Origin of the sequence: Sporofaciens sp. JLR.KK001, from assembly GCF_036941055.1 — a bacterium.
Taxonomy (GTDB): domain Bacteria; phylum Bacillota; class Clostridia; order Lachnospirales; family Lachnospiraceae; genus Sporofaciens.
In genome coordinates this window covers 1,038,090-1,094,352 of record NZ_JAYMNO010000001.1, presented here as the reverse complement: position 1 = coordinate 1,094,352, position 56,263 = coordinate 1,038,090, and the positions used below count along the sequence as shown (strand labels likewise).

The 56,263-nt window shown below is 54.5% G+C and carries 63 protein-coding genes and 3 tRNA genes (2 of these 66 only partly in view); 55 read left to right on the top strand and 11 right to left on the bottom strand.

The features are described from left to right. The 41 genes from VSQ62_RS05940 to VSQ62_RS05740 form a co-directional block, all read left to right on the top strand. Positions 1 to 353, top strand: partial view of a hypothetical protein gene (locus tag VSQ62_RS05940; RefSeq protein ID WP_334633744.1) — the 3' portion only. 16 nt of this gene lie to the left of the window's left edge; the window shows 353 of its 369 coding nt (coding positions 17–369); the start codon falls outside the window, past its left edge; it ends in the stop codon at positions 351 to 353. 253 nt (positions 354 to 606) lie between these two features. Further along, positions 607 to 813, top strand: a complete 207-nt coding sequence (locus VSQ62_RS05935) for a hypothetical protein (RefSeq protein ID WP_334633743.1) — start codon at positions 607 to 609, stop codon at positions 811 to 813. Then, entirely contained in the window at positions 810 to 959 is a 150-nt protein-coding gene (locus VSQ62_RS05930; RefSeq protein ID WP_334633742.1) for a hypothetical protein, read from the top strand. The genes VSQ62_RS05935 and VSQ62_RS05930 overlap by 4 nt, the downstream gene beginning before the upstream one ends. 13 nt (positions 960 to 972) lie before the next feature. Further along, complete coding sequence (locus tag VSQ62_RS05925) at positions 973 to 1,629, top strand: hypothetical protein (protein ID WP_334633741.1); 657 nt, start codon at positions 973 to 975, stop codon at positions 1,627 to 1,629. A 116-nt stretch (positions 1,630 to 1,745) separates the two neighbouring features. Further along, positions 1,746 to 2,294 (top strand): hypothetical protein, encoded by a 549-nt coding sequence (locus VSQ62_RS05920; RefSeq protein WP_334633740.1) that lies wholly within the window; start codon positions 1,746 to 1,748, stop codon positions 2,292 to 2,294. Next, positions 2,281 to 3,621 carry a site-specific DNA-methyltransferase gene (locus VSQ62_RS05915; protein ID WP_334633739.1) on the top strand — a complete coding sequence of 447 codons (1,341 nt, stop codon included), beginning with the start codon at positions 2,281 to 2,283 and terminating at the stop codon, positions 3,619 to 3,621. Before VSQ62_RS05920 ends, VSQ62_RS05915 begins: the two co-directional genes overlap by 14 nt. 23 nt (positions 3,622 to 3,644) lie before the next feature. Continuing rightward, positions 3,645 to 4,142: a DUF1492 domain-containing protein gene (locus VSQ62_RS05910; protein ID WP_159751768.1), complete on the top strand. Its 498-nt coding sequence runs from the start codon at positions 3,645 to 3,647 to the stop codon at positions 4,140 to 4,142. 280 nt (positions 4,143 to 4,422) lie between these two features. Next, a complete protein-coding gene (locus VSQ62_RS05905) occupies positions 4,423 to 5,079 on the top strand; it encodes a hypothetical protein (RefSeq protein ID WP_334633738.1) in 657 nt (218 codons plus the stop codon). A 105-nt stretch (positions 5,080 to 5,184) separates the two neighbouring features. Further along, a complete protein-coding gene (locus tag VSQ62_RS05900; RefSeq protein WP_159751770.1) occupies positions 5,185 to 5,895 on the top strand; it encodes a hypothetical protein in 711 nt (236 codons plus the stop codon). 274 nt (positions 5,896 to 6,169) lie between these two features. Next, a complete protein-coding gene (locus VSQ62_RS05895; RefSeq protein WP_334633737.1) occupies positions 6,170 to 6,745 on the top strand; it encodes a protoporphyrinogen oxidase in 576 nt (191 codons plus the stop codon). Next, positions 6,729 to 8,666, top strand: a complete 1,938-nt coding sequence (locus VSQ62_RS05890; RefSeq protein WP_334633736.1) for a phage terminase large subunit family protein — start codon at positions 6,729 to 6,731, stop codon at positions 8,664 to 8,666. The genes VSQ62_RS05895 and VSQ62_RS05890 overlap by 17 nt, the downstream gene beginning before the upstream one ends. A 12-nt stretch (positions 8,667 to 8,678) precedes the next feature. Beyond that, positions 8,679 to 8,957 carry a DUF6148 family protein gene (locus tag VSQ62_RS05885; protein ID WP_159751773.1) on the top strand — a complete coding sequence of 93 codons (279 nt, stop codon included), beginning with the start codon at positions 8,679 to 8,681 and terminating at the stop codon, positions 8,955 to 8,957. Between the two features lie 102 nt (positions 8,958 to 9,059). Further along, positions 9,060 to 10,796 (top strand): phage portal protein, encoded by a 1,737-nt coding sequence (locus VSQ62_RS05880; RefSeq protein ID WP_334633734.1) that lies wholly within the window; start codon positions 9,060 to 9,062, stop codon positions 10,794 to 10,796. After that, complete coding sequence (locus VSQ62_RS05875; protein ID WP_334633733.1) at positions 10,780 to 12,033, top strand: head maturation protease, ClpP-related; 1,254 nt, start codon at positions 10,780 to 10,782, stop codon at positions 12,031 to 12,033. The genes VSQ62_RS05880 and VSQ62_RS05875 overlap by 17 nt, the downstream gene beginning before the upstream one ends. Beyond that, complete coding sequence (locus tag VSQ62_RS05870; RefSeq protein WP_334633732.1) at positions 12,033 to 12,413, top strand: head decoration protein; 381 nt, start codon at positions 12,033 to 12,035, stop codon at positions 12,411 to 12,413. Before VSQ62_RS05875 ends, VSQ62_RS05870 begins: the two co-directional genes overlap by 1 nt. A gap of 16 nt (positions 12,414 to 12,429) precedes the next feature. Further along, positions 12,430 to 13,503, top strand: coding sequence for a major capsid protein (locus VSQ62_RS05865; protein WP_334633731.1), 1,074 nt, complete (start codon positions 12,430 to 12,432; stop codon positions 13,501 to 13,503). A gap of 24 nt (positions 13,504 to 13,527) precedes the next feature. Beyond that, on the top strand, positions 13,528 to 13,977 hold the full coding sequence (locus VSQ62_RS05860) for a hypothetical protein (RefSeq protein WP_334633729.1): 450 nt from the start codon (positions 13,528 to 13,530) through the stop codon (positions 13,975 to 13,977). After that, positions 13,898 to 14,302: a response regulator receiver protein gene (locus VSQ62_RS05855; protein ID WP_334633728.1), complete on the top strand. Its 405-nt coding sequence runs from the start codon at positions 13,898 to 13,900 to the stop codon at positions 14,300 to 14,302. Before VSQ62_RS05860 ends, VSQ62_RS05855 begins: the two co-directional genes overlap by 80 nt. A 4-nt stretch (positions 14,303 to 14,306) precedes the next feature. Then, positions 14,307 to 14,624, top strand: coding sequence for a hypothetical protein (locus VSQ62_RS05850; protein WP_120478093.1), 318 nt, complete (start codon positions 14,307 to 14,309; stop codon positions 14,622 to 14,624). A gap of 12 nt (positions 14,625 to 14,636) precedes the next feature. Further along, positions 14,637 to 15,266 carry a hypothetical protein gene (locus tag VSQ62_RS05845; RefSeq protein WP_120478092.1) on the top strand — a complete coding sequence of 210 codons (630 nt, stop codon included), beginning with the start codon at positions 14,637 to 14,639 and terminating at the stop codon, positions 15,264 to 15,266. A gap of 17 nt (positions 15,267 to 15,283) precedes the next feature. Beyond that, positions 15,284 to 16,771 carry a phage tail sheath family protein gene (locus tag VSQ62_RS05840; protein WP_334633727.1) on the top strand — a complete coding sequence of 496 codons (1,488 nt, stop codon included), beginning with the start codon at positions 15,284 to 15,286 and terminating at the stop codon, positions 16,769 to 16,771. Positions 16,772 to 16,785: 14 nt separating this feature from the next. Next, entirely contained in the window at positions 16,786 to 17,295 is a 510-nt protein-coding gene (locus tag VSQ62_RS05835) for a phage major tail tube protein (protein WP_334633726.1), read from the top strand. Between the two features lie 69 nt (positions 17,296 to 17,364). Next, positions 17,365 to 17,796 (top strand): hypothetical protein, encoded by a 432-nt coding sequence (locus VSQ62_RS05830; protein ID WP_334633724.1) that lies wholly within the window; start codon positions 17,365 to 17,367, stop codon positions 17,794 to 17,796. Positions 17,797 to 17,913: 117 nt separating this feature from the next. Further along, positions 17,914 to 21,537 (top strand): phage tail tape measure protein, encoded by a 3,624-nt coding sequence (locus VSQ62_RS05825; protein ID WP_334633723.1) that lies wholly within the window; start codon positions 17,914 to 17,916, stop codon positions 21,535 to 21,537. Then, complete coding sequence (locus VSQ62_RS05820) at positions 21,530 to 21,778, top strand: tail protein X (protein WP_334633722.1); 249 nt, start codon at positions 21,530 to 21,532, stop codon at positions 21,776 to 21,778. The genes VSQ62_RS05825 and VSQ62_RS05820 overlap by 8 nt, the downstream gene beginning before the upstream one ends. Continuing rightward, the gene (locus VSQ62_RS05815) at positions 21,775 to 22,749 is read left to right on the top strand and encodes a phage late control D family protein (protein ID WP_334633720.1); all 975 of its coding nucleotides are present in this window, start codon (positions 21,775 to 21,777) and stop codon (positions 22,747 to 22,749) included. Before VSQ62_RS05820 ends, VSQ62_RS05815 begins: the two co-directional genes overlap by 4 nt. Then, the gene (locus tag VSQ62_RS05810) at positions 22,749 to 23,096 is read left to right on the top strand and encodes a hypothetical protein (protein ID WP_334633719.1); all 348 of its coding nucleotides are present in this window, start codon (positions 22,749 to 22,751) and stop codon (positions 23,094 to 23,096) included. Before VSQ62_RS05815 ends, VSQ62_RS05810 begins: the two co-directional genes overlap by 1 nt. A gap of 11 nt (positions 23,097 to 23,107) precedes the next feature. Further along, entirely contained in the window at positions 23,108 to 23,794 is a 687-nt protein-coding gene (locus VSQ62_RS05805) for a hypothetical protein (protein WP_334633716.1), read from the top strand. Between the two features lie 11 nt (positions 23,795 to 23,805). Continuing rightward, positions 23,806 to 24,084: an early E1A protein gene (locus VSQ62_RS05800; RefSeq protein WP_120478084.1), complete on the top strand. Its 279-nt coding sequence runs from the start codon at positions 23,806 to 23,808 to the stop codon at positions 24,082 to 24,084. After that, positions 24,081 to 25,427: a baseplate J/gp47 family protein gene (locus VSQ62_RS05795; RefSeq protein ID WP_334633715.1), complete on the top strand. Its 1,347-nt coding sequence runs from the start codon at positions 24,081 to 24,083 to the stop codon at positions 25,425 to 25,427. Before VSQ62_RS05800 ends, VSQ62_RS05795 begins: the two co-directional genes overlap by 4 nt. Positions 25,428 to 25,440: 13 nt before the next feature. Continuing rightward, the gene (locus VSQ62_RS05790; protein WP_334633714.1) at positions 25,441 to 26,673 is read left to right on the top strand and encodes a phage tail protein I; all 1,233 of its coding nucleotides are present in this window, start codon (positions 25,441 to 25,443) and stop codon (positions 26,671 to 26,673) included. A 20-nt stretch (positions 26,674 to 26,693) separates the two neighbouring features. Beyond that, complete coding sequence (locus VSQ62_RS05785; protein ID WP_120478081.1) at positions 26,694 to 27,005, top strand: hypothetical protein; 312 nt, start codon at positions 26,694 to 26,696, stop codon at positions 27,003 to 27,005. A gap of 18 nt (positions 27,006 to 27,023) precedes the next feature. Continuing rightward, on the top strand, positions 27,024 to 27,449 hold the full coding sequence (locus VSQ62_RS05780; protein ID WP_334633713.1) for a hypothetical protein: 426 nt from the start codon (positions 27,024 to 27,026) through the stop codon (positions 27,447 to 27,449). A 2-nt stretch (positions 27,450 to 27,451) separates the two neighbouring features. After that, the gene (locus tag VSQ62_RS05775; protein WP_334633712.1) at positions 27,452 to 27,853 is read left to right on the top strand and encodes a hypothetical protein; all 402 of its coding nucleotides are present in this window, start codon (positions 27,452 to 27,454) and stop codon (positions 27,851 to 27,853) included. A gap of 18 nt (positions 27,854 to 27,871) precedes the next feature. Next, a complete protein-coding gene (locus VSQ62_RS05770) occupies positions 27,872 to 28,993 on the top strand; it encodes an SUMF1/EgtB/PvdO family nonheme iron enzyme (protein ID WP_334633711.1) in 1,122 nt (373 codons plus the stop codon). A gap of 73 nt (positions 28,994 to 29,066) precedes the next feature. Next, positions 29,067 to 29,411, top strand: coding sequence for a diversity-generating retroelement protein Avd (avd, locus tag VSQ62_RS05765; RefSeq protein ID WP_120478077.1), 345 nt, complete (start codon positions 29,067 to 29,069; stop codon positions 29,409 to 29,411). A 419-nt stretch (positions 29,412 to 29,830) separates the two neighbouring features. After that, positions 29,831 to 30,958, top strand: coding sequence for a reverse transcriptase/maturase family protein (locus tag VSQ62_RS05760; protein WP_334633710.1), 1,128 nt, complete (start codon positions 29,831 to 29,833; stop codon positions 30,956 to 30,958). Beyond that, on the top strand, positions 30,949 to 31,326 hold the full coding sequence (locus VSQ62_RS05755; protein ID WP_334633708.1) for a serine/threonine protein kinase: 378 nt from the start codon (positions 30,949 to 30,951) through the stop codon (positions 31,324 to 31,326). Before VSQ62_RS05760 ends, VSQ62_RS05755 begins: the two co-directional genes overlap by 10 nt. Positions 31,327 to 31,341: 15 nt before the next feature. Then, positions 31,342 to 31,734 (top strand): hypothetical protein, encoded by a 393-nt coding sequence (locus tag VSQ62_RS05750; RefSeq protein WP_334633707.1) that lies wholly within the window; start codon positions 31,342 to 31,344, stop codon positions 31,732 to 31,734. 12 nt (positions 31,735 to 31,746) lie between these two features. Further along, positions 31,747 to 33,261: a phage tail tip lysozyme gene (locus VSQ62_RS05745; protein WP_334633706.1), complete on the top strand. Its 1,515-nt coding sequence runs from the start codon at positions 31,747 to 31,749 to the stop codon at positions 33,259 to 33,261. 169 nt (positions 33,262 to 33,430) lie between these two features. Next, entirely contained in the window at positions 33,431 to 33,991 is a 561-nt protein-coding gene (locus VSQ62_RS05740) for a hypothetical protein (RefSeq protein ID WP_334633705.1), read from the top strand. Positions 33,992 to 34,072: 81 nt separating this feature from the next. Here VSQ62_RS05740 and VSQ62_RS05735 read toward each other — a convergent pair whose 3' ends face one another. Further along, on the bottom strand, positions 34,073 to 34,714 hold the full coding sequence (locus VSQ62_RS05735) for a hypothetical protein (protein WP_334633704.1): 642 nt from the start codon (positions 34,712 to 34,714) through the stop codon (positions 34,073 to 34,075). 132 nt (positions 34,715 to 34,846) lie between these two features. Between VSQ62_RS05735 and VSQ62_RS05730 the strand changes: the two genes are divergently transcribed. The 5 genes from VSQ62_RS05730 (at position 34,847) to VSQ62_RS05710 (ending at position 37,877) form a co-directional block, all read left to right on the top strand. Then, positions 34,847 to 35,095, top strand: a complete 249-nt coding sequence (locus VSQ62_RS05730) for a helix-turn-helix domain-containing protein (RefSeq protein ID WP_334633703.1) — start codon at positions 34,847 to 34,849, stop codon at positions 35,093 to 35,095. A 156-nt stretch (positions 35,096 to 35,251) separates the two neighbouring features. Next, positions 35,252 to 35,377 (top strand): hypothetical protein, encoded by a 126-nt coding sequence (locus VSQ62_RS05725; RefSeq protein ID WP_334633702.1) that lies wholly within the window; start codon positions 35,252 to 35,254, stop codon positions 35,375 to 35,377. 78 nt (positions 35,378 to 35,455) lie between these two features. After that, complete coding sequence (locus VSQ62_RS05720) at positions 35,456 to 35,716, top strand: helix-turn-helix domain-containing protein (RefSeq protein ID WP_334633701.1); 261 nt, start codon at positions 35,456 to 35,458, stop codon at positions 35,714 to 35,716. A gap of 67 nt (positions 35,717 to 35,783) precedes the next feature. Beyond that, on the top strand, positions 35,784 to 36,833 hold the full coding sequence (locus VSQ62_RS05715) for an IS30 family transposase (protein ID WP_334633699.1): 1,050 nt from the start codon (positions 35,784 to 35,786) through the stop codon (positions 36,831 to 36,833). A 168-nt stretch (positions 36,834 to 37,001) separates the two neighbouring features. Continuing rightward, the gene (locus tag VSQ62_RS05710; RefSeq protein ID WP_334633698.1) at positions 37,002 to 37,877 is read left to right on the top strand and encodes a pyridoxamine kinase; all 876 of its coding nucleotides are present in this window, start codon (positions 37,002 to 37,004) and stop codon (positions 37,875 to 37,877) included. A gap of 78 nt (positions 37,878 to 37,955) precedes the next feature. Here VSQ62_RS05710 and lacZ read toward each other — a convergent pair whose 3' ends face one another. Further along, the gene (gene lacZ, locus VSQ62_RS05705; RefSeq protein WP_334633697.1) at positions 37,956 to 41,048 is read right to left on the bottom strand and encodes a beta-galactosidase, LacZ type; all 3,093 of its coding nucleotides are present in this window, start codon (positions 41,046 to 41,048) and stop codon (positions 37,956 to 37,958) included. Between the two features lie 108 nt (positions 41,049 to 41,156). Between lacZ and VSQ62_RS05700 the strand changes: the two genes are divergently transcribed. From VSQ62_RS05700 to VSQ62_RS05680, 5 genes are all read left to right on the top strand, one after another. After that, positions 41,157 to 41,963, top strand: coding sequence for a helix-turn-helix domain-containing protein (locus VSQ62_RS05700; protein WP_334633695.1), 807 nt, complete (start codon positions 41,157 to 41,159; stop codon positions 41,961 to 41,963). A gap of 35 nt (positions 41,964 to 41,998) precedes the next feature. Then, entirely contained in the window at positions 41,999 to 42,511 is a 513-nt protein-coding gene (locus tag VSQ62_RS05695; protein ID WP_334633693.1) for a DUF6106 family protein, read from the top strand. A gap of 170 nt (positions 42,512 to 42,681) precedes the next feature. Beyond that, positions 42,682 to 44,010 (top strand): extracellular solute-binding protein, encoded by a 1,329-nt coding sequence (locus VSQ62_RS05690; protein WP_334633691.1) that lies wholly within the window; start codon positions 42,682 to 42,684, stop codon positions 44,008 to 44,010. 122 nt (positions 44,011 to 44,132) lie between these two features. Next, positions 44,133 to 45,026, top strand: a complete 894-nt coding sequence (locus tag VSQ62_RS05685; RefSeq protein ID WP_334633690.1) for a carbohydrate ABC transporter permease — start codon at positions 44,133 to 44,135, stop codon at positions 45,024 to 45,026. A gap of 16 nt (positions 45,027 to 45,042) precedes the next feature. Further along, positions 45,043 to 45,849, top strand: coding sequence for a carbohydrate ABC transporter permease (locus tag VSQ62_RS05680; RefSeq protein WP_334637580.1), 807 nt, complete (start codon positions 45,043 to 45,045; stop codon positions 45,847 to 45,849). Between the two features lie 79 nt (positions 45,850 to 45,928). Here the strand turns inward: VSQ62_RS05680 and VSQ62_RS05675 are convergent, their stop codons facing one another. Together VSQ62_RS05675 and VSQ62_RS05670 are read right to left on the bottom strand one after the other, a co-directional pair. After that, entirely contained in the window at positions 45,929 to 47,371 is a 1,443-nt protein-coding gene (locus VSQ62_RS05675) for a beta-N-acetylhexosaminidase (RefSeq protein ID WP_334633689.1), read from the bottom strand. A 27-nt stretch (positions 47,372 to 47,398) separates the two neighbouring features. Next, on the bottom strand, positions 47,399 to 48,337 hold the full coding sequence (locus tag VSQ62_RS05670; protein WP_334633687.1) for an AraC family transcriptional regulator: 939 nt from the start codon (positions 48,335 to 48,337) through the stop codon (positions 47,399 to 47,401). A gap of 338 nt (positions 48,338 to 48,675) precedes the next feature. On the opposite strand from VSQ62_RS05670, the gene VSQ62_RS05665 reads away from it, so the two are divergent. Beyond that, positions 48,676 to 48,761: transfer RNA gene (locus VSQ62_RS05665), tRNA-Ser, on the top strand. 50 nt (positions 48,762 to 48,811) lie between these two features. On the opposite strand, the gene larE is transcribed toward VSQ62_RS05665, so the two are convergent. The 3 genes from larE to VSQ62_RS05650 all read right to left on the bottom strand — a co-directional run bounded on the left by larE (position 48,812) and on the right by VSQ62_RS05650 (position 51,774). Further along, positions 48,812 to 49,639, bottom strand: coding sequence for an ATP-dependent sacrificial sulfur transferase LarE (gene larE / locus VSQ62_RS05660; RefSeq protein ID WP_334633686.1), 828 nt, complete (start codon positions 49,637 to 49,639; stop codon positions 48,812 to 48,814). Then, the gene (gene larC, locus VSQ62_RS05655; RefSeq protein WP_334633684.1) at positions 49,632 to 50,912 is read right to left on the bottom strand and encodes a nickel pincer cofactor biosynthesis protein LarC; all 1,281 of its coding nucleotides are present in this window, start codon (positions 50,910 to 50,912) and stop codon (positions 49,632 to 49,634) included. Before larC ends, larE begins: the two co-directional genes overlap by 8 nt. Positions 50,913 to 50,976: 64 nt before the next feature. Beyond that, complete coding sequence (locus VSQ62_RS05650; RefSeq protein ID WP_334633682.1) at positions 50,977 to 51,774, bottom strand: C39 family peptidase; 798 nt, start codon at positions 51,772 to 51,774, stop codon at positions 50,977 to 50,979. A 359-nt stretch (positions 51,775 to 52,133) separates the two neighbouring features. Between VSQ62_RS05650 and VSQ62_RS05645 the strand changes: the two genes are divergently transcribed. From VSQ62_RS05645 to VSQ62_RS05635, 3 genes are all read left to right on the top strand, one after another. Next, positions 52,134 to 52,208: transfer RNA gene (locus tag VSQ62_RS05645), tRNA-Pro, on the top strand. 7 nt (positions 52,209 to 52,215) lie between these two features. Continuing rightward, positions 52,216 to 52,286, top strand: a tRNA-Gly gene (locus tag VSQ62_RS05640). A 54-nt stretch (positions 52,287 to 52,340) separates the two neighbouring features. Further along, complete coding sequence (locus VSQ62_RS05635; RefSeq protein ID WP_334633680.1) at positions 52,341 to 53,279, top strand: D-2-hydroxyacid dehydrogenase; 939 nt, start codon at positions 52,341 to 52,343, stop codon at positions 53,277 to 53,279. Here the strand turns inward: VSQ62_RS05635 and VSQ62_RS05630 are convergent. From VSQ62_RS05630 to clpX, 4 genes are all read right to left on the bottom strand, one after another. After that, entirely contained in the window at positions 53,254 to 53,808 is a 555-nt protein-coding gene (locus VSQ62_RS05630; protein ID WP_334633678.1) for a signal peptidase II, read from the bottom strand. The two genes, VSQ62_RS05635 and VSQ62_RS05630, sit on opposite strands and share 26 nt — an antisense overlap. Position 53,809: 1 nt before the next feature. Further along, positions 53,810 to 54,100, bottom strand: a complete 291-nt coding sequence (locus tag VSQ62_RS05625) for a hypothetical protein (RefSeq protein WP_334633676.1) — start codon at positions 54,098 to 54,100, stop codon at positions 53,810 to 53,812. Between the two features lie 85 nt (positions 54,101 to 54,185). Next, entirely contained in the window at positions 54,186 to 55,889 is a 1,704-nt protein-coding gene (locus tag VSQ62_RS05620) for a S8 family peptidase (RefSeq protein ID WP_334633675.1), read from the bottom strand. A 66-nt stretch (positions 55,890 to 55,955) separates the two neighbouring features. Then, positions 55,956 to 56,263 carry the final stretch of an ATP-dependent Clp protease ATP-binding subunit ClpX gene (gene clpX, locus VSQ62_RS05615; protein WP_334633674.1) on the bottom strand. It continues 1,117 nt past the right edge of the window, so the window shows 308 of its 1,425 coding nt (coding positions 1,118–1,425); its start codon lies beyond the right edge, outside the window; the stop codon is at positions 55,956 to 55,958.

Below are 56,263 nucleotides of genomic sequence, written 5' to 3'. Positions count from 1 at the left end.
ACTCAATAGTGAAAGTGCTCAACGAGGAACGCCTAAACCGCGTTGTATGGGTGAAAATGATCCGCGACTTCTACGACGGTAAAAAAGAAGTCTCCGCTGGCTTTTTCCCGGCCGAGTGGGAAGCATATAAAAGCCGCGGACAATATCCAGAGACGAGAGCTCTTGACGAACGCGCGGTCGCCTATTATGAAAATATGCCGGACGCCGAATGGTACAAGTCACGGCACGCCGCGAAGCTCTCAGACTTTACCGACGCAGAAATCGTCGCAGAGTTTAACAGAAGGCTGGACAGCCCACTATTTCATAAGATCGGGATCGAAAGCCGGGCCATTATCAAAGGAGAGAACGCATGAATATAAGAACATGTAAAAGCTGCGGAAAGCCGATCCTCTGGATCCGCACTCGCTCCGGCCGCTCAATGCCATGCGACACTCGGCCGGTAAACTATCGAATAAAGCCCGGAGGCAGCACAAAGCTGGTAACACCTGCCGGGGACGTGATAAGCTGCGAAACAGTGGACGATCCGGCAGAAGCTCAGGGCTGGGGCTATACGCCACACTGGAGCACCTGCAACGCGCCGGACACATTCAGAAGGAGAGAAAAACAGTGAACGGAGAAAAGGCGAGGCTCTGCCCCTTCAAAAAGCAGATCAAGAGGACATTCAAATGCGGGAAGCATGGAGAGCCAGACATAATCGCAAGCGACCGCCTCGGCTACTGCGCAGGGGATCGGTGCATGGCGTACAAAGACGGGCATTGTCTCCGGCTTGAAAGGCTGGAGGACATACCACTGAAAAGGAGGACAAGGAAATGATCGCACTCAACATTCTGCTGGGCGTCGTGGCCGCGGTGCTGCTGCTCGGCGTACTGGGCGAAAAGGACAACCAGCGCCACAAGTCGATCGTGCTCGCCTTCGTGGCCGTGATCGCGCTCATTATCTGCATGAATACAATTTTTTAAGGAGGACGCAAAAATGGGATATAAACCGAAGATCATCACCGGAAAAGTGACCGGGACGGGCTGGCCGATTGACGGCCATGTGCTCTACTTCTCCCAGTGGGACTATGACAACTACGACAGCTGGCACCTCTACGGCTGGGACGACGCAGACGACGAGGCCGTCATGGAGACAATGTTCATCACCGAGACGGAGGCCGGGCTCTGCTGCTACGACACGCTGGAAACCTTCGCGGAGGTATGGCGGGCGAAGAAATGGGAGCCGGAGGGCGTGTTCTGTCTGGAGCTCGATCAGGTGGAAGTCATAGAGGTGAAGCAGGAAGAACAAAAGGACGACACCCGCGAGAAGCTCCGCAAGTTTGGCATTGACCTGACGCCAAGGAAAGACGGAGAAAAGGGCGGGATCCTCTGCCTGCCTCTCGACGAGAACCTGAACGGAGACACCAAAGCAAAGCACCCGGACTGGGAGCTGATCGACTGCCCCAACTGCGGGCGCAAGTGCTGGAAATCGTCTGAAGCTGACAAGCTCAAAAAAGAGCAGGGCGTCCAGTGGCTCTGTACACGCTGCGCTCTGGAGGCGGGCCTCGTCTCCCCCTTCCGGCAAAACAACACACCGCACCCGGAGGGAAACCGGGCGCAGAGAAGGAGGGCAAAGCATGGGAAAAGAAAATAAATGGACAACTGGCTGCCGAGTAAATGGCTGGTGCGCCGCAAGTTTCTGGGCTTCAAGAATACCACAAAACCAGCCACACCCAGAAGGGAACCGGGCGCAGAGAAGGAGGGTAAAACGTGAAAAGAGAAAACAATAAGCTCTACGCTCTCACCATTCTGATCTCAGCACCGGCATGGATCGCACTTCTGGCAGCAAAAGGCTGCGGATCCGTCGGCATAAACTGGCCCACCGCTATTCTGGGGGCCGTCTGGATCCCGGCGCTGACGCTGGCGGCCCTTCTGGCGCTCACCGGCGTGCTCGTCCTGCTCCATGAGGCCACGAAGCGGATCCACGAATGGAAACGCCGCCGGAAAGTCGCCCGGACGCTCTGGGAGTCCGTGGAGGGGCTCACCCTGAACAATATCGGCCCGATCTATGGGATAAGGCGACAGCCGGGCGAGAAAAACCGGAGCTACAAGCGCAGGATCCTGAAAGCAGCCCGGACGCTGGACACTGTAAACGTACAGAACGCGCCCACACCGGCAACCGGCCAGAAGCTCGACGCGATCGCGAAAAAGCACGGGCTCAGGCGCTACCCTCACGAGACAGACGAGCAGCTCCAGAACCGACTCCGGGAGGCCGTTCTCAAAAATCTGGAGGGAGGGCGAAAAAATGGCAGAGTATAAACCAGAAGCCGAGCCGAAAGCGTGGGCCGACGGCGTGCCAGTATTCTGCGCACACGACGCGATCGTGGACGTCGCCATGCTGGTGCCGAACCCGAAGAACCCGAACCAGCACCCGGACAGCCAGATCCAGCTACTCGGCCGGATAATCAGGCAGGCGGGCTGGCGGCAGCCGATCACCGTCTCGAAGCGCTCCGGCTTCATAGTGAAGGGGCACGGACGCCTCGCCGCTGCCCTTCTGGAAGGAATGAAAGAGGCACCGGTGGACTATCAGAACTACACCTCGGAGGCCGAGGAATACGCCGATCTGGTGGCTGACAACCGGATCGCGGAGCTGGCAGAGACAGACAACAAGCTGCTGGCTGACATTTTCGCAGAAATCGACACCGGCGAGATCCCCATGGAGCTGACCGGGTACACGGAGGACGAGGTGGAACACCTCGTCACCGCGCTGTCAGAAGCCCTTCACAATGATCTGGAAGAACCGGACGACATACCGGAGCCGCCAGAGCCCGATCAGGTAATCACCCAGAAGGGCGACCTCTGGATCCTCGGCCGTCACCGCGTCGTCTGCGGGGACGCTACCAACGAAAAAGACCGGGCAATGCTGCTGGACGGCGCACACCCGGAGATCCTGCTCACAGATCCACCCTACTGCTCCGGCGGCTTCCAAGAATCAGGGAGATCAGAGGGAAGTATAGGAACCAAACGATACGACGCCAACGGGAAGGAAATCAAAGTCACGATCGCCAACGATTCCCTCAGCACGCGCGGGTATCAGTCGCTTATGAAACAGATCCTTCAAAACTTCGACGGCCGCGTGGCTTATATTTTCACAGACTGGCGCATGTGGGTGTATTTATTTGACGTCGTGGAAGGATCCGGCCTCGGCGTCAAAAATATGCTGGTATGGAATAAGAAAAGCCCTGGCATGGGTATGGGCTGGAGGACGCAGCACGAGCTCGTCATGTTCGCCCACCGCACAAAACCAAAGTGGGACAATCACAAAGGCTACGGCAACGTACTGGAGGCCACGCGCTCCGGGAATGAGCTGCACCCAACACAAAAACCAGTGGAAATACTGGAAAAACTGCTCGACAATACGGACTGGGCCGAGGGCGTTCTTGACACCTTCGGAGGATCAGGCACTACCCTGATCGCAGCCGAAAGTGTCGGGCAAGCGTCGTTTCTCATGGAAATGGAACCCCGGTTTGTGGACGTCATTGTACGCAGGTACATAAAAACCACCGGAAAAGACACCGGGATCCAGCTAATCAGAAAGGGCGCGCTGCAGCCGCGGGAAGTCTACGAGAGCATATTCAACGAATAGAAACAAAAAAGGAGACGGGGCCAATGGGCCAGAAGAAAAAGACCGGTGAAAAACAGCCGAAAGAAACCGACAAAATAAAAAAGAAGCTGGAGCGCGTCGCTACGCTGAAACGCCGGATCGACAATCTGATCGAGCGGCTGGAGTATCTGGAGTCCACCATGGGCTCCGCTTCCACTCCAAATCTCACCGGGCTGCCGGGCGGTGGAGACGGCACCAGCAAAACAGAGCGAGAAGTCGCGAAAAAGCTGGAACTTGAAACGCAGCTCCGTGACCTGATCGACGACGAAGGCGAAACCCGCAGAGAGCTGGAGCGCATGATCGGACTTATGAAAAAGCCGGACGAACAGACCATCATAGAAATGCGTTATTTTGACGAGGCAAGCTGGTGGACGATCTGCGCCGTTCTGTACGGGAAGGAGGACGACTACGAAACAAATAGCCAGCGATACCTAAAACGGGCCTTTAAAATCCATGGTTCGGCCCTGCAAACCCTCGCAAAAATCGAAAAAGAAAATTATTAAATTTTTATAAACAAAATAAAAAACGCCTCCAAAATGCCCGCAAAGCCTTATTTTAAAGGGCATTTCAGCGTATGGGGATAAAAGGGGATAAAAAGGGACAAAAGGGGATAAAAGGGGATAATGCCGTGTGCTATACTGTAAAATAGCGAAAGCCGTCTGGAGAGCATAAACGCCGCCGGGCGGTTTTCTGTTTTTCAAAACAGGATTGCTACACCACTTCCCTGCGTGCTATAATATCCCAAAGATGACTAAAACAAAAAACCACGGGAGGTTATCAAACATGGGAAGCAATAAAAAACTCAGCTTATGGGGAGACATTCTCAACCAGAAGCCCCAAAAACAAACACAACCGCAGGGGAATGTGTGGGAAGTGACGGTAAGAAATGCAAACGGAGCCCCGGCAATCCTCTGTAAAAATGGCAAGGAATGGTTTCATGCAGACAAAACATGGCCCTCTCCGTCTGGCTCTTATTACATTCATACCGGCATGGACGGAAACGCCAACGAAGGGATCGCAACCACGACAAAGAATGAAGGGATCCGCATACGGAAAACGGAGGACTTCGTGGAAGCCGCTCTTATTACAGACGAGGGCGTGGGCTATGCAATAACAGACGAGGGCGTCCTTTATGTTCTGACGGCAGATACAGCCAGCCAACGCCGATTATGTGAGGACTACGAGCCAAACACCTACATGCTAACCCCTCAGCTATGCGCTGTCATTTATGACGCAGACAGCGACGACGATCTGGAGGCTGCCTATCTCAAAGTGATTGACCTTAAAAGTTTCAAGAGCTGGAAAAAGAAAATCAGATACAACGCAGAGCGTGGAAAGAACCTGATTTTTAAGATTGAACAAAGCGGCAGCATAATAAAAGCAATAATGCCAGACCAGAGCGTCCACGAGTTCACGACCGACGGGAAAATAAATAAATAGAAATCTGAAACCGCTAAGGAAATACCGAGGCGGTTTTTCTTATGCCCTGCCCTCCAGAAAAAGACTGGGGGGAGGGTAAATTTTTAGTAGAAAGGAGGCGCACACATGAGCAGCCTATTCTATACCGGGCAATCAAGACGCACAAATGGAGCCTTCTCTGTAACCATGAAAGACGGGGCAAAACTGGCAAAAAAACTGGAGAAACTAAAGGACGGAGGCGAGACAGCAATCAAGAGAACCGTGTCGGACTTCACCTCCAGAGCTCCGGCATGGGTAAGCAAAGGGATCCGGCAACATTATGGTGTAGATACCGCAGCAATCAAAGAGGCGGGCCCAAAAACAAAACGGGGGGCCACCTCCACAAATGTATCGGGGATCAGCGTTGACGGGGCGTCCCTCGAATACAAGGGCGAAACCTTAACTCCAATACATTTCAAAATGTCGCCAAAAGCTCCACGAGGTTTACAAGATAAGCGCCAGCGAATACCGGGGCAAATGGTTGACTTTAAGGGCGCAGCTGGCCCGGTAGGGATTGTTAGAACCCCAAAGCCGTATACCGTAAAGGCTACCATTATCAAAGGGCAAAGGGCAAGCATGAAGGCCGGGACATATCTTGCCTCGTCCAGTAAGAAAAATGCAGACGCCCCCACTCTCCCCTTCCAAAGAACGGGGGAAGGAAGAACACCCGTCGAAGCTGTCCGCACTCTGTCCGTGCCGCAAATGATAAGCGGCAAAGCAAAGGAAACGATTGAGGAAACAATCGGCAGCAATCTGGAGAAGCGCTTCGAGCACCATATACAGCAAGCCATGAAGTGAAGCAAAGAAGCAGGCAAAGCAACGAAGCAAACACAAAGCAAATGAACACAACAAACCAATCACAAGCAAAAGAAAACAAAATAAAGCAATTAAAAGCAAAATAAAAGTGATTGAACCGTTCAAGGCAAACCGTGAAAATTTTTCGACAAGCCGCAAGGTACTGTGACAGCTTCCCAGAGCCCTGCGGTGCTGGCGAGCCCAAAACTCGCGCAGACTCCAAAAAATTTTTTTAGGCCGTTTCGTTTCGTTTGGACACCGGAAAGGAGGTGGAGCCATGGCAGACGCACCGAAGCAGAACCTACAAACAACGGCAACAATAGCAAAACTTTTCGAGCTTGACGAGCGCCGGGTGCAGCAGCTCGCAAAAGCTGGCGTCCTTCCTGCGGCGTCCACCCGTCCGTATAAGTTCGACCTGCTCCCGACGATCAAGGCATACATAAAGCACCTGCGGGAAAAAGCCAACGGCAAGGAGGCCAAGACTGCGGACACCGCAAAAGCTGAGGCCGACAAGCTGAGGGCCGAGGCCGACCTCAAACAGAGCAAGGCCAAGATCGCAGAAATGCAGCTCAAAGAGCTGGAAGGGAAAATGCACCGGAGCGAGGACGTGGAGGCCATGACGAACGACCTCGTGTACACCGTCCGCAGCATGATAATGGCGCTGCCCGGCCGTCTGGCTATGGACGTATCTCAGGCAGCCAGCGCAGCCGAAGCCTCGGCGCTGATCCGCTCCGAGTGTCACAAAATCCTGAACGAGCTCGCGGGCTATAAATACGATCCCGAAGCATACAAGCGGCGGGTAAGGGATCGCGAAGGCTGGAGCGAGGCGCTCGCTGATGAAGCCGACGACTAAAAGAGCCGCTCAAAAGCTAAACGCGGCCATAGGCCCGGCCGTCCGAAACTTTAAGCCGCCGGAGGATCTGACGGTGGCAGAATGGGCCGATAGACACCGCCGCCTATCGCCGGAAACCTCCGCAGAGGCAGGCCCGTGGCGCACAACGCGCACGCCCTACCTCCGGGAGCCTATGGAAGCGTTCACCGATCCGAAGGTGAAAAAAATTGTCATGGTGGCGGCCTCTCAGGTGGGAAAGTCTGAGCTTGAGCTGAACATAATCGGCTATATCATAGACCAAGATCCGGGCTCTATCCTCTATGTGCAGCCCTCGCTCGACGACGCCCGCAAGTTCTCCCGGCTGCGTATCGCTCCAATGATCCGAGACAGCAAGGTGCTGAAAGCCAAAGTCTCGGACGTAAAAACGAGAGACTCCGGGAACACGATCCTCCAGAAGTCCTTCCCCGGCGGTATGCTGACAATCACCGGATCCAACAGCGCCTCAGCTCTGGCCTCCACTCCGGCCCGCTACATCATAGGCGACGAGCGCGACCGCTGGGCCATAAGCGCCGGAACCGAGGGCGATCCGTGGGCTCTGGCCGAGGCCAGACAAGCCACATTCTACAACGCGAAGGCCGTCGAAGTATCGACGCCGACCATTAAAGGCTCGTCCAATATCGCGGACAGCTTCGAGAAAGGCACGCAAGAGCGCTGGTGTCACCAGTGCCCTGAGTGCGGCGAGTACGGCGAGATCATATTCGACCGGATCCACTTCGAGCACACCCACAAGAGGATCCGCGGGAAAAAAGTCTACAAGATAACCGGCCCGATCACATGGGCCTGCCCGAACTGCGGCTGCATTATCCCGGAGGAAATCATGCGGCGGCAGCCTGCGAAGTGGATCGCAGAAAACCCGGAGGCATACGACACCGGCGTGCGCTCCTTCTGGCTGAACGCCTTCTCGTCTCCATGGACTCCGTGGGAGAAAATCGTGCTCAAATTCCTGCAAGCGCTGGACGATCCTCAGAAGCTAAAAGTCGTTTACAACACGCTGCTGGGGCAGCTCTGGGAGGATCGCGGGGACATACCGGACGAGGAAGGCATGATGGCGCGTCGGGAGGACTACGGCACCAATGCCGACGGCTCCCCGGTGGAAGTGCCGGAGGGCGTTCTCGTCCTCACCTGCGGAGTGGACACGCAGGACAACCGGCTGGAGTATGAAGTCGTAGGCCACGGCCATTACGGTGAAACGTGGGGCATAAAAAAAGGCTACATCATGGGAAAGCCGGACACCGACGAAGTATGGGAGCGACTCGACGACGTGATCGAGCATGTCTACCACTTCAAGGACAGCCAGCGGGGCCTCCGTATCTCGATCACCTGCGTGGACTCCGGCGGCCACTACACGCAAGAGGTGTACCTGCGCTGCCGGGCCCGGAAAAACAAGCGCGTTTTCGCTATCAAGGGCGGCAACGGCGAGGGGATCCCCTTCGTGACGCCTCCCTCTCAGGTTAAGATCGTACTGAACGGGCAGACAATCGGCAAATGCTGGCTCTATACTCTGGGCGTTGACGCCGGGAAAGAGCTCATAATGTCAAGCGTTCTGGTGCAGGAAGCCGGGCCGAAATATTGCCATTTCCCCCTCGGCGAGTCCTACGGGTACGACTCTTATTATTTCAGCGGCCTGCTGTCTGAGAAGCTGGAGCTCACGCAGACGAAGCGGGGCAACCGCTGGACATGGGTAAAACTGCCCGGACATGAAAGAAACGAGGCCCTCGACTGCCGCAACTATGCGCTGGGGGGCTTTAAGATCATAAACCCGGACATGCAGGCGGTGGAGAAACGGCTCAAAAGCCTGCCAGCAAAAAAGGCACCGAAGAAACCTGCAGCACAGAGGCCGCGGCAGAACCGCCCGGCCAATATTTACAACGACGACTGGTAAGGAGGCACACACATGGCAGCAAGACGACGATCGAAGGAAACCGTGCGCACGGAGCTGGAAAGGACGCGCACCCGGCTGGATCTCTATCTGGCCCGCGAGCAGGAAATGCTCAGCAAGGACGGCGTGCAGCTCTACACGATCGGATCCAGAAACCTGCAAAGATACCAGACACCGCTCACCGCTATTCAGGACGAGATCGAAAGGCTCAGGAAGCGGATCAGCGAGCTGGAGGCAGAACTGGCGGGACAATCTGCCCGCCGTGCGGTGGGAGTAGTCCCCCGCGACTGGTAACGGGTAAACGCCGGGATCCCCGGCTTTACTACGGCAACACCGGAGGGAAGGTTTCGCTCCTTTACTCCCCCGGCGCTGCCGTTTTTTATTACAGACAAGGAGGTGAGGAAAACGAGGTACGACAAAAAGACGGGCCTTTATCTGCCGGAAACCGTGCGCCCGAAAAACAAAGGCTACGGCGAAGCGGGGGCCAGCTGGAGCAAGCGGGCCGTGAAGGGCTTCAACGCACCCAGCGGCTCCGCACATGAGGACATAGACTTCCACAACTTCACCATGAGGCAGCGGGCCCGCATGTTATACATGGCCGCACCCATGGCGACCTCAGCGATCAAGACCAACCGCACAAACGTGGTAGGCGTCGGGCTCCGCCTAAAGAGCCGGATCGACAGGGAGGCGCTGGGGCTCACGCCGGATCAGGCTGAGAGGTGGCAGAAAGACACCGAGCGGGAGTTCTCCCTCTGGGCGTCCAATAAAAGGGCCTGCGACGCCACCGGCATGAACAACTTTTACGGGCTCCAGCAGCTCGCGCTCGTGTCGTGGCTGCTCTCCGGCGACTGTATCGGCATTGTGAAGCAGTACAAAACCACGCGGCTGCTCCCCTACTCCCTGCGGGTACACCTGATCGAAGCTGACCGGGTAGCGACACCGACCGGGGCGGGGCTCGGCACGTCTCTGTTATATACCACCGGGAAGAACCCGGACAACGGGAACACCATATACGACGGCGTGGAAGTAGACAAGGACGGCATGGTGGTGGCCTACCATATCCGCAGCACATACCCCTTCGAGCTCGGCGCACCCGCCCTGACAGAGTGGGCCCGTGTCCTGGCATATCAGGAACACACCGGACTCCCCAACGTGCTGCACGTCATTGACACGGAGCGCCCGGATCAGTACCGTGGCGTGAGCTATCTCGCGCAGGTGATCGAGCCGCTGCTCCAGCTCCGGCGCTACACAGAGTCCGAGCTCATGGCCGCGGTGATCGAGTCCTTTTTTACTGCCTTCGTAAAGACGGAGGCGTCAAAGGAGGAAATGCCATTCAACGAGGTGAACGAGGACGCAGAAACAGAACCAAGGAACCCGAACGACTACAACATGGGGCCGGGACAAGTCAATATTATGAACCCCGGCGAGGACGTCGTTTTCGCTGAGCCCAAACACCCGAACGGGAGCTTCGACAAATTCGTGGAGGCGATCAGCTCGCAGGTGGGCGCTGCTCTGGAAATACCGTCCGATCTGCTGCTGAAAAAGTTCAACGCCTCGTACAGTGCAAGCCGCGCGGCCCTGCTGGAAGCGTGGAAGGCGTTCAAAATGCGCCGGGAGTGGCTGGGGGACAACTTCTGCCGCCCGCTCTATGAAATCTGGATGAGCGAAGCGGTGGCCCGCGGCCGTATCTATGCGCCGGGCTTTTTCGACAATCCGGCGATCCATGCCGCATACCTCGGCAGCGAGTGGCTGGGCCCGTCTCAGGGACAGCTTGATCCGGTGAAGGAAATCACCGCGGAGATCCTCGCGTGCAGCGAGGGCTTCTCTACCCACGAGCAGAGCACGATCCGGCTCAACGGCGGCCAATGGGACAGCAACGTGGAGCAGCTGCAACGCGAAAACGAGAAGCTCGACGGGCAGACACCGGATCCGCACCAGAGCGGAGGCGCTGGAAGCACTCAGGAAGGCGCTCAGGAGCCACAGGAAGGCGAAGAACCGGCAGAGGGGGACAATAACCCACACAACCCGGAAAACGCCCGCAGACGAGGCGCTGAGGCGCTCCGCAGCCTCGTTTTAGCGGAGCAGATCAAACAATCCGTAAAAGGAGGGCAAGCAGATGAAACAACTCAGTGAGCTGCGCATGGGGCCGACACCGGCACCGGTAGCAGCACCAACCGCCACGGCGACAAAGTTCTGGAACGTGGCGACCGTCGGCGACGACGAGGCCGAGATCACACTATACGGCGACGTTATGAGCAAACAGCCGACAGACTGGTGGACGGGCGAACCTGAGCCCGGACTCTACATCACCCCGGAGGGCTTCATGGAGGATCTGGCAGCGGTCAAGGACAAAGGCCACATCACCGTCAAGCTGAACAGCTGCGGCGGCGACCTTTACACCGGGATCGCAATCCACAACGCCCTGAAAACCCTCAGCGGAGAGGTGAACGTCGTCGTGGAAGGGATCGCGGCAAGCGCCGCCAGCGTGATTATGTGCGCAGGCGACACCGTGACCGTGTACCCCGGATCCCTCGTTATGATCCACGGCGTAAGCGTGTATCTCTGGGACAGCCTGAACATTCAGGACATGAAACAGCTTATGAAGGGAATGGACGCCAGCGAGCGGGCCGTGGCTGAAATCTACAACGCCAAGACCGGGATCGCGGTGGACACCCTGCGCGGCATGATGACAAAGGAGACGTGGCTCACCGGCCGGGAGGCTCTGGAGAAGGGCTTCGCCGACAATCTTCTGGAGGACGAGGACGATCCCGACATGAGCATGAGCCACGACCGGAAAGTCCTCTACGTCAACGGCATAGGCCACAACGTCGAAGGGCTCCGTCACATACCGGGCACAATCCCGATCCAGAAAAGTGCTAAACCGGCCGCAAGACCGGTAGCAAATAAAAGGCCGACCAATCAGGCGGCAAAACCAAAAGGAGGTAAAAACCACATGACACTCGAAGAACTGAAAGCTCAGGAGCCTGATCTGGTGAGCCAGATCGAGCAGGCCGCAACGAACGCGGCAAAGGCTCAGGCAAGCGCCGACGCGGTGACAGCTGAACGGCAACGCCTCGCGGACATTGACTCGATCGCGGCCTCTATCCCCGATCAGCAGCTCGTCCATGACGCGAAGTACGGAGAAAACCCCTGCACCGCTCAGGAGCTCTGTTTCCGCGTTATGCAGCAGAGCGCAGCGTCCGGCCAGAACTTCCTCGCGAACTATGAGGCAGACGGAGCGGCCTCTGGCGTCGGCGACGTGGGCGCAACTCCCAACGGCGGCGCGGGCGTCAATCAGGAAGAACAGGACGCGGCAGACATTCAGGCGGTAGTGGCCGCCTACAACCAGACCAAAGGAGGTATGAAGTAATGAGCAGACTCGACGAAAACCTCGGCGGCGTGGGCTTCGACAACCTGATCGCCGACAGCTACCCGCCCGCGGACGTATTCAGCGTGCAGCTGGCAGCCGGGCAGGGGATCCTCGAACGCGGCACCCTGCTGGCGTTAAAAGACGACGGCACCATGGAAATGATCGGCACCGAGACAACCGGAAAGGCAAACGCCGTACTCACGGATCCGGTGGACACCGGAGACGCCGCAGAGGGCGAAGCGGTGCCCGGTATCGCATACCGCACCGGGCATTTCAACACCAACCGGCTGATCGTAGCTGAGGGCTACACAATCACGGCAGCAGACAGAGAGGCGCTCCGCGTCGCGGGGATCCTGACCTCTGAGGCCGTGGAAATCTAAGAAGGAGGACAGAAAAATGGCTTTTAATTACTATGATACACACCACCTGCTTGCCTCCGTGCAGCAACTCCCGCCTCTCCACACCTTCCTGCTGGATCGTTACTTCCCCACGAACGCAGCGACCGACATTTTCGCCACCGACGACGTGCTGGTGGAATACAAGAAGGGCTCCAAGAAGGCGGCACCGTTCGTCGCTCCCCGCAAGGGCGGGATCACGATCCTGCGCGACGGCTACACCATGAAGCGCTTCACGCCTTCCTATATCGCACCGAAGCGCCCGCTCACCATTGACGACCTGAAAAAGCGCGGCTTCGGCGAGGCTCTCTACACCAAGCTGACACCGCAGCAGCGACAGGGCGTAATCATGCTGGGCGACCTCGACGAGCTCCGCGCCATGAACATGCGCCGCAAGGAAGCCATGGCGTCCGAGGTGATTTTCACAAACGGCTGCGTCATGGACGAGTATGTGGACGACCTGCACAACTTCGAGGAAAAAGAGGTGCGGTACTACGACGGCGAGAAAAACCCGGCAGTATATACTCCGGCTGCTACTCTGGACACCACAGAGACAAGCGGGAAACGTTTTCTCGCAGACGTGGCGGCCATGGGCTACATGCTGACGTCCCGCGGCCTTGCCTTCACCGAGGTGCTGGTGGCTCCCGACGTCGCCGACGTGATCCTCGCAAACGAGTGGATCCTGCGCCTGCTGGATAACCGCAACTATCAGATCGGCGGCGTAGATCCTGCCACCCTTCCCTCCGGCGCGACCAAGATCGCCCGCCTCAATGTCAAGGGCCGCATGATCGACCTCCTGAGCTATGAGGACACCTACACCGAAGTGGACGGATCCGTCAAGCCCTTTATTCCTGCAGGCATGATCGCAGCGGGCGCACCGAGCGCCGGGCGCACCGTGTACGGAGCGATCACTCAGGTGGAGCAGTCCGACGGCGAGTTCCACACCTACACCGGCGTGGACGTGCCGAAGTACCTCAGCGACGCGAAACACAACGTCCGCGAGCTGATCCTGAGCTCCGCGCCTCTCTGTATGCCGAACAACGAAAACCCGTTTATCGCCGCGAAAATGCTTTAATGCTGGCGGGGAAAGGAGCAAAGCATGGTAAAAATCAGAGTAACATGTGGCGGCTGCGGGATTGAATACACGGACGAGCACGGCAACGCACGGCACACACTGAAAACAGCCGAGAGCGGCCCCTTCATGTGTGACGCCGGGCAGGCCGAGCGCCTCGTCCGTCTGGGCGTGGCTGCCTATGTAACCACAAAGGAACCGGACAAGACCGAGGGCAGCAGCGATCAGGATCCGGGGGAAACACCGGACACCCAGACCGGATACCTCTCTGCTGAGGATCTGGAAAAATGGGACTTCAACGATCTGCGCAAGCTCGCGGCCGACATGGGACTGAAACCCGAAGGCAAGAAAAAAGCCGATTATATCGCCGCGATCGCAGCCGCAAAGGTTACGGCCGGTGACGACAACACAGAGGACGGCAGCAAGGACGAGGGAGACGACGAGCTCCCGGATCTGGGAGCTGCCGATCCTGAGTAAAGGAGGCAAGGACATGATCCAAATGGTAAAAGGAACCTACGGACGCATGGCGAACGGGCGCGTGGAGCCTATGACGAAGCACTCCGGCCCCTTCTCCCTCTCAGAAGCCCGCGAGGCCGAGCTGGTGAAGGCAGGCGTGGCCGTAAAGGTGGAAGCGTCCGATCAGGCCAATGACTACAACCGCATGAAAATGGCAGAGCTGCGCAAGGCTGCTGCAGCTGCGGGAGTGGACGCAGAAAAGGCAAAAGCGGCCAAGAGCAAGAAGGAACTGATCGGCCTGCTGGAAGCTGCGGCGAAACCTGCGCCGGGCTCCGGCAAGGAGTAAGCCGGTGGGCTTCAAAGAGCAGCTCCAGAAGGATCTCGACTCTGTTTTCTTCAACCTCGACGAGTTCGCAGAGATCCACCGCGTCGAAGGGAAAAAGATCCCCGTCGTGGTGGACAGCGACCAGCTGAACAAGCTCAAAAAGGGGCAGATCCTCGGACTCATAGAGGCCGACATGCTGCTCATGGGAAAAGAGGCAGATTTTCCGGCCAATCTGGAGCCGGGCCGCCTGCTGAACGTAGACGGCCGCGAAATGCTCGTGGCAAACTCAGGCAGGGATCTGGGACTCGTCGAGGTGGCCCTGCGGCAAAACAGAACGGGCTAAGGAGGTGACGACATGACACTGACACAAAGCATTGACAAGGTGGTGGGCTGGCTCGCTGAGAACGTATGCAGCCAGATCACCCTCAAACTCCCGGACGACGACCGGAACGGCGCGGAGTACCCCGTGGAGTATGTACACCCGGCAGCCTTCCCTCTTTATGTGCCGGGAAAAGACCGGCTCCCCCCTTCGGTGCCCGCTCCGATCCCTTCGGTATGCGTGCAGCTCATGGAGGGGAGCGACGATCTGCTGAAATTCAGGCGGCAGCTCCAGCTCCGGCTCTGCCTCTCGTGCTGGAACCCCGGATTACATGGAGCCGAAGTGCTTCATGCGAAGCCGGACGCCTCAAAGATCGGCGGCTTTTCCTACTACCGCGTGACCGGGGAAGCTGCCGAAACATACACCCGCAACATGGAAGGCTGGCGGGACTCTCTCAACTTCGCGGACATTGTGCTGCGCGAAGTCGAAAACGCGGAATTTATAGCAGGGCACCGGCTCGTGAAGGAGTCCGGGATCAAGTACGGGCCGTTCGTTGAGGACGGCAATATATGGGACTACTACCCGTACTGGCACAACTGGATCAGCTTCACGCTGGAGGCCGGAGTCTCTGCGACGACACCGAAACAATACGAGGATCTTTTGTAAGAAAAGGAGGTTTTATTATGCCATATTTACACGGCGCATACGGCGAGATCGGCGACTCCAAAGTAACCGAAGTCCGGCAGGGAAGCGTGATCTGCGCCTATATCGGCACCGCACCCGTGAACCTCGTCCGAGGCTATGCTGAGGCCGGGATCATCAACATGCCGGTCAAGCTCACCGGCATGGGGGACGTACAGAACAAGGCCGGGTACTCCAAGACCGGCTGGGAGGACTTCACGCTCTGCGAGGTTTTCGCTGAGCACTTCGACAACACCGAGGGGGACATAGGCCCGATCTATATCGTGAATGTGCTCAACCCGGACATTCACCGGGACACCGAGCCGATCACCGAGGAACTGACCGTAAAGAACAACCGCGTGGAAATCAAGAGCGCGGAGATCATTCTCGACACCCTCGCGATCAATGACATGGCCGAGGGTGTGGACTACACCCTGAGCTACAACTTCTCCAAGGGGGCAGCCGTGGTGCAGTTTACCAAGACGCCCACGACCGAGACTGTCACCTGCTCCTATAACACAGTGGACGCCTCCATGGTGGACGCTGCCGACATTCTGGGAAAGGAAACCGAGGAAGGGGAATACACCGGCCTGCACGCCATGAGCCTGCTCTACCAGTATTGCAACGCGGTACTTGACATTCTGGCAGCGCCGAGCTGGAGCCATAACCCGGAAATCTACCGGGCCATGGTGAACACCGTCACAAAGCTGAATGGGCACTGGGACGGCTTCGTCAATGCGGACATACCACTGGAGGACGAAGCCGGGAAACCGATCGACACCATGGAGAAGGCGAAAAAGTGGGCCGAGGATCACGCATACAACAGCGAGCGCAGCAAGGTGTACTGGCCCAAAGTCAAGGACGGCACCGGCCGCGTGTTCCACCTCTCCACCGTAGGATCTGCCACCATGCTGCGCGTTGACCTGAGCCACAACGGCGTCCCGTTCGAGTCGCCCTCCAACAAGGCGATCATGGCAACGGGGCAATACTTCGGTGAAAGCTCCAATAACCGCGGCTTCGACCAGCAGAAAGCCAATACCCTGAACGAGTCCGGGATCACGACGGCGTGCTTCTGGGGCGGCCAGTGGGTACTCTGGGGGCCTCATACGGCCGCGTACAAGTACGAGGACAGCATAACCGGGAACATGGACGCCCGCGCGATCTTCGACGTGAACCTGCGTATGCTCATGTACATCACCAACCAATTCCAGATCGACCACGGGACAGAGATCGACTCCCCGCTCACTCCGACGGCTAAGGACACGATCCTGAACGACGAGAAGCGCAGGCTCGACAACCTCTGCGGGATCGGTGCCCTGATCGGCTCCCCTACCGTGGCATTTCTGGAGAGTGCGAACCCGGTCAACCAGATGATGAACGGCGACTTCGTGTGGGACTTCACCGTCACCAACACACCGCCGCTGAAATCTGCAACCGCCCGCGTATGCTACACAGACGAGGGCTTCAATGCGTTTTTTGAAAGTGAATAAGGAGGTGCAAAAGCATGGGAAAATGGGTAGACATTAAAGGCCCCGTAGTGGCCGACACCGTTTACTCGGACAATGTGCTGGTGGCGAAGGACACGTCCTTCACGCTGCCGGGCATTGAGTTTTTAACCGCAGACGTGCAGGCCATGGGGACAATGACCGTGCCGCTGATCGGGCTTCTGGAAAATATGGAGCTCAGCGTCACGAAGATCGGCGTGGACAACGGCCTCAGCCGCCTGAACCGCCTCGAAAAGCAGAACCTCGAATTTAGATGGGTGCAGAGCGTTATCAGCTCGGACGGCTCCCAGTCTACTGAGGGCTGCAAGGCGTTCGTGCGGACGCTGCCGAGCAATATCCCGGAGATCGGCGTGGAGGTAGGAAACGCGACGGAGATCGAAACGACCTACAACGTCACGCGCCTGCAAATCTACGCGAACGGAGTCGAGGTTTTGTGCGTCGATAGGCTGAACCAGATCCTCCGCGTCAATGGCAAGGACTACTACCAGAGCATTGACAATCTTCTGTAATCAACCAACAAAAAGGCCGCCGGTCAATCACATGATCGGCGGCTTTTATTTTCAGAAAGGAGCAAAACCATGGAAAAGAAAGACAAGAAAAAGGACGGCACCCTGACACTGAAAAACCCGATCCAGATCAACGGCGAAACCGTCACCGAAATGCGGTACGACATCAACGAGATCGACGGCGTTCTCTTTGCTACCGCCGAGGCTAAAAAGAAGGCAGCGGCAGGCATGAAAAACGTGTCAATCTCCGCGGCGGCTGAGTTCGACTTCGGCCTCCACCTCTACCTCGGCTATGCTGCCATTATCGCAGTAAATCCGAGCTATGACTTCTCGGACATGGAGCGGATCAAAGGGCACGACGTTGTGGAGGTTATGCAGATCGGCCGAAATTTTATGCTCGCGTCGGACAAGGCTTCACCGGAAAGCGACTCCGACGAGCATACAGAGATTACGCCAGAGTCTACCACACAAGCACCGCAGACCTCGAAAAAAAGCCAATCATAAATTTTATTCTTGAATACGCCGAGGCGGCCGAGGATCTGGCCGAGGAACGGAAACGCGCCAAGGAAAAGGCCAGGCCGCCGATCGGTATAAAACCAAAGCACAGAAGGAGGTGAGCACATGGCGAGAACGCTCGAAACCTCGGTCGAGATCTCCGGCGTCCTGAGTCCGTCGCTGCAAGCGGCAATCAGGAACGCGGTCAACCAGCTGGAGGAAATGAGCGAGGAAACACTGGAAGCCGCCGGAGCTGCCGAGCGTCTGGCTGCTGAAATCAGCACGCAAGAGTCTGTCCTGAGAAGCCTCGAACGAGGTTATGCCGACTTTATCGTGAGCGGCGAGGAAGGCACAGAGGAAGCCCGCGCACTCGCGGAGCAGATCCAAGAGCTCAGCAGCGAACTGGACGAAAACCGGGGAACGCTGGAAGCTGCGCAGCAGGCAGCCGAGCAGCTCGCCTCCGGTATGGACGAAACGGCCAGCGAGGCCGACCAGTTGAGGAACACGATCAGCGAGCAGGAAAGCACCCTCGAAAAACTCAAAGAGCGGTACGTCTCCCTTGCATTATCTGAGGACGACACGACCGACGAGTCGAGGGAGCTCGCCGAGCAGATCCAAGAGCTGAGCAGCGACCTGAACGAGAACCGGCAGCGACTCCAAGACGCGGAGAACGCGGCCGATCAACTGGACAACTCGCTGGAACAAGTAGACGACTCGGCCCGGCTTGCGGACGAAGGCTTCACAGTCTTTAAGGCTACGCTTGCGAACCTCGCAGCAGACGCAATCCGGGCGGCAATCGACGGGATCAAGGATCTGGTGAGCAACGTCATGGAGCTGGGCCAGAACTTCACCAGCACCATGTCGGAGGTGCAGGCTATATCCGGCGCGACCGGCGACGAGCTGGAAACGCTGGAAGCCTGCGCCCGTGAGTTCGGCGCGACGACGACCTTCTCGGCGTCCGAAGCTGCCGAGGCCCTAAAGTATATGGCACTGGCCGGGTGGGACGTAGAGCAATCCACGAGCGCCCTCGGCGGCGTTCTCAATCTGGCCGCGGCCTCCGGCATGGAGCTGGGTGCTGCCTCCGACATGGTGACAGACTACCTGAGCGCCTTCGGCATGGAAGCAGATCAGGCGGCATACTTCGCCGACCTTCTGACCTCTGCTCAGGCAAGCAGCAACACCACCGCCGAAGCTCTCGGCGAAGCATACAAAAACTGCGCCGCCAACCTGAACGCAGCCGGGCAGGACGTGGAAACCGTCACCTCCCTGCTGGAAGGCATGGCGAACCAAGGCTATAAAGGCAGCGAGGCTGGCACCGCTCTGGCTGCAATCATGCGTGACATAACAAACGCCATGGACGAAGGCCAGATCAAGATCGGCGACACCTCCGTGGCCGTCATGGACGCAGAGGGCAACTTCCGCGACCTGACCGACATTCTCACCGAGGTGGAAGCCGCAACAAATGGCATGGGGGACGCTGAGCGGGCCGTGGCCCTATCCTCCACTTTTACGGCAGACTCCACCAAGGGCCTGAACCTGATCCTCAACGAAGGCATGGACAGTATCGCCGGGTATGAGGAAAGCCTGCGGGGAGCCAGCGGCACCGCCGAGGAAATGGCGGCAATAATGAACGACAACCTCTCCGGCGATCTGGCGCAGATGAACAGCGCATGGGAGGAACTCGGCCTCAAAATATACGAGCGCTTCGAGGGATCCCTCCGCTCTGCCGTCCAGTTTGTCACCGGCTCAGTGATACCGGGGATCGAGTGGCTGCTCGGCCACCTTCCTGAGCTGGGCGTGGCGTTTAGCGCTCTGGGCGTCGTAATCGCTGCAATCAAGTGGGAGTCAATCACCCAGAAGCTCACCATGGCAAAGGGAGCCGTCCAGGGCGTAATCGGAGCCATAGGCGGCATATCTGCCCCGGCGCTGGCCGTGGGCGCTGCCATAGCTGCGCTGATCCTCGCCTTCGCGAACCTCTGGAAGAACAACGAAGAATTTAGAGCCAAGATCACGGCGATCTGGGACGGGATAAAGGCCAAGTTTGACGAGTTCGGGCAGGCAATCACCGACCGGCTCAACGAGCTGGGCTTCGAGTTTGAGGACATAACCGAGGTACTGAGCGCCGTCTGGAACGGCTTCTGCGAGCTGCTGGCCCCCGTATTCGAGGGAGTATTCCAGCAGATCAGCAATATTCTGGGCGTAGTGCTGGACGTGCTCGTCGGGCTTTTCGACGTGTTCGCCGGTATATTTACCGGTGACTGGGATCGAGTCTGGCAGGGCGTCGGGGAAATCTTCGGCGGCGTCTGGGACTTCGTGGTGGCTACCTTCACGAACTGGATCGACACCTTCAAGGGGCTGGCCGACACCGTTCTGGGCTGGTTTGGCTCCAGCTGGGACGAAGCATGGAGCGCGGTCAAGGACTTTTTCGAGGGGATCTGGAACGGGATCGCCTCATTTTTTACCGGTATATGGGAGGGGATCGTCTCCTTCATCACCGGGACACTGGACACAATCGCGACCACATTCTCAAATATCTGGAACGGGATCACCTCGTTTCTGTCTGGGACATGGGAAACGATCAAAAACGTGGTGCAGGTGGGCGTCATGGCGCTGGGCGAAATCCTGAACGCCGCCTTCCAAATCATCACTCTGCCCTTCCAGTTTATCTGGCAGAACTGCAAAGATTTTATTATCCCGATCTGGGAGAGTATCAAGTCCACCGTGTCCGGGGCACTGGACGCGATCGGCGGCTGGATAAGCAGCAAAATGGAGGCAGCAAAAGCCACATTCACGGCCGTGACGACCGCGATCAGCAACGTGGCAAGCACTATCTGGAGCGCGATCAGCACGACCGCCTCGACAATCTGGGAAAGCATAAAGGGAGCGATCAGCAGCAAGATCGAAGCAGCCCGCGCCGTGGTAAGCTCGGTGACGAGTGCGATCCAGAACGTCGCAAGCGCAGCATGGAACGCGATCAGCTCCGTGACTTCAAGTATCTGGAACACAATCACCAGCACGATCACCAACAAGGTGAACGCTGCACGCAGCGCCGTGTCGAGCGTGTTCAACAGCATAAAATCGACGATCAGCTCGGCCCTGAACTCGGCCCTCAGCACCGTGTCGTCGATTTTTAACAGCATACACTCCGCGATCTCTGACAAGATAAACGCGGCCAAAAATGCGGTAAGCTCCGCAATCAGCGCAATAAAAAGCGCGTTCAACTTCTCGTGGAGCCTGCCACACCTAAAGCTCCCGCATATCAGCATAAGCGGCAGCTTTTCACTATCACCGCCAAGCGTGCCACACTTCGGTATTGAGTGGTACAAGGAGGGCGGCATTTTAACACAGCCGACAATCTTCGGAGCGTCCGGCAACAACCTTCTGGCAGGCGGCGAAGCTGGAGCCGAGGCCGTGGTGCCTCTGGCTACTCTCTGGGAGAAGCTGGACACCATGATCCACGAGGTATTCAACAGCGCCAGCTCGACCGGTGGAACCTCTGACGCAGGGCTCACCAGCAAGGCCGGGGAGCTGCTGACTCTGGACAACTTCTCGCTGGGAAGTCTGGCAGACAACGGCGGCGTGGTTATATATTACGACTTTTCCGGCTTCACATGGAGCCCACAGATCCAGACGGGCAATACCGGAGACGGGGACGACGACCTCATGGCGCAGCTCAAAGCGCACGAGGCTGAGTTCTTCGACTGGCTGGAAGAATTTATTCAAATGCGGGAGGTGGCCCAGTATGCGTAGAGTAACAGCCTACAAGGAATACACCACGCGGGAGGGCGACACCTTCGACGCGCTGGCCCTCGAAATGTACGGCGACGAGACACTCGCCCACTATATCATAGACTTTAACCCCGACCATGCGGACGTGCTGATCTTCGACGCAAACGTGGCCCTCCGGCTGCCGATCGTCGAGGACGTGGAGACGCCGGACACGCTGCCGCCGTGGCGTCGGGACACTGAGGGCGAAGGGGGCAGCCCGTGAAACTTTTCTACAATGGGACGGACATATACAACGACGTGTCGCTGAACTACTGCGTGCATGAGATGTACGCAGAAAAGCAGGCCGACACGCTCGTGCTCCGTTTCAATGACACCAAGGGGATCTGGAGCAAATGGAACCCGGCAGACGGTGACGTCCTCCGCTTTACTGAGGGAGCAAGCGACACAGGAAAAATGTTTCTGCACTCCATGAAACCCGAAAACGGACTCTTTACGATCCGGGCCATGGCTATGCCAAAAAGCGGAGCCACCAGAAAGTCCAAAAGCTGGGCGGGCGTCCGCTTCCTGCAACTGGGAAACGAGATCGCGGCGAACCATGGCCTCGCTTTTCAGAACTACGGCTGCACGGATCAGGTGTACCCGTATCTGAGGCAAGAGAGCGAGACAGACTTCGCTCTGTTTTCCCGCCTCTGCACGCTGGAGGGCTTCCAAATGCTCATATACGACGGCAAGCTGCTGGCGTACAGTGAACAATACATTGAGCAGCAGGCCGTCGCTGGCACGCTGGAGGTGGACGAAAACGGAAACTTTACCTACCAAGACAACCGGAGCGCGTGCTTCGGATCCTGCGAAGTAACCGCGGGCAGCTTCTCCGGCACATTCTCAGCGCCGGACGCAAAGAACACGGCCGTGCTCCGGGCGAAATGTATCGCCGAGGCGCAGCTCCGGGCTCCGGGGCTCCCTGCCTCCGGTGATCACGTCGCGCTTATGAGTAACAGCAACGCGGAGGCGGCCCGCTTCGCCAAGGGGCTGCTGAGGAACGCCAACAAATACGGGCACACGGGCCAATTCTCCAAGGCCCTGCTGACCGGCTACGCTGCCGCAAGCCTGCTGCAGCTAAAGACCGAAAAAGCAAGCGCGTGGAACGGCCCCGTGTTCGTCTACAAAGTGCGCCATGACTTCGTAGGAAATAAATCAACCTTGTATTTCAGGGATCTGCTGGAGGGCTACTAATGGGACAAATAAACAAAGGCAGGATCGCCAGCATAAAAGGCAACACGGCCCGCGTGGTGCCCTCTGACGCAGGCGCAAAGCCTACCGCAAATATCACGATCCCGTGGCACCTGAGAGGCGACACGGGAAAATTAAAGAAGGGCACGGCCGTGGTGTATGTCGAATTTGACGACGCCACCGGGCTGCTGCTGGGACGCGCCGACGGAGAGTGGGGCGCATATCTCCCCCACCTGACAGCCGGAACCATAACGGGGGCCGTGCCTGACGGAGACGTCACGGCGGCAGGCGTGAGCCTGAAAGGCCACACACACACCGGAGCGCATGGCGAAACCAGCGGCCCGCACTAAGGAGGGATAGCATGGCAACAATGGCAAAATGGGGCCCGAAAACATGGGCCGTGAGCTCTCAGAAAGTCGTCGCCCTTCAAGACCTCAGCTTCTCCTATTCGCAGGTGGCGGACAATAACACCTCCACCGAGGAAAAGAAAACCACCAACGAGAGAGGCACCGAGCTTTTCCCGCTCAGCTTCACCACGACGCTGCACTCCGGGGCGGGCGTAGACGTCCGGGCAGAGATCGAGAGCTGGAAAGCGCTTGTTACAAAAGTAAATTATTTCTATCTGGGAGGCAGGCAGCTGGGCCCGAAGCTCCAGCTCAGGAAAGTGTCCGTCGGCAGCGTAAAGACTGACGACTCCGGCCGCATACGGCTGGCGACGCTCTCCTTCGAGTTCAAAGAGTACGATCCAGACACCACCAGCGTGAAGGTGAACACCTCGGCGCTGAAAGTATCTGCCACCAAAACGACCAAGGCCCAGAAGAAAAAGACAAACACCGCCGTCAAGAAGGCGGCAAAAAAGACAATCAAGGTGGGCGACTATGTGAAGCCTACCGGCAAGAAATACGCAACCGGCCAGACGATCCCCGCATGGGTAAAGCAGCGCAGCCATAAGGTGAGCCAGATCAAGGAAAGCCAAAACAGGGTACTGCTGGGGCACCCGAACGGGATCAACAGCTGGGTGTATCTGAGCGAAGTCACGCTCGTGTAAGGAGGGAGGACATGCAAGCACATGGAAACGGGAACCCGGAAACGTGCGCCTCCAATCTGCTGCGGACGATCCGCGGCGAGGTGCCATACGACCGCGTGAGGGGGCGGGACGGTGCCCTGATCGACCAGCCGAACGCCACGGACGAAGCCGTCGCGGACGCTGAGTGGGTGCTGGAGACATTCGAGCCCCGCGTCAATATAAAGGACATACAGATCAACCCGGAGGCCGGGAACCCCGGAAACTTTAACACCTATGTGGACATTGAAAGGAAGGAGGACGAGGACGCATGAGCGAGCTCAAATTTATTGACACCGAAGCGGGGCCGATCCGGGACGGAATACTCGAAGATCTGGAGAACGGCGTCGGCGATCCCCTATATCCGGGCGACGAGCGCCGGATCTTCGGCGAGGCTCTGGCTCAGGTAGTCGTGGCCGTGTACAACAGCGTGAACGACGCCTGCCGCCAGAAAATGCTCCGGTATGCCCGCGGGGACGTGCTGGACGCTCTGGGAGAAAACCGGGACACCGCCCGGCTCGATCCTACCTTCGCCACCACCACGCTGCGCTTCGGCGTAAATGAGGCCGTGTCTCATAATATCATCATACCGGCCCGGCTGCGGGTGACTGGCGACTTTATCCACTATTTTCTGACAGACCAAACCGTCGTTCTTTATGCCGGGCAGCTATTCGTCGAGGTGGGAGCGACGGCCGAGAAAGGCGGCGCAGACTATAACGACGCAGCGATCGGGGAGCTCTCCCAGATCGTTGACCTCTCAGACGTCGCCATGATTGACTATGTAACCAACACGGAGCCGACGGGCGGGGGAGGCGATCAGGAAACCGACGAAGCATACCGGGAAAGGATCCGGGAAGCGGAGAACCGGCTCAGCACCGCGGGCCCTGAAAAGGCGTACCGCTACTGGGCGCTATCTTCGAGCCCGATCGTCACGGACGCGGTGGTGGAGTCTGAAACCGAGCGGATCAGCAGGACGCTGAAAACCTATGCCGGGCACGCCTTCCAAGGTGGCGCAAACCTGATCCCGGAGTCTCTGGCGGTGTATCTGCCGGGCGGCTCCGAGGCTGTGGCAGGTACCGACTATACGGCCAGCTACGACGACGAGCTTCTGACGCTGGCCCTCTCCGGCTCTCTGGCAGCGGCCGACGAGGTAAAGATCGAGATCACCCGGAACATGTACGGGCGCGTCAAAATCGTGCCGATCTGCGCCGGTGGAGAACTGCCGGACGAGGACGTGCTGGAGGCCGTGCGCCGCGTCTGCTCTGCGGACGACGTGAGGCCCCTCACCGACATTGTGCAGGTGGAGGCCCCGCAGGTGGAGCTCTACGACATAGAGCTGACCTACTACACGACCAAGGCCAACGAGTCCGAAGTCGTCAAAAACGTGGAAGGCCCGGACGGGGCGATCAACCGGTACATATACTGGCAGGGCTCCACTCTGGATCAGGACATCAACCCGGACGAGCTCAGGAAGCTGATCCTCTGCCCTCACTGGATAGAGAACCCGATCGGGGCCACCCGCGTTATCATCACCAAACCGGAATACAAAGAGCTGCCGAGCACCACCGTGGCGAAGTTTTCCGGGAACATCAACGTGCAGCACGTTGTAAAGGATTGAAAGGAGGTGGAACATGGGCGGCATGAAAGTGTCTGAGCTGGAGTTTGTGCGCCTTCTCCCTGCCTTCATGCGGGACGACGAGGCGGCGATCGCTCTCAGCAAGGCCATGAACCGGCTCATAGGAGAACCCAGCAAGCGCTTGAAAACGCTCAGAGTGTGGGACAACATAGACAACCTCAACGAAGCGGAATGCGACGAGCTGGCGTGGGAGCTTGACGTGGACTGGTACGACTCCACCGGCATGAGTCTGGAGGAAAAGCGGGCCACGCTAAAGATCGCCCAGCAGATCAAGCGAAAGCGCGGCACAAAATGGGCCGTGGAGCGCCTGATCTCCGCATATTTCGGCGAGGGCTACATCATGGAGTGGTACGAAATGTACGGCACCCCGTACACCTTCGTGGCGCTCACCACAAACGCGCACATAACGGCCCAGAACTATGAGAAATTCGTCGAGGCCGTGAAGGCTGCCAAGAATGTGCGCTCTCATTTAGCTGGCATTTTTTACTTTTGGCAGCAGGGGCCGGATCCGGGCGTCGAGTACGCTCTGGACTCCAGCCTTCACCGGTACAACTTCGTGAAATGCGGCACCCGTCCGAGGATCGCGACGGTGGGCTTTATTGTAAAGCAAAGTATTGAAACGGAACCGGAGGAAAAGCTGCACCTTTACGGCTTCCCCCACTCCGGGACAATTATATGCGGCACACACCCACGGCCCGGAACTCTGGGCGCAGCTGCAAAAAACGAGATCGCCGCCGAAGGATCGGCCGACCATATCCGGTACAACTTCAACCGGAGAGCTGGAACCTACCCGCGGCCCGGTATTCTGGGCGCAGTCGTAAAGCCGGGCATTGAGGCGACGCCGGAAACGGATCCGCAGCTCTACGGCTTCACCAGCTCCGGGACGATCACCTGCGGCACCTACCCGCGGCCCGGCACACTGGGGCATACGCTCCAGAAGCCGATCGGCTCCAATCTGGAGACAGAGCTCACCGGCTACGGGTATAAAGGAGCCGGATCCCTTGCCTGCGGCACCTATCCGCGCACAATGGCCGTAGGCGCAACCATAGCAGAAAAAGCGGCCGCAGCCGCGAGGCTTTTCTGCGGGGCGTATGGCTTTATAAAGTGCGGAACACAGGGAACCGGTACAAAAGGCGCGGTCATAACCAACAAGGCAGCTACAGTGGCGGGCCTCACCTGCGCGGCGTATAGCTTCGTGAGGTGCGGGACACGGCGCTGCGGTGAATAAACAGAAAGGAGGGCACGCACATGGCGTATTTTTCGGACAATTTCATGGGGCACCGGAGGAAACAGTGGCTCCGCTCGATCCACGCCGTAGAGGCTCAGGTGGGCGCGACATGGCACCGCGGAACCATCAACAAGAAAACGATCGAGGACGACACTCTGGTGATTATGGCGACGTTTCCGACGCTGGACTCCGTAGAGTGTACGATCTCGGCCTCCCGCCTCATTGACGTGCGCGGAGAGGTAGCAGCCTACCAGCAGCGCGTCATAGAGAAGGTACAACGGCAGGGCGTCCTCGTGAAGCTCACGATCCCGATCTATGAAGTGACAACCTAAAGGAAGGAGGAAAAAGGCATGTACAGAAACACCCAGTGGATTGACGAAGTAAAAGATCAGGACACCGAGGAAGTCATTCAGGAAGGCACCCCGCAGAGCGCCGGGAACTTCAACAACATGGAGCACGGCATTTCAGACGCACACCTCGCGGCAGCCCTGCTGATTATTCAGAGCGGGCTCACGGCCGATCAGGTGGCGACGGAGGAAAAGGCGGTCACGCTCAGCAATAGCCAGAGCTACCCCTTCAATAACTCCACCCAGACGATCGCCCTCAACACCGTGAGGAACTTCACGGACTACACCGTGGAGGCCGAGATCACCGACCACGACGGCAACGTCGGCGACGTGAGGATCTTCGACCGTATGCTGAACGGCTTCAAGGTGGCCTACGACGGCAGCGCCAAAAGCGCCACCATTAAACTGAGAATTAAAGGAGGAATGTAACCATGGCCAAAACCAACAAAGTGACCGTGATCGAAAAGAACGCGGGCCAGAAAATCGACTTCGAGCAGAGCGGCACCCGCCTGATCTTCGGCGACGACGAGATCATGCTGAACGCTGCCAAGTACCAGAAGGACTGGGACGTGGAGGTGGACGTCTGCCGGGATAAGTCCGGCAACCTGACGATCGGCACCGGCTCCGGGCTGCGCTATGTGGCGCAGGTTATGATCCCGGCCGCGACCTACACCGAGACAGAGATCCCGGCAGCAGAGGAAACAGACGAAGCTCTGGCAGCTGAGGACGCAGCCGAGGACGGCGACGGCATGAACCAGAAAACCACCGTACAGAGAGACAAGAACCCGCTCGACATGGGCGACGTGACCGTTATTCTCTGGAGCATTGACTAAGACAAGGAGGACATGACAATGGCAAATTTTGATCTTTCCATGCTGGCACTCAAAAGCGTGTGCCCTAACAACACGATCGAGGTGGACGACACCGATCTCCCCTCCGTGCTGGTGTATATCCCGGCATTTAAGAACAGCGACGTGCTGACCGGCGGCAACGACTCGATCCACCCAGCCTTTATCGTGAATGGCGTCCAGATCCCCGGCTTCTACTACTCCAAGTACCAGAACGTCGTACACGCTGCGATCAACACCGAAGGCTACAACGTGACGGCGGCGTACAGTCTGCCTGGCGAGGATCCGGCCGTCAATATCGACTTCGACACCTCCCGCGCCCGCTGCGAAGCCAAGGGCCACGGCTGGCACCTCTCCACTAATGCAGAGTGGGCCGCGATCGCCCTCTGGTGCAAAAAGAACGGCTTCATGCCCTACGGAAACAACAACTACGGCAAGGACACCCGCGAAAGCAATTACAAGGCGATCCCGAAGTCTACGGACAGCGGACGCACTGGACGCGTGGCGACCGGCACCGGCCCGCTCACATGGAGCCACGACAAGACTCTGGGCGGGATCTGGGATCTGAACGGCAACGTGTGGGAATGGCAGGGTGGGATCCGCTTCGTATGGGGCGAGCTCCAGATCCTTGCCAACAACGACGCCGCGGATCCTGACAACCCGCAGAACGAAACGAGCGTATGCTGGAAGGCGATCAACGCCGCCGACGGCTCTCTGGTGGAGCCTGAGTGTACCGTTTCCGGCTCTGCGAAGCTCTCCGGCAATACCGTGAAGCTGGACTATGTGAGCAGCAAGTGGACATACAGCACCACCATTTCCAGCCTCGCAGACCAGAACCGGAGCTGTCTCTTTGCAAATGTCACCTGCACCGCTGCGATCGGCGCGGCCACCAAGGTGCTGCTGCGTTCTCTGGCGCTGCTGCCTGACGAGGGAACCACCGAGGCCAGCTACGAGGGTGACTACTACTGGCTGAATAACGGCGTAGCCGAGCGCTGCGTGATCCGCGGGGGCGACTGGAACGACGGTGCGGACGCTGGTGTGTTCGCCTTCTCCGGCTACAACTCCCGCGCGGATGTCAACTGGAACGTGGGCTTCCGCTCCGCTTATATCCCGAATATCGGGTAATCTGGCAATCTGAAAATCTGGCAAGGGGCGGCCCCCACCAAAGGGCCGCCTCTCACCTTTTAAGGAGTAAAGCATGGATAATTTAGAGCTGCGCCAGCGTATCGCCCGGAGCATGATCCGGGTGGCCGAGCGCACCCAAAATATGAGACGGCCGGAGAAATTCGAGTACCGTAAGCACATGACGAACGCCTACGCGGAAATGCTGGAGCTCTGCATTGAGGCCAACCGTTCACGGGGCAACCGACGGCTGGAGCTCCAGAACAAAATGGACACGAAGCTGGACGTGCTGCGCACTCTGGTGGACACGGCAGTCTCGCCGGAGGATCGGCTGATCTCTCCGGGGCTCCACGAAGTCTGGAGCAAAGAACTGAATGAAATCGGGCGTATGCTCGGCGGCTGGAAAAAGTCGAACGAGTGAGCCCGTGGGGAATGTGTCAAGAAAAAAGGAGGCGCTGCGTGATCCGCGGGGGCAACTGGAACAACGGTGCGAACGCTGGTGTGTTCTACTTCAACGGCAACAACTCCCGCGCGAATGTCAACTGGAACGTGGGCTTCCGCTCCGCTCTTGCCTTATTTTGTTATTGTCTGCGGGCTACGGCCCGGCAGAAACACCGAGGCAAAAGGGACGCATTTCCCGGCCGTCAAGGCCAAAGATCAGCGCCCGTGCAGCCTGCTGGTGAAAGTCACCAGAGGCGGCGAGCAAACCGCGGAGGCTGGCCGTTCCCTCGCAAGCGGGTGAAGGCGGCCGGGATCCTATGGTGTGGCGACCATAGAGGAACGGACGCGCCAAGGAGTGTCACACGCGGGCCATTATTTTGACAGTGAAGGAGTGAGGACATGGAAACATCAAACCGGCCCTCCCTTCTGGAGAGGATATACTCGTGGGAGAACCTGCTCAACGCATACCACGAGGCAGCGAGCGAGAAATGGTATCGCAGCGACGTTGTGGCCTTCTCGGCCAATCTGGAGGAAAACCTGATCGACATACAGAACGCCCTCATGTGGCACACCTACACCGTGGGCCGGTATCGGCAGTTCTACGTCTCAGAGCCGAAGCGCCGCCTCATAATGGCGCTGGGCTTCCGGGATCGCGTCGTACAGTGGGCCATATATCTGCAAGTAAACCAAGAGCTCGACAATGGCATGATCTACCACTCATACGGCTGCCGAGTCGGCAAAGGAACCACCAGAGCGGCCGACCGGCTGCAATACTGGGCCGAGCAGGTGGACAGAAAACCGGGCCCGCGCTGGCACTACTTAAAACTGGATATTTCAAAATATTTCTACCGGGTAGACCATGAGGTGCTGCTCGGTATTTTGTCGCGAAAATATCCGGGCGAGGACGGTTTTCTCTGGCTCATGCGCATGATCGTATGCTGCGATCATACGCCGTTCGGCCTGCCTCCGGGCAAAAGCGCCGACGAGGTGCCGCCGTCTGAGCGGCTTTTTGAGGTGGGTATGCCGATCGGCAATCTCACCAGCCAGCTGCTCGCGAACGTCTGCCTCAATGAGCTGGATCAGTACATCAAGCACGAGCTCCGGGCCCACCACTACGTCCGGTACATGGACGACATGGTGCTGCTGCACCAAGACGCCAAAGTGCTGAACGAGTGGCGCGTGCTCATTGAGGAATACCTCAACAACGTGCTGCACCTCGAACTCAACAGCAAGACCACGATCGGCCTCGTCTGCCGGGGCGTCACCTTCGTGGGCTGCCGGATCTATCCGGGAAGGCGCAAGCCGACGCCGCAGGCCGTCAAGAAAATGAAGGCCCGTATGCGGTATATTGCCAAGGAGTACGAGGCGTGGCTGATTGACTTCGACGCGGTGGACGCAACCATGCAAAGCTACTTCGGTATGCTGGGACATTGTGCCACCCGCGGGCTCCAGAAGTGGATCGAGCGAAACATCATTTTCAAACGCAGGGAAAGCGAATTTTCTCAGGAGGTGAACACATGGACATAACAGCGATCATTATAGCCGCCAGCATACCCTCGGCGCTGACGGGCTTTTTCTTCTGGTGCATTGAGCACCGGATCCAAAAGAGGGAGAAAAAGAGGGAGGACGAAGAACAGCGCATAAAAGACGAGGAAAAGGAGCGGCAGAAAGAGCAGGAAAAGCGCGAGAAGCTCCGGGAACGCCAAGAGCTCCTTCTGGTGCAGGGCGTAGGCGCTGCAATCGCGCTCGGCGAAGCAACGGCCAAGGCCGTGCAGAGGATCCCGGACGCTCATTGTAACGGAGACATGCACGCGGCCCTCGACTATGCGGCCAAAGTAAAACACGCACAAAAGGACTTTTTAACCCAGCAGGGGATCGAAGCCCTCTACGACTAAAGGAAGGAGGAAACCATGCAGGGCTATGGAGAAACCAGAGCGAAAGCTCAGGAAGTAGACACGCCGGATCCCGACGAGAGGATCCGGCAGCTCTGCGAAGAAAACTGCAGACTCAGGAAGCAGATCAGGCAGCTGAAAGCTGCTGCAGCAGCGAAGAAAAAAGTGGAGTTTTCAAAGCTCGTTTTTCTGGGCGTGAGTATCGTCACCATAGCGATCACCGTCTTTTCCTGCCGCATGATCTGGCTCACCATGGACACCTCGGCGCTGGCCTACCTGATACCGGCCGTGTTCGCTGAAATGGCGAGCGCGACCGGTTTTTATTACACCAAAGCCAAGGCCGAGAACAAGATCAAGCTCATGGCGGCGTCTGGCGTGCAGCCGGAGCCGTCAAACTTTAACGAATTTTAAGGAGGCGACAACATGGCACCAACCGGAAACAACACCGAGGCAAGGATCTGGAACCACCTCAAAGGCTGGATCCTGAACGACTACGGCGTGGCGGCCCTCATGGGGAACTTATACGCCGAGAGCGGCCTCAATCCCCGGAACCTGCAAAACAGCTACGAGAAACGCCTCGACTACACGGACGACACCTACACGGCCGCCGTGGACTCTGGAGCGTATTCTGGCTTCGTCCGGGACGCTGCGGGCTACGGCCTCGCCCAGTGGACGTACTGGAGCCGCAAGGAGGCGCTGCTGGCTTATGTGAAGGCGGCCGGGGCCTCCGTGGGTGATCTGGAGGCTCAGCTCGGCTTTTTACGCAAGGAGCTGGCCGAGAGCTACCCCTCCATACTGGCGGCCCTGAAATCGGCCAAAAGTGTGCGCGAGGCGTCGGACGTCATTCTCACCAAGTATGAGCGCCCGGCAGACCAGAGCGAAAAAGTGAAAATCAAACGGGCAGGCTACGGCCAGACGTACCTCAGCAAGTACGCAGGCGGCAGCTCTGCCGGAAAGGAAGGCGAAACAATGAGACAGAAATTTGTAAGCATGGCGGCGTCCTATATCGGCTGCAAGGAAGCCGACGGAACCCACCGCCAGATCATTGACATTTACAACGGACACAAGCCCCTTGCCAGAGGCTACGCCATGAAATATACAGACGCATGGTGCGCCACCTTCGTGTCGGCCATGGCGATCAAGTGCGGCCTGACTGACATTATCCCGACTGAGTGCGGGTGCGGCCAAATGATCCAACTTTTCCAGAAGCTCGGAGCATGGCAGGAAAACGACGCCCACGTCCCGCAGCCCGGCGACGTTATCTTCTACGACTGGGACGACTCCGACATCGGTGACAATACCGGCTGGCCGGATCATGTCGGCATTGTGGAGAGTGTGAACGGCTCCGACATCAAAGTGATCGAGGGCAACATGAGCGACGCGGTGGGCCGCCGCACCCTGAAAGTGAACGGCCGGTACATCAGAGGCTATGGCGTGCCGAAATTCAAAGGCGGCAGCTCCAGCTCCGCAGGAACCGGAACCCCTGCCCCTGCTCCGTCTGCTGGCAGCCCTCTGGCCTTCCGTGTGGGCGACGTGGTACAGTTTACCGGCTCCACCCACTACGCCAACGCCAACGCAGCAAGCGGCCCGGCCTGCAAACCGGGCAAGGCCAGAGTGACAGCGATCAGCAAAAACTCCAAGCACCCGTACCACCTGATCGCAGTCTCAGGATCCGGCTCTACGGTTTACGGCTGGGTGGACGCCAGCACGGTGCAGGCAATCGCCGGAGGCGCGATCAGTGTCGGGGACACGGTACATTTTGCCGGAGGCCCTCACTACACCAGCGCCAACGCTGCGAGCTCTAGCAGCAGCCCGAAGGCTGGCCCGGCCAAGGTGACGGCGATCAGCAAGGGGGCAAAACACCCGTACCATGTCGTACACACCAACGGGCAGTCCTCTGTCTATGGCTGGGTAGACGCCGACCGGGTGACAAAATGAGCATAGAAACGATCGCAAACGCAGTCCTCGGAGTCATGGCTCTGGCTGCGCTTTTATTCTGGATCCACGCGATCACAAACTGGGACGGGAGCGTCTCATGCGACGAAACTCAGTGCGACGCCTGCCCCTTCCCTTGTGATAACCACAAAAAAGAAGGAGGTACAAAGAAATGAACGGAACAATGCAACAGATCGTGAGCGCCTGCGTGCCCGTCCTCTGCCTGCTAATCACGGCGGGCGGGGCCTATGCCGTAGCGCTGCTCCGCAGGGAAACGGCGAAACTCCAGAAGGAGATCGACAACGAAACCGCGAACAAATACATGGACATGGCCGTGGACGCGGTAGAGCAGGCGGTGGCGTCTACCGCCCAGACCTTCGTTGACGCCCTGAAAAGCTCCGGCGGCTTCACCAAAGAGAAGCAGCTCGAAGCCTTCCAAAAATCCAGAGACAAAGTGCTGGAGATCCTCGGCGACACGGCCGTGGCCGCCCTCAACGAGATTTACGGAGACTTCGACGCATGGATCGACACCAAGATCGAGCAGGTATGCCGCGACCTCAAACGCCCGGACAACGGGGAGGCAGCGACAACAGCAGCCACCACGGCAGCGGCTACCGCGGCCAGCGTAGCAACCACGATCGCAGCCACAACGGTGCAGCAGCTCGCAGGCGAAGCACCGGCCAGCGAAAGCACTGTGGAGGTGGAGATCGAGACAGACACCGGAAACAATTAAATACATTGATCGCTGCATATGGCAGCAGGCAACAAAGAAACCCGGCGGGAAAACCTGCCGGGCTCTTTTTTTGCGTGTAATTTAGAAACAGCTCATAACTGCCTTGTATGCCTTCGATCTCGTGTTTGGGCTCTCGTAATCATTCAGATCCCGGCCCTCTAAAGACTTCCAAAGACCGGGATCCGCCTCGACCATATCCGCAAACCGTCCAAAAGCCGAGGCCGCCGGATCCTTCCGCGGATCTTTAAAACAGCCGCCAGCTCGGCTAATATGTACGGCATATGCAAAAAGTACCGCCCTGTCCCTGGCGCATAGCTGCGCAATCATACTCTGCAAAAGTCCCTTTTCGCCGGTAAAACTGGAAAAACACACGCCGCAATCCTGCGCATAATGCAGCAGGCCCGGATCCGGCTCTCTGTCCCCGTCAAAGTCCATGCGCCTGCTCAGCATAGTGCCGAGATCGTCCTTCGTGCAGCCCTCTGGCACTTTTAGGTTTATTTTCTCTGCAAGTGCAAGCTGCCGATCCGTCGGAGGCTCCAGCGCTTCACACCTGACATTAAAAGGCCCAAACAAGCCCGCGGCCTCTGCCTCTATGATTGCAAATTCCTGAGAAACCGCCCGCACTTTTTTGAGCTTCCGCTTCCCTTCGCTGTCCTTCCCCTCTACCCAGTAAAAACAATAATTACAAAACCGACCAAACGGCCCATTTTTCACATTTTCCATGTCAAAACCTCCTGAATTTATTTTTGTGTTTTTTCGCTTTTAGTCATGTTTGGGATAATTATAAGCGTGAACTCGTGGTACTGTCAATACGCCATTTACCTATCTTTGGGATAAAGAAGGAGACGCAAACATATGAAAATATACCGATACATGGACGGAAACGCCAACGCCTCCGGCCGCAAAATAAAAGAGCTCCGGGAGGCTGCCGGACTGTCTCAGGAGCAGCTCGCTGCAAAAGTTCAGCTTGTAGGGCTCAATCTAAACCAGAAAGCGATCAGCAGGATCGAAACCGGCGACAGAGTGGTGCCAGACTTCGAGCTACTTTTCTTTTCCGAAGTGTTCGACGTGTCCGTGGAGACTCTGCTGGACAAGGACACATAGGGGCGGGAAACCGCTCTTTTTTTATGCGAAAAAGTGCGAAAAATGGAGAAATCAGCTTGACTTTATACAGCTAAAGCTGTATAATAATATTACAAGGTAAGGGAAAACCTGAGTAAACGAAAGGAGGAAGGAAAACACAAGGAAGGAGGAAACACGGTGGATAAAGACAAAGAACGGCAAACAAAAGAACTGCTCGAAGTTCTGGAAAAGGCCCTGAAAAGTGAAACGGTCGAGCGTATCACTATCACAATAAAGCCGAACCAAAAACCCAAGCAGTCCTAAGACTTCAAAGCGGTGGGAAGTTCCCGCCCGCCGCTTTTATTATATCCACCCCAACCCATAAAGTCAAGGAGGCCAGAAATGGAAATCACCGTAAAAGTAAATTATAAAAATAGCAATCTGCAAACGCTCAGACAAGCCGCGGGCCTCTCCCAGTCACAGCTTGCAACGGCGGCCGGAGTGAACGTCCGAATGTATCAATATTATGAGCAGGGAACCCGCGATATAAGCAAGGCACAACTTTCCACCCTGCTACGGATCTGCAAGGCACTGGACTGTAAACTCTCGGACATTGTGACGGACGCGGAAACGTCCGAGCTACTGGCAGAGTACGAAAAATAAGCACCAACAACGATACAGTGGAGGGGCGGCTTCGGCCGCCTCTTTTTTCTTTTATGGAGGTATTAACATGAAACGCTTTAAGCATTTAACCAAAACAGACCGGCTGCGCATAGAGGCGCACCTCAGAGATAAGAAATCCCCGAAAGAAATCGCAGAGATCCTCGGCGTTCATATTTCCACCGTGTACCGCGAAAAGAAACGCGGACAATATACCCACCGCAATAGTGACTGGACAGAGGAAACCCGATACAGCCCGGACATAGCCGACGATAAATACCGAGAAAACCTACGGGCAAAAGGCCCGCAACTAAAGATCGGCGCGGATCACAAACTGGCCGAGTATATTGAGCACAAGATCGCCGAGGAAAAGTACAGCCCGGAGGCCGTCCTGGGCGAAATCAAAGTGAAGGGCCTCCAGTTTGACACGGAGATCAAAAGCAAAACCACTATTTACAGCTACATAGACAAGGGGATCTTTCTTAATCTGACAAATAAAGACCTCCCCGTCAAACCCAACAAAAAGCAAGGCTATCATACCGTAAAGAAGGCAGCCAGACCTCCAAAGGGTGAAAGCATAGAAAAACGCCCGGAGGAAATCAACAGCCGGGAAACCTTCGGTCACTGGGAAATGGACACGGTAGTGAGCGCTCGTCCATGTAAAAAAGTGCTTCTCGTACTCAGCGAACGTATGAGCCGGGAGGAAGTCGTGCGGCAGCTCGTGGACAAAAGCGCCGCCAGCGTCGTGCGGGCTCTCGACGATCTGGAACGGCGCTACGGTGAAATGTTCCCGATTGTTTTCAAAAGTATCACCTGCGACAATGGAACCGAGTTTGCCGACTGCGAGGGCATGGAGCAGAGCTGCCTCCATGAAGGTGAAAAACGTACAAAATTTTACTATTGCCACCCGTATAGTGCATACGAACGCGGCACCAATGAAAACATAAACAAAATGATCCGGCGCTTCGCTCCGAAGGGTACGAGCTTCGAGGATCTCACCGACGAGCAGGTGGCCCAGATTGAGGAATGGGTGAACAACTACCCGCGGGGGATCTTCGACTTTATGTGCTCGGAGTCTGTATTTCAGGCGCAAATTGAGGCCCTCACGGGGCCTCAATAATGTTTTTTATAATTTTTTCGCATTTACTATTGACTTTTGCCAACTTATTTCGGATCGAATGGACTGGCCTGTCTATTTTATCTGCATCTGGACTTTTCAAAGTATCCAGTTTGATGTTAACATTAGAAAATGTACATCAAGATTCATGTGAGAAGGATATGATATATTATGACGAAAAAAATTGCTGTGATCAATGACCTGTCGGGCTTTGGGCGGTGTTCCCTCACCGCCGCCATCTCTGTGCTCTCTGTGATGGGTGTGCAGGCATGCCCCCTTCCGACTGCACTGCTGACCGCCCAGACAGGATATCCAAGTTACTACTGTGATGATTATACCGACAAGATGGAATATTATCGTTCGGAGTGGGAGAAGATGGGGCAGCATTTTGACGGGATCTATACCGGATTCGTTGCAAGCGAGGAACAGATTCGGCAGATCTTCCGATTTGTGGATACCTTTAAGAAAACGGATACCTTTCTCCTGGTGGACCCGGTGATGGGCGACGACGGAGATACTTACTGTATGTATACCCTATCTCTTCTGTCACAGATGAAGAGACTGGTTTCCATGTCCGACATCATTACACCCAATCTGACGGAATTATGCCTGCTGACCGATGCCGATTATCATGCGCTGGCCGGCCGCAGGGATCATCGCGAGCTGATACAGGCAGTCCAGGAGCTTGGACAGGAATTATGCCGCAGCGGACCAAAGACCGTAGTCGTTACCGGGATTCATTTTCAGGATGATGACGGTACGAAGCAGATGGGGAATCTGTGCATTGACCGGGAGGGGGCTTCTCTTTCCTCTTTCCCATATGTAGGCGGCAGCTATTCCGGAACAGGGGATCTGTTCGCCTCCTGTCTGACCGCCGGCATCGCGCGGGGAGATTCTATTCCTTCTGTTATAGAGACGGCCGGCACGTTCTTGGAGCTTGCCCTTCTTGACTCAGTCAGAGAGCAGGTGCCGCGCGAGGACGGGGTGAACTATGAGAAGTATCTGTCTCTTCTGGCAAAGTATCCTAATCCGATAAAGTTCGGCTAACCAATATGCCAGACCCATCGGCAATTTGGCACAGAATATTTTCTGCGCCAAACTATCCAAATATTTAATTTCTATATATTATATACCACAGAACCAAAAACTAAACTCCATCTTCCTGCTCACATCCAACAGATATTCAGGATGCGTCAGCGCGCCCCAGCTGTCGTCTCCCGCAATGCCCATCTGGCCTTTCGCTGCGCGCACGACCGTATAGTGCACCTCCGGAAGCTCATACGGATGCATTGCATTCTCCAGCTCATGAGGCGTATACGGCAGAGCCGAGAAGGTCATCGGTCCGTTCTCACTGGTCATGGCAAAACGCATTCCCCGGCCTTTGCGGTCGCAAACTTCCGCATACCTTACCTCTTCCTTGCTGCCGCATTCCTGCGGGACAAGATATGCCGCCATATTATCCTTCACAAGATTCTCATAGATGCCGAGCTTAGCCCCCTTCTTACGGTCCGCATAGGTCTCGGCAGGTCCGAGCCCATACCATTTCACATGATCATAATCGGCGCTCAGCTTGAACATCATACCGAACTCCGGCATATCTCCCAACTCTTTCACCGGATCATAGGTGAGGGTCGTCTTCACGCAGCCGTCCCCGAATACCTCGTAGGCAACCCGGCACTGCGCCGCCGGTATCGTACAGAGATTATATGTGAACGCAACTTCGGCGCTGTCTGAATTCACCTTGACTTCCGGCCTGCATGGAGCAAACAGTTCCTCTCCCGGCGCTTTATGGGATATATACATACTTGCGATCTTCCACTGTGCATAACGGCCCTGCATCTGATTCCCGCAGTCATTATCGACCGGCGCCCTCCAGAAATTCGGCTTCGGTACTGCCTCCAGCATCTCTCTTCCGGCGTACCGGTAAGATACCAGACCTCCTGACAGGATGGAAAACATCACTTCAAAATGTTCCCCTCTCACACCGATATTATGCGTGCTCTGTATCACTGTCACGCCCTTCCTGCAGGCCTTCGCCAAACCCTTGCAGCAAGCGCCCTCACAGACACATGACGCATCCTCGACCGAGTACACATACTGTCCGAATGCAACCTCGTGTCCTCTCTGCGCCCAGATCTGGTCTTCCTTCGTATGGAAGGAAACCGTAACCGTATACTCTCCGGCAACAACCTCCTCAGGAACCGGAAGCGCATAAACTTCTGATGCAAGAGGCTCTACACAGGTTTCAAGAGCAGCCCGCCTTATAACCTTGCCGTCCCTCGCCACAGTGACCCGGCACTCGAAGGTATCTGTACTCACGAACAGATTCTTGTTGATAACTTTGACCTCTGACCGGCCGACCTCTGCCGTAATATTCTGATAATTAAACTTCACTTCCTGCATCTTAGGGGATGCTTCACGATCTCCATATACGATTCCGTTGCCGCTGAAATTATAATCCGTCGGACGCTCGCCGAAGTCGCCGCCGTAAGCCTGGAAGTCCCTTCCGTAACGGTCCTTCTTATAGATGGACTGATCGATATAATCCCAGATAAATCCGCCCTGATACAGAGGCTCCGTATCCGTCAGATCGGTGTATTTATGCATGGCGCCGCAGGAATTCCCCATGGCATGCGTGTATTCACAGCAGATAAACGGCTTGCTTCTGTCCTTGGCAAGGAATTCCTTGATCCCTTCCACTGGCGTATACATCTGACTCTCCATATCACTGGTGTCATTGTACCGGCGGTCATGATGCACTCCTTCATAATGAACCAGACGGGTCGGGTCAAGCTTCCGGAAGAGCTGCGACATCTCATAGATGTCCCTGCCGCCGTAAGATTCATTCCCGCAGGACCATATCAGGATCGCCGGATGATTCTTATCCCGCTGATACGTAGAGTTCACACGGTCCAACATCATCTCAAGCCACTCCGGCCTGTCATTTGGAACCACCTCGCTGAAATCGCCGGTCATCATCCCCGTATCCCAGGTTCCGTGGGATTCCAGGTTATTCTCATCCATCATATAGATACCGTACTCGTCGCAGAGCCTGTAGATCAGGGACGCATCTGGATAGTGACAGGTACGGATCGCATTGATATTATTGCGCTTCATAGTCTCCAGATCCTTGCGAAGCTCCGCTTCACTCACATGACGTCCGCTCACGGCGCTGAACTCATGGCGGTTCACGCCCTTGAATACGATCCTCTTCCCGTTCAGAGTCATAATGTGATCCTTCATCTCAAAACGCCTGAACCCAACCTTCTCCGGGATGATCTCCTGCAGTACACTCTCCGCATCATAGATCTCAATCCTCAGATCATAGAGATTCGGCTCTTCCGCACTCCAAAGCTTTGGTTCCTCCACTGTGAAGGAATAAGCATTCTCTTCCCCAAGCTGCTTCTCCTCCCGGAACACTGCCTGTCCGGCTCTCTCAAGGACAAATACCGCCTTCCCGGCTTCGGCGCTGCCAGATACCATCGTCTCCAAACGGACAGTAAGCGCCGCTCTCTTCAAGGTCTCATCCGGCACTGCGCGGATCTCAAGATCTCTTACATGCACATCCGGCACCGTATAGAGATACACATCCCTGTAGATGCCGGAGAACCGGTAGAAATCCTGGTCCTCACACCAGCTTGACGCGGTCCACTTGAATACCTGCGCCGCCAGCTTATTCTCACCTTCTTTCACATAATCAGTCAGCTCGAATTCGGACGGCGTAAATGAATCCTCGCTGTATCCTACGAATTCACCGTTCAGCCACAACGCAAGCCCGCTCTCAGCTCCCTGAAAGGAGATAAATAATCTTCTGCCTTTCATCTTCTCCGGTACGGTGAAATATTTTACATAGCTTGCTACCGGATTGAAATACTCCGGGATCTCACCCGGCCTGATCTCGTCATGCCCTTCCCATGGGTACTGCACGTTCGCATACTGAGGCACATCATATCCCTCCATCTGGATATGTGCCGGAACATGAATATCATCCCATGTCCTGCAGCAATAATCCATCTTCTCGAAGCCAGCAACTGCCGATCCGTAATTCCTGGCATAGTGGAATTTCCATAGCCCGTTAAGGCTCTCCTTGAACGTCTCACGCCCTGCCTCCATATCTGTTCCGGACGCATAATAGCTGTGATCAGAATGTGCATCCAGCCTTCCGTCGCGAAAATACTGCGGATCCTTTAATTTGTCATAATCAAATATATGGCTCATAATAACCTCCTTCATAATAGCCTTCTGCCATCATTATATTATACACTAGCCTAAAAAAGTGTAGTATGTTAAACTAAATAATATAACATTTTGAAACAGGTGACAAGTATGCCGATACATTTTAGAAATTCTCATATCAACGAACCTTTCATCTTCGATTCCATAGGGAACCGCTGGATCCAGGACCGCGTGTTCCGCCCCAAAGGCTATCCTCTCTATCATTATCTGCAGACAGAAGAAGGGCACGGTATCATTGAGATCCAGGACGGCAGCTACACGCTGCATCAGGGGGAAGGAATCCTGATCTCTCCCTTCCTTAAGCATTCCTACGAGAAGGTCTCAGAAGAATGGGTCACCTCTTTTGCAACATTTGCCGGAACCATCAGCGGAAGCATTGACAAGATGATCGGAAACAGACCCTTCATGCTGATAGAAAAGGAGCAGGGCGCCCGCATCCGTACGCTGATCGACAGTATTATGGATGATTGGGATTCCCTGTCCTCCGACTCACAGACCCTCTCTATCAGATGCTACCGCCTGCTGATGCATTTTACAGACAGCACACGCGCCCGCGCCCTTGCAGAAGAACCGCTGTATCAGCGATATGTAGAACCGGTATTAAAGGAGATCGAAACAAATTACGCGTCAGAACTCACAGTACAGGATTTAAGCCGGAAGGTGTATGTCACGCCGCAATATCTTTCCCGGCTGTTCCGGCGCTTCCTTGGCTGCTCGGTCTATGAATACTTAACCGTCTACCGGATCAACCGGGCCAGGGAATTTCTGGTTTCATACCAACATATGGAAGTCCAGCAGATCGCCCGCAGAACCGGATTTACCGATACCAGTCATTTCATCGCAATGTTTAAGAAGGCTGCCGGAATCACACCGCTTGAATTCCGGAAGCTTAACTGATATGATAACAGGAAAAGCAAAGGAGATAATTTCACATGTACAACTATAAGATCGTAGAACAGGTAATCCGCAGACCAAAGCCTCTGACAGGCATCCTTCGCGTAATCATGATCATTTTTGCAGCAATTCTTCTGTTACTTGGCGTCACAATCTCTCAGGGCTTCATGCTTCCGGGTTTTCTTCTCGTGGTTCTCTATTACTTCTACAACACTTACAGCCAGAAGGAATATGAATACATCCTGGAAGACAACCACCTGACTATCGACGTCATCTTCGGCAAAAAGCACCGCAGATCCGCACATTACCTTGATATGGACTCCCTGGAGGTCCTCGCTCCCAACTGGCATAACGCCGTAGCAAAATACCGGAAAAACGGCGGAAGCATCCGTCTTGTCAAATATGACTATACCTCCTATGAGGAGGATACTCCCTTCTACACCATGATCATTACGGAAAACCGTGAAAAAATCAAGATTCTGCTGGATCTTAGTGACTCTATGCTGCAGATGATCAAGCGTAGATATCCTGACAGAGTCTTTCTGTCATAATCCTCTTATACTTATAACACAAAAAAAATGTCACTTCTTGTCAAATCTCATACAAAAGCACTATTTATAGTCGAATTTGCACACTATACAGTTGATAATGCAAACAATCTGTCCCTCTATACTGATATAATATCCTCATAAAAAGTGCTTTTAAAAGGAGGACAAAGATTATGAAGAAAAAGTTACTTTCAGTACTACTCGTAGGAGCCATGGCATTTTCACTTACTGCCTGCGGCGGCGGTTCAGACGACAGCAGTTCCGGCGGCGGGGATTCCGGTTCTGATGAAGGCGGCTCCTCAGGCGGGGATAAGTTGGTTGTATGGACTTGGGATCCGGCATTCAACATCCCGGCAATCGAAGAAGCCGGCAAGATCTACAAGGAGACCGTGAATGACAAGTTTGAACTGGAAGTCGTTGAGACTCTGTCTGACGACTGCGAGACTAAGCTTCAGACCTGTGCAGAGTCCGGGGATTTCGGTACTATGCCGGACATCGTTCTGATGCAGGATAACTCCTATCAGAAGTTCGTTTCATTCTATCCAGAAGCATTTACAGACCTGTCTGACAGCGGAATCGATTTTTCACAGTTTGCAGAAGGTAAGCTGAGTTACTCCACAGTCGACGGTAAGAACTATGGTGTTCCATTCGATAACGGCGCGGTTGTTTCCTGTTATCGTACAGACATCCTTGACCAGGCCGGATATTCTATCGCTGACATCACCGATATCGACTGGGATAAGTTCATTGAGATCGGTAAAGTAGTAAAGGAGAAGACCGGAAAATACATGTTATCAGGACAGGCTAACAGCCAGGATATTATCATGATGATGCTTCAGTCTGCAGGCGCTTCCCTGTTCAACGAAGACGGCACACCGAACCTGGTTGGCAACGATCCTCTGAACGAGTGTATCGATATCTATCAGAAGATGGTAAAAGAAGGTATCTTCTATGAGGTTAATGAGTGGGATGAGTATGTATCTTCTATCACTAATGAGCAGTGTGCAGGAACTATCAACGGTAACTGGATCATGGCTACGATTATGGGTATGGAAGACACATCAGGTCTGTGGGAGATCACCAATATGCCTAAGCTGGTTAAGACTGCCGATGCAACAAACTACTCCAACAACGGCGGTTCTTCCTGGTATGTAACCTCTAACTGCAAGAATACAGACCTTGCATTCGATTTCCTTGCCAAGACATTCGCAGGAAGCGAAGACCTGTATTCAAACATCCTTCCTACAACAGGTGCGATCGGTACATGGGGACCTGCCGGCGAATCAGAAGCTTATCAGGCGCCGCAGGAATTCTGGAATGACAAGCCGATCTACTCTACGATCGTAGAATATGCTGAACTGACGCCTACTAACAACACAAGCGCTTACTACTATGACGTTCGTGAAGTTATCTCTACAGCAATTCAGGATATCATGACAGGTGCAGATGCCGAATCAACCTTAGAGCAGGCTCAGGCAGATGCTGAATTCTACTATCAATAAGATGTTGTTATAAAACACGCAGGGGAACCGCCATGCGGTTTCCCTTTTTGTACACAAAATTTACCATATTGCGGTCTTTGACCGCAAAAGTAACAAGCTTTGAGAACCAAGGGGGTTTGAAAATGGAACAGAAAAAGAAAGGTATGACCCTGATTGCAAAGCAGAAAGCCGCCGGCTGGGCTTTCCTCACTCCGGCAACCCTGATGATTGCAGTCATGAGTTTTTATCCCATGATAAGAGCCTTTATCCTCTCGTTACAGACAGGTAAAGGAGCCAACTACAGATTTACCGGTTTTTCCAACTATGCACGTATGTTTCAGGACAGGGTGTTCCTTCGCTCTGTCGGCAACACGTTTTTCTATCTGGCAATCCAGGTACCGATCATGCTGGTGCTCGCCATCCTGCTTGCACAGCTTCTGAACAACAGGGATCTTCGTTTTAAAGGTCTGTTCCGTACCTGCGTATTCCTGCCGTGTGCAACATCTCTGGTTTCCTATGCGATCATTTTCCGCTTCCTGTTCGCTCAGGACGGTCTTGTGAACAATGCGTTGGTTAAATTAGGACTTCTGGATCAGGGATTTAATTTCCTGGGTACCGCCTGGTCGGCGAAGATGGTAATCATCATTGCGCTGGTCTGGAGATGGACAGGTTATAACATGGTATTCTATCTGGCCGGTCTTCAGAATATCGAATATTCCGTATATGAAGCCGCGAAGATCGACGGCGCCAACGGCTGGAAGACTTTCTGGGGGATTACCGTACCGCTCCTGAAACCGACTATTATTATGACGTTCATTATGTCGATCAACGGTACATTGCAGCTGTTCGACGAGTCTGTCAACCTGACAAACGGCGGACCTGCCAACGCGACGATCACAATGTCCCATTATATTTACAATACATGTTTCCTGCGTGCCCCGAACTTTGGTTATGGAAGCGCTATGGCATTCTTTGTATTTATCATTGTAGCAATCTTGGCATTTATTAATCTGAAAGTAGGTGATACACGTGACTGAGAAGAAGAACAAATCCATGATTCAGCGCAGACTGATTCCTACCTACATATTTTTGACGATTTTCTCCATCATCTCAGTGTTTCCGTTCCTGTGGATGATATCCGCTGCTACGAATAACTATATCGACATCTCCAAAGGACGCCTGATGCCGGGCGCGTTCGCAGCAGAGAACTTCCGGAATCTGGTTTCTCAGCAGCCATTGGCACGTGCGATGACCAATTCTTTCGTATATGCCATCTCCGTAACAATCATATGTCTGTTCATCTGCTCACTGGCAGGTTACGGATTCGAGGTTTACCATGACAAATGGAAAGATAAACTGTTCTCTATCCTTCTGCTTGCAATGATGGTTCCTCAGGTTGCGACTATGATCCCTCTGTTCCAGATGTTTTCGAAGGCAAAACTTCTGAACACAACGATCGGTTTCTTCCTTCCGATGATATCGACGCCGTTCATGATCATGATGTTTCGTCAGAACGCGAGGGCATTCCCGATCGACATCATCGAGGCTGCGCGTATCGACGGTCTGAATGAGATACAGATCTTCTTCCGCATGTTCTTCCCGACTATGAGATCGACCTATGCGGCGGCGGCTGTTATTACATTCATGAATTCATGGAACGCATACCTGTGGCCGAAGGTAATCATGACAGACGGCAAGTCGCTTAACATGGTAATGTTGATCGCCAACACCATCGGCGGATACAAGATTGATTACGGTATGATCATGATGGGCGTACTGTTCTGTTCTATTCCTACTATGATCGTATTCTTTGTATTACAAAAACAATTTGCAGAAGGTATTACCGGCGCTGTCAAATAAAACCCTGTTACAAAGTCCGGCATGTTTCCATACAGAGGTACATGCCGGACTTCTTATTAATTTCGCTATACCCTTATATTTAGATATCCTCCTGCAGCCTGCGGACTTCTTCTCTGTCTTTCTCCGAGAAATTCATCTGGAACGCCGCCGCTTGTTCTGCCGCCTTATCCTCATCAGGAACCCACTCTTCCATTCCGGCCGCACGGATCCCATACTTTGCGAATAACGGAAACAACACCTCCAGCCTTCTGCTGAAATCCTCATATCCGGGACTCTTCTCTCCGCACCATCCAACCTCCGCTGAAGCTGCGAATCTGGGCCAGCTCATTTCCTCCAGCGTTATATGACTGCGGATGAATTCTGTCCATATCAAGACTTCCGTTCCCAGAACAGAATCCTTCCCATGCCCGCCAAGCTCCCGCGGATTCATGTTAAGCTGATACACATCCTTCAGAGAATGCATCCCATAGGGATAGTCACAATAGCAATTCTCTACCACCGAGAGGACTGCCTTCCCTCCTTTGTCAAGATGTGCCTTGATCTGATCGTCCTTATCCTCCGTCCATAGCTGGACTACTGCCTCTTTATCGAGGTTCCCGCCATAGACGGCTTCATTCCAGACAATCGGAATCCTTCCTTTTGACAGCAGGTACGATGCGATACGATTGCAGAAATATCCCTGCAGCTCCTGCTCATTCTGAAAGCCTTCTTCTTTCATCCGTTTCTGACAGTACGGACACGCTCTCCAACGCTCCTTTGGAGCTTCGTCTCCCCCGATATGGAAATACTTGCCCGGGAAAAGCTCCAGCAGCTCGTCCAACAGATTGTGGATGAACGCAAAAGTCTCTTCCTTCCCCGCACAGAAGAGCTCTTTAAAGATTCCCGCTCTCATTCCAACCTCCACCGGCTCACCTGCACAAGATAATTCTGGATATGCCGCAAGGATCGCCGTTACATGCCCCGGCATATCAATCTCGGGCACTACCTCTATTCCAAACTGCCCGCAGTAATCTACGATCTCTCTGACTTCCTCCCTGCGGTAATAACCGCCTTCCGGCTGATCGGAATGATAATTCCCAAAATAATCTCCTCCGCGTACGGCGCCGATCTCATGAAGTCTTGGGTAACACTTGCTCTCAATACGCCATCCCTGGTCGTCCGATATATGCCAGTGAAACCGATTCAATTTGAACTCTGCCGACATACGGATCATCTTCTTCAACTCGTCTATTGGAAAATAATGTCTCGCACAGTCAATATGGAACGAACGGTAGGGATAAGCCGGCCGATCTGCCACCTTCATACAGGGAAGCATATCTCCGTATACCATTCTCAACTGGTCAAGCGTTGTCCGGGCATAGAAAAGCCCTATCTTCCCGCTGCCTGTAAGCATGATCCTCTCCGGTGCAATCTGTATCCGGTATTCCTCCTTCTCAAGTTCCGGACAGAGCTGTTCTTCCACTCTGGCATCCTGCGCGGCAAATCCATCCATAAATATAATCTTTTCTGGTCTTGGCAACATAATATTTTCCTCCTTCTTTGGTATCGATTACCACCCTTCTTCCGAGTGGATCCAATATTTCAAAAGCTGCTGTTCAAAATTCTCCGGGCGTTTCCGCCACTCACTGGGCGAGACCCCCGTAATCTGTTTAAAATTCCGGTTAAATGTAGAAAGCGTAGTAAAACCGCATTTCCCTGCAATATCTGCCATCGATTCATCCGTATTCTTCAGATAATTGCATGCCGTCTGCACTCTCACCAGATTAATATATTCCAGCGGGCCCATCTGCATAAATTCAGTAAACACTCTCCGGAAATGCGTCTCACTGATATGGCACCATCTCGCCAGCTCTTCCACCTTAAGCGTCTCCATATAGTGAAGCGAAATATAATCCAATGCCCTGGAAACAGGGGTCGTCACCTTCCCGCTGATCTCCGCCGGCCCTTTCTCCCCCTGATTCTCCCTTGCTATACTCACCAGAAGCGCAACCATAATCCCCTTGGCTTCTTCCATGTAGAATTCCTTCGTGTCCCGCATAATATCAAGAAGCTCCCGGATCATCCTCGCAAGATGCGGCGCCTCCTCTACCGCCCTGAATATTGCACGGGAATTGATCCTGTGCAGAAGATAATTCATACGCTTGACGTTGCCGCCCTTCCGATACACCTCCTCCAAAATCCCGTCAACATCCACGAACAGATATTCCCATTTGCTGACGGTTCCCAAATCACTGTTCGTCGTATGGGGATAATTCTTGGGAATGATCGAGATCTCACCCCCTGTAAACCGATAATCTCTCTCTCCCAATGTAAGCGTTCCCTCTCCTGAGTAACAGTACCCAATCTCCAGATAATTATGGAAATGCAGATAGTCTACATCTCTTCCGTATGCCTGCACCCATCTCTGCCCAAGCAGCGCAAGGATCGGACTGCCTTCCGGCATCCTGTAATACCGAAATTCCATCTTGGGCTTTTTCTTCTTTGACATATCCTTCTTATCCCCTTTTCATACAACTTATGATTTTCTTAAGAAATTTTATAAACATTTCCAGATTTTGACATACTTGCGTCACATTTGTTTTATATAATAAATCTATCAAATAAATGGAGACGGTAATCGTACTTTACATTACATATCAGGAAGGTATGGTTACCGGACTTCGACTAAAGACAATTAGTTTAAATTTTGATAGATTTTTCATCCCCCTCCATGGGCCGGTGCAAGTGCATCGGCCCTCTTTCCTTATTATAACAAAAAATTATTAAATTGGGTATTCCTCTTCATAAGTTCTTGTGTTATAATGTAACGGTATGAAAAAGTATTAAGCAGCGGTGGTCGAGATGGCTGATGGCATCTGCCTCGAAAGCAGAAGAGCTGCAAGGCTCCGGGGGTTCAAATCCCTCCCGCTGCGTCAAAAGTCCGGTCTTCCGTCGTCATGACGGAGAACCGGACTTTTTCAATTTATTCTCTTACAACAGCCTCATCCATACTCCCGGAACGAAACCCTTCAAGATCCAACGTGATATATACATACCCCAATCTCCTGAGATATGCGGCTGCATCTTCTCTTCGTTCCATTATCTTCCCAATATCGTCCCTGTCTACCTCCAGCCGCACAAGCTTATCATGGACTCTCAATCTCACATTCCCCAATCCAAGGCTTCGAAGATACGCTTCTCCCTGCTCTACCTTGCGCATCTCCTCATAGGAGAGTCTGACGCCGTAGGGAAATCTGGTCGCAAGGCAAGGCGTAGACGGCTTCTTAGATACGGAAATTCCGTACTCTCCCGCAAGCCGTCTTACGTCCGCCTTTGTAAAGCCCGCGTCTGCCAGCGGACTGATGATCCCAAGTTCACGGACAGCCCGGATTCCCGGCCGATATACGTGCAGGTCGTCCTCATTCGTGCCTTCCAGAATACGGGATACCCCCAACTGCCCTGCTTCCCTTATAAGTTCCCCAAAAAGATACCGCTTGCAGAGATAGCATCTGTCCGCAGGATTATCCACGATCCCCGCTCCTTCTAATTCATCAATCTTCAACACAAGGAAGACGGCGCCCGTCTCTTGTGCCACTCTCTCCGCTTCTTCTAATTCAGCCTTGGGATGCAGCATCGTGTGAAGCAGAATTCCGTAAGCCTTCTTGCCCGTTACTCTGGATGCATCACAGGCAAGCTTCAGTAACAAGCTGCTATCCACACCGCCGGAAAATGCAATGATCGCATCTTCTGCCATGTACTCTGCCATGTGTTTCCTCAATAATTCCTTCTTCTGTGTGTAATTATTATTCATAGCACTTCTCTATCTGCACACATGCCTCCTTCTGGAGCTGCCTCCATACATCCTGGTAGGGAAGCTTCTTCTCCCTGCTGATATCCGCCGCACTTTCATACTCCGGATATACCCTGATAATATCAGAGCATCCTAATCTGCATACCTTCACTTTCGCCTCTCCGAGAGAAGTTGTAAGCGTTCGGATCTCCCGGCGCATCACCGTGCGCTCCATCCGGACTCTCCGTATTCCGATCGTCGTCGTTTCCTTGAAAATGATCTCCTCTATCCTTGGAACTGTCTCTTCCGAACAGAGCACATTCAACTGATATGCCGGACGGTTCTTCTTCATATACACAGGAATATAATTCACGTCCCTGGCGCCCGCCTCAAACAGACGGTCCATCACATATCCCAGGGCTTCTCCCGTACAGTCGTCAATATTGCTCTCAAGCTTATATACAAAATCCGCCGCTTCCTCCGTATCCGGCTCGATCAGCATCCCCCGAAGGATGCTGGCCCTCCCGTAGTCCCTCTTGCCTGCTCCCATTCCGGTCCGCAGGATCTTATACCTCTTAGGAAGCCTGTCTGCAGTCCGCACTGCCGCCACGATCGCAGCGCCGGTAGGCGTCACCAGCTCTGCCTCCGTATCCGTCATATGCAGCGTGATGCCATGATCCCCGGCAATATGTACCACCGCCGGCACCGGTACGGGGATGATCCCGTGCTGGCATCTCACAGTCCCTCTCCCCTCGTACAGTTCCGGTACAATCACTTCATCCACGGCCAGATTATCCAAACAGACTGCCGCCGCCACAATATCCACAATAGAATCTACCGCGCCTACTTCGTGAAAATGTACTTCGTCAATGGATGTTCCATGTGCCTTGGCTTCGGCTTCTGCCAATACCTGGAAGATGGCGAGCGCCGTCTTCTTCGCCCGCTCTGTAATACCGGAATGTAAGATGATCTCCCTGATCTCCGGAAGCCCCCGATGGATATGATCGTGAGTATGTGCATGGTGATGATGATGCTCATGCTTATGTCCATGCCCATACAGATATTCATTGTCATGATCATGGTTCTCATGCTCTTTATCAAGAATCACACGGAAATCACAGGCATCCAGTCCTGACTTCTTCACCCTGCTGATCTCAATCTCGAATCCGGACACCGGAAGGCTCCTTAACTGTTCCTCAAGAAGCCGCTGATCCGCCCCCAGATCAAGCAATGCTCCCACCGTCATATCTCCGCTGATCCCGCTGTAGCACTCCAAATATAATGTTTTTGCCATTTCCTCTTATCTCCTTAATATTATAATCTGTGATACTCAAACCAATTTACTTCTGCCTCCGACATCAATCTATCGAATATACCCACATAGCCTTGATCTGTCCCGCGATCTCCGCAAATACCCACTCGGTATCGCTGTTCTTCCGGCTAAAGGGATCATTCACCCGGACCTTGCCGTCCGCATACCCTGTCAGCACGATAAAATGGCCGTTCTGTGTAAAGTTCCCGGGTCCCACCGTACAGATGACCGGATGTCCCTGTTCCAGTTCGCTCCTCACCTGATCCTCCGTCAACTGACCGTCATAGCAGGAAATATTCCAATTGGCGCCTGCTTCTTTCATAAACCGCCAATAGGTATCATTATTCCCATCTATATAACCATTCTCCATCGCATACGCCGCCACATTAGCCGGAGTGATGGACGGGTCGTTCAAAAGCCCCGACGCCACCATAGCCATACAGGTCGGTCCGCAGCCGCTGACGGCTATTATACTTGTCCCATAAACTGAATATCCCCATCGCTCATCCCACTGGTACAGCTTAGGGATCTGCCCCTTAACTAATTCATCTCCCAAAGTCTCCGCACCCGGCTCATTCATCTTATCCCCATAATGCGCCACGAAGTCAACAGTCTCAGGATTCTTGTCCAGCAACTCTATCACACTGTCCGGGTATCCCTGTTCCTGCGCAATTCTCCGAATACGGGCCACCTTCTCTTCTTCCGTCTCCTCCTCTATCGTGATCTGCCTGACCTTCCGGTCGCCCCCTCTTCCTTCGGCCTCCACAATCTTCTGAACCTCGGCTGTCATCTGGCTTCTTCTCACATACCAACCGGCCGCTCCTCCCACTATCAGAATCAGCATGCATCCCATCAGGAAAATCTGACGCCGTACCTGCTGTCTCCTCTTGGAATGTCTTCTCTTCCTGTAATTTCTATTCCTATAAGCCCTGTCTCCATAGCTTCTGCCTTCATAACTTCTGCTTCCATGTCTTACGGATCCTCTTTCTAAACTTCTATCCAGGCTCCTGCTCACGCACATCATCCTTTCACTTGCAATTCACTTGGCGCTTGTTATGTCGTTAATTATACCCCTCTGTCGAGAAGGTGGCAACTTAAAGTATTCTTAATATTCTTAATATTTTTTATTTAATACTTGATATTTTTACCAAAAGATGATATTATATAACCCGGTTAAAGAAATAACAATAATTTAATATCTGTCGGGGTGTGGCTCAGCTTGGCTAGAGCGCCTGGTTTGGGACCAGGAGGTCGCAGGTTCGAATCCTGTCACCCCGATATCCATGCGGGTGTAGTTCAATGGTAGAACACTAGCCTTCCAAGCTAGATACGTGGGTTCGATTCCCATCACCCGCTTTTTTTGTATCCAAAACAGACATATCACCATTCATATTTTAAGGAGGGAATTGAATGAAGATCGTATTTCTAGACGTGAAGACCATCGGAGAAGATATCGACCTGTCCGGCTATGACCGATTAGGAGAAGTTGTAAGATATCCCTTCTCCACACCCGCCGAAGTCCCGGAACGGGTAAAAGATGCGGATGTTATCGTACTGAACAAGGTTACAGTCAATGAAGACACCATCGGAAGTGCATCCCGGCTCAAGCTGGTCTGCGTGACAGCTACCGGAACGAATAACCTGGACAAAGAATACTTGGACAGCCGCGGCATCGCCTGGAGAAATGTGGCAGGCTACTCTACGGAATCTGTAGCACAGCACACATTCGCCATGTTGTTCTATCTGTCAGAGAAGCTGCGGTATTATGACGACTATGTAAAAGAAGAACGCTACGCATGCGATACTCTGTTTACACATTTTGAAGAACATTTCTATGAGCTGAACGGTAAGACCTGGGGAATCATAGGCCTTGGCAATATCGGAAGACGGGTGGCTTCTATCGCCGGAGCCTTCGGCGCACATGTTATCTATACCTCCCCGTCAGGCGCCGCCCCTCAGGAAGGATACCGCCAGGTTTGCATGGATACACTGCTTGCCGAATCGGATATTATCTCTGTCCATGCGCCGCTGAACCAATATACCGAGAATCTGATCGGAGCTTCGGCGTTCAGGCAGATGAAGAGCTCTTGCATCTTCCTGAACCTTGGCCGGGGACCGATCGTCATAGAACAAGACTTATATGACGCACTGAGGCAAGGAGAGATCGCCGCGGCCGGACTGGATGTACTGTGTACAGAGCCGATGAGCCCGGACAATCCGCTCCTTCAGATCAAAGACAGCCGGAGGCTGCTTATCACACCGCACATTGCCTGGGCGAGCGTGGAAGCCCGGACACGGCTGATGGATATCGTACTGGGACAGATCAAGGAGTTCTTCTGCCTGGTATGATAATCAACTGACACACTAAATCTCTCAGCATCAGAATAAGCCCGCCGCATGCTATGAAGCAATCTCCCAGATTTGCCGTGATCCGATCGAGATGCCTTTCCCCGGTCCGTATCCCGATATAATCGATCACCCTGCCTCTTACCAGTCTGTCGAAGATGTTGCTCGCCGCTCCGGCACTTAAGAGGGTCATGCCGAACTGCCTGAGGTATGGTCCTCTTCTGATACCGAGCCGAATACCGCCGGCCTTCCCGTCAACACGCGCAGTCCGTATAATCCGAACCGGAAGGAATGTCAGGATATCCCAGATCAGGAGCCCGATTCCCGAAACGATCGTCGCATACCTGACCACCTTAGGCTTCCCATCCAGGATATTCATCAGGAATCCCCTGTTGTAGACCTTGCGTATGACGATCCTTCCGCCTGCAAGCTCCTTTTCTTCTCCCGGTTCTATGTTCTCTTCCACCTGCTGCTTTATCAGCACGTCAATCCCCAAAAGCGACGCAAATATTACGAGCATCGATGAGATCATCTTATATCTCCTCTTTGATCTTCACGATCTGTTCTTCCTGCTTCTCGACCTCTTCCTCACGCTTCTCGATCTCTTCACACAGGGAAATATATTCTGTATCGCTTACCTCTCCCTTCTGGAACTTCTCATATACCATACGTCCGATATCCTTATAATCCCTCTCATTGGCACGTTTGAGAGAGCGGATCTCTCCCTTGATCTTCTGGATCTCCAACGTATCCTCCGCTTTCTTACTCAGATCACTCGCCGTATCTGTGATCTTCTTCCCTAACTCACCAAAAAAATCTGCCATCGTAATTCCTCCTATTCTTTGCTGTCTCCGATAATGAACCTGTAAACAGACTGTCAAACCCAGCCTTTGAGACAGGTGTATGATTCTATAACTGTCTCAGGATATCCAGAGAACGGTACAGATTCATAGCTCCGAACCCCCATTCCCGGTTCGGATTCTCCATCCCCGGTCTCTGCTCCGCTCCAAGCAGGATAATATTCCTGACCTGGCTTGAATTCACACCGTATGGATTCGGCTGTGCAAGAACCCACTCCATCAGAAGCGCCGATGCCCCTGCCGCGATCCCCGCCGCAACACTGGACCCGCTTCTGACTACAAATTCTCCGTTAAGTCCCGCACCGGTCACCATCGTGCCAGGTACCGCATAATCCGGCTTGATCCGTCCATCTCTAGTATACCCCCTCCCCGAGTTAATATCAACCGTATTATCGATTCCATTGTAATAAGCCACCGTCATCGCAACCTGGCTCGTTCCCGGTTCTGCAAGGGTGGTATCCGGATCCGCCTGCAGGAAATTTACTTCCCCGGACAGAAATTCCTGTACAGGAAGCCACATATGGAATCTTCCGTCTGACATCCGCACCGGCTTCACGTTGATTTTCCAGATTCCCTGCGCCGGATTCCTGAACCGCATAAATATCAGCTGAGAATCATTGTTCTCCAACAACAGACGATATTCCACCTGTATATTCGTCTTATCGAACAGAAAATTCTCCTGATACTCATAGCCCTGCTTGATAGATATGTAACCCGTCCGCTCCCCGGAAGGCGACGTGAACGCAACCGTCATAACATTGGGAACCGCCGTCCACAATTCCGCGACAAACCCGTCTACTCCCTCTTCCACACGGATCTCGGCCTCTGCCGAATCGTTCATATCCTTGAATTCGTAGGAAAAATGATGCCTATGGACTGCCCCATTCCCCGCGCTTACCACCACACTGCGGTTCAGGACAGAAGAATAGGCGTCAAGCATCATCGACAGAAGAGACGAGCCGTTATGCCCTCCTAAGTTCGTCCCCAGGGCAACACAGACAGCAAGCGGCATATCTCGCTTCTTTGCGAGATCATTCAGGTATTTCAAGGCAAGCATGATATCATTTTCCTGAAAGCAGGTTGCATCCTGGCGGATCGCATAGAATTCTTTCAGATAAGTCTTAGCCTGTTTAAGCTTCACTACTGCGATCGCCGCCTCCGGGGCTGCCCCGATAAACCTCTTCTCCAGGTTCGCGCCTCCCGCCGCGACACTGGCAAGAAATGTTCCGTGACCCTCCGTATCCATACTCGGAACAATCTCAAGCGGATTCTCCGAGCGGAGCGCTTCATTGATCATCTCCTCTGTATATTCACTGCCGTAATCCAGTCCTTCCGGGGGTGTCCCATCCTGAATGGTCTGGTCCCAGATCCCGGCAATTCTAGTGGTGCCGTCAATATTCTTGAAGAGATCGTTGCGGTAGTCGATTCCCGTATCCAGGAACCCCACCATGATCCCATTGCCCTGTAGATTCAGCGTCGGATAAGTCTGGACAACACTGATCCCTGCGGCATCCATCGCCTCCATATCCATCAGCTCGAAACAGTTCGGTATAGAATTATACCGGTAAGACTGCAATGATAAGGGCGCCATACCCTCACGGTTCGCATAGACTGCCCGAAATCCGAAATCCATCTCCTGAACACAGACGTCCGCCCCACCGATCTCCGACGGTTCAACCGCTCTATAGATCGGAGAGATAAAGTCATAATAATCCTCTGACAATATCTTCTCCCTGCAAGAATTTCCATTCATAATATAAAATACCCCATATACTTTTTATAGAGTATATGAGGTGTTCTGTTTATCCTATTCTTCATCTTACTCGATCCGCGCCGGTTCCTGCCCTCTTAACATGATCAGCGGCCCGCCGGTTCCTTCTATGTACTCCCTTGTGATCGTCACCTGCCCGATACTGTCGTCCTTGGGGATCTCATACATGATATCCAGCATGAACTCCTCGATGATCGCCCGAAGCGCTCTCGCCCCTGTATCCTTCTTCATGGCCTTCTTCGCGATCGCAGACAGGGCGCCGTCATCAAACTCAAGCTTCACCTCATCGAGAGCCAGCAACTTCTGATACTGCTTCAAGATCGCGTTCTTAGGTTCCTTCAGGATCTTGATCAGCA

Excerpts from the sequence above, each read along its gene's own strand:
- VSQ62_RS05930 (WP_334633742.1), top strand. The coding sequence starts at position 810 with ATGATCGCACTCAACATTCTGCTGGGCGTCGTGGCCGCGGTGCTGCTG.
- VSQ62_RS05925 (WP_334633741.1), top strand. The coding sequence starts at position 973 with ATGGGATATAAACCGAAGATCATCACCGGAAAAGTGACCGGGACGGGC.
- VSQ62_RS05915 (WP_334633739.1), top strand. The coding sequence starts at position 2,281 with ATGGCAGAGTATAAACCAGAAGCCGAGCCGAAAGCGTGGGCCGACGGC.
- VSQ62_RS05910 (WP_159751768.1), top strand. The coding sequence starts at position 3,645 with ATGGGCCAGAAGAAAAAGACCGGTGAAAAACAGCCGAAAGAAACCGAC.
- VSQ62_RS05905 (WP_334633738.1), top strand. The coding sequence starts at position 4,423 with ATGGGAAGCAATAAAAAACTCAGCTTATGGGGAGACATTCTCAACCAG.
- VSQ62_RS05900 (WP_159751770.1), top strand. The coding sequence starts at position 5,185 with ATGAGCAGCCTATTCTATACCGGGCAATCAAGACGCACAAATGGAGCC.
- VSQ62_RS05895 (WP_334633737.1), top strand. The coding sequence starts at position 6,170 with ATGGCAGACGCACCGAAGCAGAACCTACAAACAACGGCAACAATAGCA.
- VSQ62_RS05890 (WP_334633736.1), top strand. The coding sequence starts at position 6,729 with ATGAAGCCGACGACTAAAAGAGCCGCTCAAAAGCTAAACGCGGCCATA.
- VSQ62_RS05885 (WP_159751773.1), top strand. The coding sequence starts at position 8,679 with ATGGCAGCAAGACGACGATCGAAGGAAACCGTGCGCACGGAGCTGGAA.
- VSQ62_RS05875 (WP_334633733.1), top strand. The coding sequence starts at position 10,780 with ATGAAACAACTCAGTGAGCTGCGCATGGGGCCGACACCGGCACCGGTA.
- VSQ62_RS05870 (WP_334633732.1), top strand. The coding sequence starts at position 12,033 with ATGAGCAGACTCGACGAAAACCTCGGCGGCGTGGGCTTCGACAACCTG.
- VSQ62_RS05865 (WP_334633731.1), top strand. The coding sequence starts at position 12,430 with ATGGCTTTTAATTACTATGATACACACCACCTGCTTGCCTCCGTGCAG.
- VSQ62_RS05860 (WP_334633729.1), top strand. The coding sequence starts at position 13,528 with ATGGTAAAAATCAGAGTAACATGTGGCGGCTGCGGGATTGAATACACG.
- VSQ62_RS05845 (WP_120478092.1), top strand. The coding sequence starts at position 14,637 with ATGACACTGACACAAAGCATTGACAAGGTGGTGGGCTGGCTCGCTGAG.
- VSQ62_RS05840 (WP_334633727.1), top strand. The coding sequence starts at position 15,284 with ATGCCATATTTACACGGCGCATACGGCGAGATCGGCGACTCCAAAGTA.
- VSQ62_RS05835 (WP_334633726.1), top strand. The coding sequence starts at position 16,786 with ATGGGAAAATGGGTAGACATTAAAGGCCCCGTAGTGGCCGACACCGTT.
- VSQ62_RS05830 (WP_334633724.1), top strand. The coding sequence starts at position 17,365 with ATGGAAAAGAAAGACAAGAAAAAGGACGGCACCCTGACACTGAAAAAC.
- VSQ62_RS05825 (WP_334633723.1), top strand. The coding sequence starts at position 17,914 with ATGGCGAGAACGCTCGAAACCTCGGTCGAGATCTCCGGCGTCCTGAGT.
- VSQ62_RS05820 (WP_334633722.1), top strand. The coding sequence starts at position 21,530 with ATGCGTAGAGTAACAGCCTACAAGGAATACACCACGCGGGAGGGCGAC.
- VSQ62_RS05810 (WP_334633719.1), top strand. The coding sequence starts at position 22,749 with ATGGGACAAATAAACAAAGGCAGGATCGCCAGCATAAAAGGCAACACG.
- VSQ62_RS05805 (WP_334633716.1), top strand. The coding sequence starts at position 23,108 with ATGGCAACAATGGCAAAATGGGGCCCGAAAACATGGGCCGTGAGCTCT.
- VSQ62_RS05800 (WP_120478084.1), top strand. The coding sequence starts at position 23,806 with ATGCAAGCACATGGAAACGGGAACCCGGAAACGTGCGCCTCCAATCTG.
- VSQ62_RS05795 (WP_334633715.1), top strand. The coding sequence starts at position 24,081 with ATGAGCGAGCTCAAATTTATTGACACCGAAGCGGGGCCGATCCGGGAC.
- VSQ62_RS05790 (WP_334633714.1), top strand. The coding sequence starts at position 25,441 with ATGGGCGGCATGAAAGTGTCTGAGCTGGAGTTTGTGCGCCTTCTCCCT.
- VSQ62_RS05785 (WP_120478081.1), top strand. The coding sequence starts at position 26,694 with ATGGCGTATTTTTCGGACAATTTCATGGGGCACCGGAGGAAACAGTGG.
- VSQ62_RS05780 (WP_334633713.1), top strand. The coding sequence starts at position 27,024 with ATGTACAGAAACACCCAGTGGATTGACGAAGTAAAAGATCAGGACACC.
- VSQ62_RS05775 (WP_334633712.1), top strand. The coding sequence starts at position 27,452 with ATGGCCAAAACCAACAAAGTGACCGTGATCGAAAAGAACGCGGGCCAG.
- VSQ62_RS05770 (WP_334633711.1), top strand. The coding sequence starts at position 27,872 with ATGGCAAATTTTGATCTTTCCATGCTGGCACTCAAAAGCGTGTGCCCT.
- avd (WP_120478077.1), top strand. The coding sequence starts at position 29,067 with ATGGATAATTTAGAGCTGCGCCAGCGTATCGCCCGGAGCATGATCCGG.
- VSQ62_RS05760 (WP_334633710.1), top strand. The coding sequence starts at position 29,831 with ATGGAAACATCAAACCGGCCCTCCCTTCTGGAGAGGATATACTCGTGG.
- VSQ62_RS05755 (WP_334633708.1), top strand. The coding sequence starts at position 30,949 with ATGGACATAACAGCGATCATTATAGCCGCCAGCATACCCTCGGCGCTG.
- VSQ62_RS05750 (WP_334633707.1), top strand. The coding sequence starts at position 31,342 with ATGCAGGGCTATGGAGAAACCAGAGCGAAAGCTCAGGAAGTAGACACG.
- VSQ62_RS05745 (WP_334633706.1), top strand. The coding sequence starts at position 31,747 with ATGGCACCAACCGGAAACAACACCGAGGCAAGGATCTGGAACCACCTC.
- VSQ62_RS05740 (WP_334633705.1), top strand. The coding sequence starts at position 33,431 with ATGAACGGAACAATGCAACAGATCGTGAGCGCCTGCGTGCCCGTCCTC.
- VSQ62_RS05735 (WP_334633704.1), bottom strand. The coding sequence starts at position 34,714 with ATGGAAAATGTGAAAAATGGGCCGTTTGGTCGGTTTTGTAATTATTGT.
- VSQ62_RS05730 (WP_334633703.1), top strand. The coding sequence starts at position 34,847 with ATGAAAATATACCGATACATGGACGGAAACGCCAACGCCTCCGGCCGC.
- VSQ62_RS05720 (WP_334633701.1), top strand. The coding sequence starts at position 35,456 with ATGGAAATCACCGTAAAAGTAAATTATAAAAATAGCAATCTGCAAACG.
- VSQ62_RS05715 (WP_334633699.1), top strand. The coding sequence starts at position 35,784 with ATGAAACGCTTTAAGCATTTAACCAAAACAGACCGGCTGCGCATAGAG.
- VSQ62_RS05710 (WP_334633698.1), top strand. The coding sequence starts at position 37,002 with ATGACGAAAAAAATTGCTGTGATCAATGACCTGTCGGGCTTTGGGCGG.
- lacZ (WP_334633697.1), bottom strand. The coding sequence starts at position 41,048 with ATGAGCCATATATTTGATTATGACAAATTAAAGGATCCGCAGTATTTT.
- VSQ62_RS05700 (WP_334633695.1), top strand. The coding sequence starts at position 41,157 with ATGCCGATACATTTTAGAAATTCTCATATCAACGAACCTTTCATCTTC.
- VSQ62_RS05695 (WP_334633693.1), top strand. The coding sequence starts at position 41,999 with ATGTACAACTATAAGATCGTAGAACAGGTAATCCGCAGACCAAAGCCT.
- VSQ62_RS05690 (WP_334633691.1), top strand. The coding sequence starts at position 42,682 with ATGAAGAAAAAGTTACTTTCAGTACTACTCGTAGGAGCCATGGCATTT.
- VSQ62_RS05685 (WP_334633690.1), top strand. The coding sequence starts at position 44,133 with ATGGAACAGAAAAAGAAAGGTATGACCCTGATTGCAAAGCAGAAAGCC.
- VSQ62_RS05680 (WP_334637580.1), top strand. The coding sequence starts at position 45,043 with ATGATTCAGCGCAGACTGATTCCTACCTACATATTTTTGACGATTTTC.
- VSQ62_RS05675 (WP_334633689.1), bottom strand. The coding sequence starts at position 47,371 with ATGTTGCCAAGACCAGAAAAGATTATATTTATGGATGGATTTGCCGCG.
- VSQ62_RS05670 (WP_334633687.1), bottom strand. The coding sequence starts at position 48,337 with ATGTCAAAGAAGAAAAAGCCCAAGATGGAATTTCGGTATTACAGGATG.
- larE (WP_334633686.1), bottom strand. The coding sequence starts at position 49,639 with ATGAATAATAATTACACACAGAAGAAGGAATTATTGAGGAAACACATG.
- larC (WP_334633684.1), bottom strand. The coding sequence starts at position 50,912 with ATGGCAAAAACATTATATTTGGAGTGCTACAGCGGGATCAGCGGAGAT.
- VSQ62_RS05650 (WP_334633682.1), bottom strand. The coding sequence starts at position 51,774 with ATGCTGATTCTGATAGTGGGAGGAGCGGCCGGTTGGTATGTGAGAAGA.
- VSQ62_RS05635 (WP_334633680.1), top strand. The coding sequence starts at position 52,341 with ATGAAGATCGTATTTCTAGACGTGAAGACCATCGGAGAAGATATCGAC.
- VSQ62_RS05630 (WP_334633678.1), bottom strand. The coding sequence starts at position 53,808 with ATGATCTCATCGATGCTCGTAATATTTGCGTCGCTTTTGGGGATTGAC.
- VSQ62_RS05625 (WP_334633676.1), bottom strand. The coding sequence starts at position 54,100 with ATGGCAGATTTTTTTGGTGAGTTAGGGAAGAAGATCACAGATACGGCG.
- VSQ62_RS05620 (WP_334633675.1), bottom strand. The coding sequence starts at position 55,889 with ATGAATGGAAATTCTTGCAGGGAGAAGATATTGTCAGAGGATTATTAT.